The organism is Campylobacter sp., assembly GCF_052170435.1.
Taxonomy (GTDB): Bacteria; Campylobacterota; Campylobacteria; order Campylobacterales; family Campylobacteraceae; genus Campylobacter_A.
In genome coordinates this window covers 1-57,671 of the sequence record NZ_JBQNAN010000010.1, presented here as the reverse complement: position 1 = coordinate 57,671, position 57,671 = coordinate 1, and the positions used below count along the sequence as shown (strand labels likewise).

Annotated in this window: 54 protein-coding genes (1 of these 54 running past the window's edge); 22 read left to right on the top strand and 32 right to left on the bottom strand. The window is 46.1% G+C overall.

What is annotated here, in order from left to right:
• The 6 genes from ACTTJF_RS05730 to ACTTJF_RS05705 all read right to left on the bottom strand — a co-directional run.
• Window positions 1-591, bottom strand: partial view of a primosomal protein N' gene (locus tag ACTTJF_RS05730; protein ID WP_442551139.1) — the 5' portion only. The gene continues 1,509 nt to the left of window position 1, outside the view; only the first 591 of its 2,100 coding nucleotides appear in the window; its start codon is at window positions 589-591; its stop codon lies off the left edge, out of view.
• Complete coding sequence (locus tag ACTTJF_RS05725; RefSeq protein WP_442551138.1) at window positions 591-989, bottom strand: type II secretion system protein; 399 nt, start codon at window positions 987-989, stop codon at window positions 591-593. The genes ACTTJF_RS05730 and ACTTJF_RS05725 overlap by 1 nt, the downstream gene beginning before the upstream one ends.
• 64 nt (window positions 990-1,053) lie before the next feature.
• Window positions 1,054-1,506 (bottom strand): type II secretion system protein, encoded by a 453-nt coding sequence (locus ACTTJF_RS05720; protein WP_442551137.1) that lies wholly within the window; start codon window positions 1,504-1,506, stop codon window positions 1,054-1,056.
• A 98-nt stretch (window positions 1,507-1,604) separates the two neighbouring features.
• Window positions 1,605-2,114: a type II secretion system protein gene (locus ACTTJF_RS05715; RefSeq protein WP_442551136.1), complete on the bottom strand. Its 510-nt coding sequence runs from the start codon at window positions 2,112-2,114 to the stop codon at window positions 1,605-1,607.
• Window positions 2,115-2,245: 131 nt separating this feature from the next.
• Window positions 2,246-2,470: a hypothetical protein gene (locus ACTTJF_RS05710; RefSeq protein WP_442551135.1), complete on the bottom strand. Its 225-nt coding sequence runs from the start codon at window positions 2,468-2,470 to the stop codon at window positions 2,246-2,248.
• 7 nt (window positions 2,471-2,477) lie between these two features.
• Entirely contained in the window at window positions 2,478-2,711 is a 234-nt protein-coding gene (locus tag ACTTJF_RS05705) for a hypothetical protein (RefSeq protein ID WP_124850788.1), read from the bottom strand.
• 68 nt (window positions 2,712-2,779) lie between these two features.
• On the opposite strand from ACTTJF_RS05705, the gene uvrB reads away from it, so the two are divergent.
• Entirely contained in the window at window positions 2,780-4,756 is a 1,977-nt protein-coding gene (gene uvrB / locus ACTTJF_RS05700) for an excinuclease ABC subunit UvrB (protein WP_442551134.1), read from the top strand.
• A gap of 537 nt (window positions 4,757-5,293) precedes the next feature.
• On the opposite strand, the gene ACTTJF_RS05695 is transcribed toward uvrB, so the two are convergent.
• Window positions 5,294-5,998 (bottom strand): metallophosphoesterase, encoded by a 705-nt coding sequence (locus ACTTJF_RS05695; RefSeq protein WP_442551133.1) that lies wholly within the window; start codon window positions 5,996-5,998, stop codon window positions 5,294-5,296.
• A gap of 298 nt (window positions 5,999-6,296) precedes the next feature.
• On the opposite strand from ACTTJF_RS05695, the gene ACTTJF_RS05690 reads away from it, so the two are divergent.
• The gene (locus ACTTJF_RS05690; protein WP_442551132.1) at window positions 6,297-8,753 is read left to right on the top strand and encodes a molybdopterin-dependent oxidoreductase; all 2,457 of its coding nucleotides are present in this window, start codon (window positions 6,297-6,299) and stop codon (window positions 8,751-8,753) included.
• A 175-nt stretch (window positions 8,754-8,928) separates the two neighbouring features.
• On the opposite strand, the gene ACTTJF_RS05685 is transcribed toward ACTTJF_RS05690, so the two are convergent.
• From ACTTJF_RS05685 to rpmB, 5 genes are all read right to left on the bottom strand, one after another.
• Window positions 8,929-9,540, bottom strand: a complete 612-nt coding sequence (locus ACTTJF_RS05685) for a LysE/ArgO family amino acid transporter (RefSeq protein WP_442551131.1) — start codon at window positions 9,538-9,540, stop codon at window positions 8,929-8,931.
• Window positions 9,541-9,869: 329 nt separating this feature from the next.
• Window positions 9,870-11,963, bottom strand: coding sequence for an RNA degradosome polyphosphate kinase (locus tag ACTTJF_RS05680; protein WP_442551130.1), 2,094 nt, complete (start codon window positions 11,961-11,963; stop codon window positions 9,870-9,872).
• Window positions 11,964-12,351: 388 nt separating this feature from the next.
• Entirely contained in the window at window positions 12,352-12,576 is a 225-nt protein-coding gene (locus ACTTJF_RS05675) for a YdcH family protein (protein WP_002946649.1), read from the bottom strand.
• Between the two features lie 222 nt (window positions 12,577-12,798).
• Complete coding sequence (locus tag ACTTJF_RS05670) at window positions 12,799-13,923, bottom strand: potassium channel family protein (RefSeq protein ID WP_442551129.1); 1,125 nt, start codon at window positions 13,921-13,923, stop codon at window positions 12,799-12,801.
• A 27-nt stretch (window positions 13,924-13,950) separates the two neighbouring features.
• Window positions 13,951-14,142 (bottom strand): 50S ribosomal protein L28, encoded by a 192-nt coding sequence (rpmB, locus tag ACTTJF_RS05665; protein WP_002945979.1) that lies wholly within the window; start codon window positions 14,140-14,142, stop codon window positions 13,951-13,953.
• Window positions 14,143-14,355: 213 nt separating this feature from the next.
• Here rpmB and ACTTJF_RS05660 point away from each other — a divergent pair, with 213 nt between their 5' ends.
• From ACTTJF_RS05660 to ACTTJF_RS05650, 3 genes are read left to right on the top strand one after another with little or no spacing between them, the layout of a single operon-like run.
• Entirely contained in the window at window positions 14,356-15,720 is a 1,365-nt protein-coding gene (locus tag ACTTJF_RS05660; RefSeq protein ID WP_442551128.1) for an STAS domain-containing protein, read from the top strand.
• A gap of 11 nt (window positions 15,721-15,731) precedes the next feature.
• Window positions 15,732-16,379, top strand: a complete 648-nt coding sequence (gene rpe / locus ACTTJF_RS05655; protein ID WP_442551127.1) for a ribulose-phosphate 3-epimerase — start codon at window positions 15,732-15,734, stop codon at window positions 16,377-16,379.
• Window positions 16,376-17,314 carry a 3'-5' exonuclease gene (locus tag ACTTJF_RS05650; protein ID WP_442551126.1) on the top strand — a complete coding sequence of 313 codons (939 nt, stop codon included), beginning with the start codon at window positions 16,376-16,378 and terminating at the stop codon, window positions 17,312-17,314. The genes rpe and ACTTJF_RS05650 overlap by 4 nt, the downstream gene beginning before the upstream one ends.
• 96 nt (window positions 17,315-17,410) lie before the next feature.
• Here the strand turns inward: ACTTJF_RS05650 and ACTTJF_RS05645 are convergent, their stop codons facing one another.
• The 17 genes from ACTTJF_RS05645 to yajC form a co-directional block, all read right to left on the bottom strand.
• Entirely contained in the window at window positions 17,411-18,895 is a 1,485-nt protein-coding gene (locus ACTTJF_RS05645; protein ID WP_442551125.1) for a sulfatase-like hydrolase/transferase, read from the bottom strand.
• 194 nt (window positions 18,896-19,089) lie between these two features.
• On the bottom strand, window positions 19,090-19,626 hold the full coding sequence (cysE, locus tag ACTTJF_RS05640; protein WP_442551149.1) for a serine O-acetyltransferase: 537 nt from the start codon (window positions 19,624-19,626) through the stop codon (window positions 19,090-19,092).
• Between the two features lie 10 nt (window positions 19,627-19,636).
• Window positions 19,637-20,548, bottom strand: a complete 912-nt coding sequence (cysK, locus tag ACTTJF_RS05635; protein ID WP_442551124.1) for a cysteine synthase A — start codon at window positions 20,546-20,548, stop codon at window positions 19,637-19,639.
• Between the two features lie 101 nt (window positions 20,549-20,649).
• Window positions 20,650-21,543: a Gfo/Idh/MocA family oxidoreductase gene (locus tag ACTTJF_RS05630; protein WP_442551123.1), complete on the bottom strand. Its 894-nt coding sequence runs from the start codon at window positions 21,541-21,543 to the stop codon at window positions 20,650-20,652.
• Complete coding sequence (locus ACTTJF_RS05625) at window positions 21,536-22,621, bottom strand: DegT/DnrJ/EryC1/StrS family aminotransferase (protein WP_442551122.1); 1,086 nt, start codon at window positions 22,619-22,621, stop codon at window positions 21,536-21,538. The genes ACTTJF_RS05630 and ACTTJF_RS05625 overlap by 8 nt, the downstream gene beginning before the upstream one ends.
• 8 nt (window positions 22,622-22,629) lie before the next feature.
• The gene (locus ACTTJF_RS05620) at window positions 22,630-23,298 is read right to left on the bottom strand and encodes a 3-methyladenine DNA glycosylase (protein ID WP_442551121.1); all 669 of its coding nucleotides are present in this window, start codon (window positions 23,296-23,298) and stop codon (window positions 22,630-22,632) included.
• A 137-nt stretch (window positions 23,299-23,435) separates the two neighbouring features.
• Window positions 23,436-24,251, bottom strand: a complete 816-nt coding sequence (locus ACTTJF_RS05615; protein WP_442551120.1) for a TIGR00282 family metallophosphoesterase — start codon at window positions 24,249-24,251, stop codon at window positions 23,436-23,438.
• Window positions 24,251-25,012: an ATP-binding protein gene (locus ACTTJF_RS05610; RefSeq protein WP_442551119.1), complete on the bottom strand. Its 762-nt coding sequence runs from the start codon at window positions 25,010-25,012 to the stop codon at window positions 24,251-24,253. Before ACTTJF_RS05610 ends, ACTTJF_RS05615 begins: the two co-directional genes overlap by 1 nt.
• Complete coding sequence (mfd, locus tag ACTTJF_RS05605; protein WP_442551118.1) at window positions 25,009-27,966, bottom strand: transcription-repair coupling factor; 2,958 nt, start codon at window positions 27,964-27,966, stop codon at window positions 25,009-25,011. Before mfd ends, ACTTJF_RS05610 begins: the two co-directional genes overlap by 4 nt.
• Window positions 27,956-29,107 (bottom strand): bifunctional folylpolyglutamate synthase/dihydrofolate synthase, encoded by a 1,152-nt coding sequence (locus ACTTJF_RS05600; protein WP_442551117.1) that lies wholly within the window; start codon window positions 29,105-29,107, stop codon window positions 27,956-27,958. The genes mfd and ACTTJF_RS05600 overlap by 11 nt, the downstream gene beginning before the upstream one ends.
• Before the next feature lie 4 nt (window positions 29,108-29,111).
• The gene (locus ACTTJF_RS05595; RefSeq protein WP_442551116.1) at window positions 29,112-30,659 is read right to left on the bottom strand and encodes a GGDEF domain-containing protein; all 1,548 of its coding nucleotides are present in this window, start codon (window positions 30,657-30,659) and stop codon (window positions 29,112-29,114) included.
• Window positions 30,649-31,182: a penicillin-binding protein gene (locus tag ACTTJF_RS05590; RefSeq protein ID WP_314070753.1), complete on the bottom strand. Its 534-nt coding sequence runs from the start codon at window positions 31,180-31,182 to the stop codon at window positions 30,649-30,651. Before ACTTJF_RS05590 ends, ACTTJF_RS05595 begins: the two co-directional genes overlap by 11 nt.
• Window positions 31,183-31,185: 3 nt before the next feature.
• A complete protein-coding gene (gene leuS, locus ACTTJF_RS05585; protein ID WP_442551115.1) occupies window positions 31,186-33,657 on the bottom strand; it encodes a leucine--tRNA ligase in 2,472 nt (823 codons plus the stop codon).
• 8 nt (window positions 33,658-33,665) lie between these two features.
• Window positions 33,666-34,004 carry a DUF6394 family protein gene (locus ACTTJF_RS05580; RefSeq protein WP_002953043.1) on the bottom strand — a complete coding sequence of 113 codons (339 nt, stop codon included), beginning with the start codon at window positions 34,002-34,004 and terminating at the stop codon, window positions 33,666-33,668.
• 9 nt (window positions 34,005-34,013) lie between these two features.
• Window positions 34,014-34,985: a protein translocase subunit SecF gene (gene secF / locus ACTTJF_RS05575; RefSeq protein ID WP_442551114.1), complete on the bottom strand. Its 972-nt coding sequence runs from the start codon at window positions 34,983-34,985 to the stop codon at window positions 34,014-34,016.
• A complete protein-coding gene (gene secD / locus ACTTJF_RS05570; protein WP_122873659.1) occupies window positions 34,986-36,566 on the bottom strand; it encodes a protein translocase subunit SecD in 1,581 nt (526 codons plus the stop codon). It abuts the gene before it with no gap.
• Window positions 36,559-36,849 (bottom strand): preprotein translocase subunit YajC, encoded by a 291-nt coding sequence (yajC, locus tag ACTTJF_RS05565; protein WP_002953039.1) that lies wholly within the window; start codon window positions 36,847-36,849, stop codon window positions 36,559-36,561. Before yajC ends, secD begins: the two co-directional genes overlap by 8 nt.
• Here yajC and ACTTJF_RS05560 point away from each other — a divergent pair.
• On the top strand, window positions 36,822-38,123 hold the full coding sequence (locus ACTTJF_RS05560) for an apolipoprotein N-acyltransferase (RefSeq protein WP_442551113.1): 1,302 nt from the start codon (window positions 36,822-36,824) through the stop codon (window positions 38,121-38,123). The two genes, yajC and ACTTJF_RS05560, sit on opposite strands and share 28 nt — an antisense overlap.
• An 11-nt stretch (window positions 38,124-38,134) precedes the next feature.
• On the opposite strand, the gene ACTTJF_RS05555 is transcribed toward ACTTJF_RS05560, so the two are convergent.
• Both ACTTJF_RS05555 and metK read right to left on the bottom strand, forming a co-directional pair.
• Entirely contained in the window at window positions 38,135-38,734 is a 600-nt protein-coding gene (locus ACTTJF_RS05555; RefSeq protein ID WP_442551112.1) for a hypothetical protein, read from the bottom strand.
• A gap of 131 nt (window positions 38,735-38,865) precedes the next feature.
• A complete protein-coding gene (metK, locus tag ACTTJF_RS05550) occupies window positions 38,866-40,068 on the bottom strand; it encodes a methionine adenosyltransferase (protein ID WP_442551111.1) in 1,203 nt (400 codons plus the stop codon).
• A 142-nt stretch (window positions 40,069-40,210) separates the two neighbouring features.
• Between metK and sstT the strand changes: the two genes are divergently transcribed.
• The 4 genes from sstT to ACTTJF_RS05530 all read left to right on the top strand — a co-directional run bounded on the left by sstT (window position 40,211) and on the right by ACTTJF_RS05530 (window position 47,151).
• Window positions 40,211-41,515 carry a serine/threonine transporter SstT gene (sstT, locus tag ACTTJF_RS05545; RefSeq protein WP_442551110.1) on the top strand — a complete coding sequence of 435 codons (1,305 nt, stop codon included), beginning with the start codon at window positions 40,211-40,213 and terminating at the stop codon, window positions 41,513-41,515.
• A gap of 15 nt (window positions 41,516-41,530) precedes the next feature.
• A complete protein-coding gene (locus ACTTJF_RS05540) occupies window positions 41,531-43,252 on the top strand; it encodes a M3 family oligoendopeptidase (protein ID WP_442551109.1) in 1,722 nt (573 codons plus the stop codon).
• A gap of 131 nt (window positions 43,253-43,383) precedes the next feature.
• Window positions 43,384-43,821 carry a hypothetical protein gene (locus tag ACTTJF_RS05535; protein WP_442551108.1) on the top strand — a complete coding sequence of 146 codons (438 nt, stop codon included), beginning with the start codon at window positions 43,384-43,386 and terminating at the stop codon, window positions 43,819-43,821.
• 369 nt (window positions 43,822-44,190) lie between these two features.
• Window positions 44,191-47,151 carry a TonB-dependent hemoglobin/transferrin/lactoferrin family receptor gene (locus ACTTJF_RS05530; protein WP_442551107.1) on the top strand — a complete coding sequence of 987 codons (2,961 nt, stop codon included), beginning with the start codon at window positions 44,191-44,193 and terminating at the stop codon, window positions 47,149-47,151.
• Between the two features lie 252 nt (window positions 47,152-47,403).
• Here ACTTJF_RS05530 and ACTTJF_RS05525 read toward each other — a convergent pair whose 3' ends face one another.
• Entirely contained in the window at window positions 47,404-48,276 is an 873-nt protein-coding gene (locus ACTTJF_RS05525) for a LysR family transcriptional regulator (protein ID WP_185897730.1), read from the bottom strand.
• Between the two features lie 164 nt (window positions 48,277-48,440).
• Between ACTTJF_RS05525 and ACTTJF_RS05520 the strand changes: the two genes are divergently transcribed.
• The 12 genes from ACTTJF_RS05520 to ACTTJF_RS05465 form a co-directional block, all read left to right on the top strand.
• The gene (locus tag ACTTJF_RS05520; protein WP_442551106.1) at window positions 48,441-50,525 is read left to right on the top strand and encodes an ATP-dependent helicase; all 2,085 of its coding nucleotides are present in this window, start codon (window positions 48,441-48,443) and stop codon (window positions 50,523-50,525) included.
• Between the two features lie 118 nt (window positions 50,526-50,643).
• Window positions 50,644-51,465 (top strand): tRNA pseudouridine(55) synthase TruB, encoded by an 822-nt coding sequence (truB, locus tag ACTTJF_RS05515; protein ID WP_442551105.1) that lies wholly within the window; start codon window positions 50,644-50,646, stop codon window positions 51,463-51,465.
• The gene (gene csrA / locus ACTTJF_RS05510) at window positions 51,459-51,689 is read left to right on the top strand and encodes a carbon storage regulator CsrA (protein ID WP_002946591.1); all 231 of its coding nucleotides are present in this window, start codon (window positions 51,459-51,461) and stop codon (window positions 51,687-51,689) included. The genes truB and csrA overlap by 7 nt, the downstream gene beginning before the upstream one ends.
• The gene (locus tag ACTTJF_RS05505) at window positions 51,689-52,432 is read left to right on the top strand and encodes a 4-(cytidine 5'-diphospho)-2-C-methyl-D-erythritol kinase (RefSeq protein WP_442551104.1); all 744 of its coding nucleotides are present in this window, start codon (window positions 51,689-51,691) and stop codon (window positions 52,430-52,432) included. The genes csrA and ACTTJF_RS05505 overlap by 1 nt, the downstream gene beginning before the upstream one ends.
• A gap of 10 nt (window positions 52,433-52,442) precedes the next feature.
• Window positions 52,443-52,898, top strand: a complete 456-nt coding sequence (smpB, locus tag ACTTJF_RS05500; RefSeq protein ID WP_298946082.1) for an SsrA-binding protein SmpB — start codon at window positions 52,443-52,445, stop codon at window positions 52,896-52,898.
• A 9-nt stretch (window positions 52,899-52,907) separates the two neighbouring features.
• Entirely contained in the window at window positions 52,908-53,120 is a 213-nt protein-coding gene (locus ACTTJF_RS05495; protein WP_297936992.1) for a tautomerase family protein, read from the top strand.
• Between the two features lies 1 nt (window position 53,121).
• A complete protein-coding gene (locus tag ACTTJF_RS05490; protein WP_442551103.1) occupies window positions 53,122-53,736 on the top strand; it encodes a TlpA family protein disulfide reductase in 615 nt (204 codons plus the stop codon).
• Window positions 53,726-54,037, top strand: coding sequence for an ATP-dependent Clp protease adaptor ClpS (locus ACTTJF_RS05485; RefSeq protein WP_442551102.1), 312 nt, complete (start codon window positions 53,726-53,728; stop codon window positions 54,035-54,037). Before ACTTJF_RS05490 ends, ACTTJF_RS05485 begins: the two co-directional genes overlap by 11 nt.
• 43 nt (window positions 54,038-54,080) lie before the next feature.
• Window positions 54,081-56,246, top strand: a complete 2,166-nt coding sequence (locus ACTTJF_RS05480) for an AAA family ATPase (RefSeq protein ID WP_442551101.1) — start codon at window positions 54,081-54,083, stop codon at window positions 56,244-56,246.
• An 18-nt stretch (window positions 56,247-56,264) separates the two neighbouring features.
• Window positions 56,265-56,924 carry a leucyl/phenylalanyl-tRNA--protein transferase gene (gene aat, locus ACTTJF_RS05475; RefSeq protein WP_442551100.1) on the top strand — a complete coding sequence of 220 codons (660 nt, stop codon included), beginning with the start codon at window positions 56,265-56,267 and terminating at the stop codon, window positions 56,922-56,924.
• Window positions 56,925-56,980: 56 nt separating this feature from the next.
• Complete coding sequence (gene flgB, locus ACTTJF_RS05470; RefSeq protein ID WP_002946578.1) at window positions 56,981-57,418, top strand: flagellar basal body rod protein FlgB; 438 nt, start codon at window positions 56,981-56,983, stop codon at window positions 57,416-57,418.
• A 9-nt stretch (window positions 57,419-57,427) separates the two neighbouring features.
• Window positions 57,428-57,671: flagellar basal body protein (locus ACTTJF_RS05465; protein ID WP_442551099.1), on the top strand; the 244-nt coding region annotated here is incomplete at its 3' end.

Genomic DNA, 57,671 nt, shown 5'->3' with positions numbered 1-57,671 from the left:
TTGGTTTAGGTTTGGGATTTTTGAAAAAAACTCCGTCGCAGCTGATTGGTCGGTGCTTATTTTTGGCGACTGTGCGGGATTATTAAAATTTAATTTGGCAGCAACATTTTCATTTAATTTCAAATTTTCTTGCAAGCTATTATTATTTAAATTTTGGGGTAAATTTGACTGTGATGATTCGTTAAATTCTGTAGTTAAATTTAACTCTTTGCTATCGTCAAATTTGACATCTAAGTTATCGTTTGGCTCGTTTTTATCAGTCAAAATTTGCGCTTGCGTTAAATTCTGCAAGCAAGATATATCGGTTTCTAGCGGAGCAAAAAGTCCGGCCGCGATAGATAAATTTACGACGTAATAGTGCGAGATAAATTTTAAAAGCGAGATTTGTATAGGCGTAAGCGTAGCGGGCAAAATTTCTAAAATCTCAAGCGTTTTAAAATTCGGCTCTGCCACTCCTTGCAAAACATAGCCGATAGTTTTTTTATTTTTTATATTGATTAAGACTTGTGTAAAATTTGAGATTTTAGAATTTGAATGATAGGTAAGCGGCTTAAGATTTAAGCCGCTAGGTAGTATTTGATAGTAGAGCATCACTCCGTTAAAGCTCTACAAAGGCTATCGGTTCTAGGGCAAGTGAAAGTACCATTAGCTGCATTGTATGTAAAAATAGTAGATTCTCCCCTTAGCATAAATCTATAGTTATTTCCACTCATAGACCATCCACTTTTCTCATCAATTTTTATACCACTTTGTAATACGCCGTCAAAAAGAATACTGCTAGACCCACTGGTAGATTCTAGTGATGCAGGATATACAAACTGACCAGTTAGCATGTTTGCATTATACATATTAGTGATAGCACTCCTTATAGAAGCTATGTCAGCCCTTCCTTTTGCGATTATTGCATCATCCCTGGTAACAAAGAGCCTCGGTACCGCAATACCGGCTAATATTCCCAAAACTACTATAACAAAAACCAGTTCAAGCATTGTAAACCCGCGCCTCATGATAACCTCTTTACATTTAAATCTTTACAAATTATATCACTTTATATTAAAAAACGGCTTTTGACCCTACCGGATATTCGCCATTTTTTAAATTGACAAATTCGTTATTTCTTTCAAGAACCTTACAATCGTTTATAGTTACGCCTGAATCTAGCTTTATGACTACGTGACCGCCAGCATCATTTACAAAAGCAAATTTTAATACACAGTCATTAGCCTTAAATATCAAATATTGCGGGTAAGTAGTATTATTTAGATTAACGTTACCACTAAAAGATACATTTGGAACATTTGTCATATCTTTTATATTGTCTGATACTTCGCCTTGTGAGGCATTATATGCCATCACGTCATTCATAAGTTGTTTTGTGTTGGCTAAAATTTGAACAAAATTCGCATCATCTCTAGTAAGAGACAAACGAGGGATGGCAAATACAGCAAGTGTACCCAGGATAACTATAACAAATATGAGTTCTACTATAGTAAATGCATATCTCATATATTTTCCTAAGCAATATGGCTAAATTTAAAAAAGCCCAAAACTTGCTAAAAACAAGCTTGGGCTTTTTATTTAAAGCTTTTAAATTCTAATAAAATTTAGAATTTAACAGATACGCCACTGATAGCTACTTCGCCTTCGCCACTTGTTTGAGGTGATGCAACGCCATTTGAGTTAACAGTATTATAACCAAATTTTGATTTAATTATAGTATCCACACCCTTAGAGGCCAGTACTTTTGCGCATATAGGCTCACTTGCATTCTTTGGTGTAACTTTTAGATAAGCAGGTCTTTGAGAGCCTACGGTAGTGACTGCATCAAATAGCTCTACTTCTATACACTCTTTTCCTGCAGCCAGCAATGTACCTTTTTTACCACTTGCAGTACCAAACTGAACGTTTGTCATACCTGAAAGCGTGCTGGTAAAGTCACCTTGTGAAGTATAGTAAGCACCTAAGTCACTAATTAATGTAGTTAAGTTTGTTCCAGCTTTTGCTATTTCAGCGTCATCTCTAGTTGCAGTTAGTCTTGGGATAGCAACAGCAGCCAAAATACCTAGTATAACGATCACGAAGATCAACTCAATCATTGTAAAACCTTTTCTCATATGAGACTCCTTGTATGAATTCTACATACACTTATGTAGTTAAGCGGAATTATACGACTTTTAACTTAAAAAAAAATAAAATAGCAATAAATTTATAAGGAGCGTGTAAAAACGAAACGAAGGTGTAAATTTTAGCCTATCTCTTTACTGAGTTTTTGGGCCAGTGAGCGCAGTTCGCGCTCCTGTTGGTAGTTTTCATAACATTTTTGCACAAAGGCGCTTAGCAGTTCTTTTACGTCAAGATATCTTTTGCCGTCCGTAAAGATATCCCACTCACGCTCAAAGCTTTGCGCAAATTCGTCTTCAAGGCTAATAGTATAAGAAGTAGAGGCGATTTTGACCGTTATTTTTCTCATAGCTTATTTATTTTCCCAGTACTGCTTCGATCTTGCGGATAACGTCGTCGCTCTCGGTGTTTTTAGCTCGCAGATCTTCTTCTAGGCGCGCGATTTGATTACTCTTGGCTTCGTTTTGTGCCTTTACGCTTACTAGCTCGTTGCGTAGAGACTCGTTTTCTTCGCAAACTTCGTTATATCTAGCCAGTAAGTCGTTTACTCTATCGGTTAAAGTGTTTAGCACTTTATCGTCGTCAAACATCATTTTTCCTTAGTTTTGGTATAATTTTATGTAATTGTAACAAAAAAAGCTGATTTTTAAGGTAAAAAATGAAAAATTTTGAAATTTCGTCCAAATTTAGCCCGAGCGAGGATCAGGCCCGCGCTGTCGCCAATATCGTCGCATCCGTAAAATCAGGAAACAAATACCAAACGCTTCTAGGCGTCACGGGTTCGGGCAAGACCTTTACGATGGCAAACGTGATAAAAGAGCTAAATATGCCCACGCTAATAATGACGCACAATAAATCCCTTGCCGCGCAGCTTTATAGCGAATTTAAGGGCTTTTTCCCTAAAAATCATGTGGAGTATTTCATCAGCTACTACGACTACTATCAGCCCGAAGCCTACATCCCGCGTCAAGACCTTTTTATCGAAAAGGACAGCTCCGTAAACGAAGAACTCGAACGTCTGCGCCTATCTGCGACGGCGAGCTTGCTTAGCTTTGACGACGTCGTGTGCGTGGCGTCGGTGTCGGCCAACTACGGCTTAGGTAATCCTAGCGAATACCAAGGCATGGTCGCATACCTAAACGTCGGCGATAAAATCAATCAGCGCGCGCTACTGCAAAAGCTAGTGGATATGGGATACAAGCGAAACGACGTTTATTTCGACCGCGGCGACTTTCGCGTAAACGGCGACGTGGTGGACGTATACCCTGCGTATTTTAACGACGAGGCGTTTAGGATCGAGTTTTTCGGCGACGAGATCGAGACGATGTATAGCCTGGACGTGCTGGAAAACAAAAAAAGACACGACCTGAAAAAATTTATCCTCTACCCGACCAGCCAGTTTATCGTGGGCGCAGACCGCCTAAAAATCGCGATCAAACAGATAGAAGAGGAGCTGGCGCAGCGGCTAAAAGAATTTAGCGAGCAAGGCAAGCTCGTAGAAGCGCAACGCCTAAAACAACGAGTGGAATTTGATCTAGAGATGATGAGCAGCACGGGCATGTGCAAGGGCATCGAAAACTACGCGCGCCACCTAACAGGACAAAAGGCGGGAGAGACGCCCTACTCGATGTTTGATTATTTCGAGCTAGGCGGCAAGGACTATCTAGTCATCGTGGACGAAAGTCACGTGAGCCTGCCGCAGTTTCGCGGTATGTACGCAGGTGACCGCAGCCGCAAAGAGGTGCTGGTGGAGTACGGCTTTCGCCTCCCGTCCGCGCTTGACAACCGTCCGCTTAAATTTGACGAGTTTATAAACAAACGCGCCAAATTTCTTTTCGTCTCGGCGACCCCGAACGAATACGAGATAAATTTAAGCCGCGACCACGTTTACGAGCAAATTTTACGCCCGACCGGACTGCTTGATCCCTTAATCGAGATAAAAGACAGCGAAAATCAGGTGGAGATTTTATTTGACGAGGCGAAAAAAACCATCGAGAGAAACGAGCGCGTGCTAGTCACCGTGCTCACCAAAAAGATGGCCGAGGAGCTCAGCCGCTACTACACCGAGCTTGGCATCAAGGTCAAATACATGCACTCAGACATCGACGCCGTCGAGCGAAACGAGATCATCCGCGGGCTGCGCGGGGGCGAGTTTGATATGCTCATCGGCATAAATTTGCTCAGAGAGGGGCTTGACCTGCCCGAGGTTAGCCTCATAGCCATCATGGATGCCGACAAGGAGGGCTTTTTGCGCTCGACGACGAGCCTGATCCAAACGATGGGGCGCGCGGCTAGAAACGTAAACGGCCGAGTGCTGATGTTTGCCAAAAAGATCACCAAATCCATGCAAGAAGCGATGGATACGACGCTAGCTCGCCGCAAGATGCAAGACGAATACAACCGTGCCAACGGCATCACGCCGCGCTCGGCCAGCCGAAATATCGAGGAGAGCCTGCACGTCGAGGACGGCACGGAGATCTTAAGAAAAGGCGCAAATCTAGAAAAAATGCCTGCCGCCGAGCGAGCGAGTATCATAAAAGAGCTAAGAAAGCAGATGCTGGATGCCGCGGCGCAGCTGGAGTTTGAGAAGGCGGCGGCATTACGCGACGAAATCGCCAAAATACGTAAATTGTGAGCGGCTCGTTTCTTGCGTACCTTTAAATGAGCTAGAAATTTTATCCCTCGATGAACTATATGTTCTATCTTCGGTCGAAAATTTCGTCGCAACATTTAAATTCATCACAAGACACTTCGCCTTATCGTTTTTCGCTCAAATTTGAAGTTAAATCGGTTTCAAATTTGACTCGACCAGACCCGTACCCTGAAAACATCAAATTTAGAGTCAAAAACTCGCGACGCTTTGCGCAAGCAAAGCCATGTCGCCACCCTTAACTTCGCTTCGCTCGTTACGAGACGGCAACAAGTTGCCCCTACGAAGAAAAGCGTCGTAGAGGGAGGGCGATTAAAGGGGGTGGGGAGCGACTTCGCCATTCAAGCCCCCACCCCCTTTACAATAAAGTAAAAAACAACCTTAGACGGTTGTTTTTTACGCAAGAAAGCCGAACTTGCAATGGCAAATTTTAATCAAACCAAATTTTATATTTTTAAGATGCAAGTCTCGGTGCGTAAATTTCAAATTTTAGTCAAATTTAGCCTCAAAATTTAACTAAACTCACCCGCCCTCCTCGATATTTTCCTGCAAAAAGACTCGCATACTCGGAAACTCGAGCGCGCAAAGACGGCCGAAATCATGCTTATAAACGCAGCCCGTGTCGATATTTGCGCTAAATTCCGTAATGTCGGGGCTAGCGATCGGCGTATGGCCGTAGACGTTAAAAACGCCTTCGTTTTGGCTAAAATCGCCCCTACCGCAAAGCAAATGCCGCCTAAACTCCGCCGCGCTATCGCCGTCCGAGTTACGCAGCGGCCACATACGCCCGGCCGCCGAGTGCGATACGACGAGCCGCCCGCCCTGCGCGTTTTTAAACTCAGCAAATTCCAAATAAAGCGGCAAATTTGACAAAAACTCTATATGCGCGAGCTTTTGTGCGCGGCTGGCTTTGACGTAGGAGGCGAAGGTCTGCGCGCCGCCGTTTAGGAAAAACCAGTGCGGGTCGCTAGGCGTCTCGCCGCGTAAAAATGCGTCCTTGTGTTGCAAAAGGCGGTACTCGTGATTGCCCATCACGGCCGCGTAACCGCGCCGCATCGCTAGCTGCACGACCTCAAAACTCCCCTCGCCGCGGTCTATCAGATCGCCTACGAAGCAAATTTTAGAATCGGCGCCCCGCGGCAAACGATCTATCAGAGCGCAGAGGGTTTTATAACAGCCGTGAACGTCGCCGATGAGGTAAATTTGGTCGCCATAATCATCTAACATTTTTATTTGCCTATCTTAAATTTAGCTCAAATTTTAGCCATTTTTTATAAATTTTACAGTCGCTTTCACGCTCTTATACACTTAAAATCAAACAATATCTACTAAAAATCACATTTTTTATATACTTTTTATTCTTTATCTCTTATAATATCATATAATGATAGAATTAATTTTTATACTTCAAGGAGGTTTAATAAATAACACCAACGACCTCAAATTTAGTCGTAGGCTTAGCCGAGAGTACATTTAACCCAACACCAAAGACGAGATAACCAAATTTCATTTCAAGGGAGAAAAAATGAAAAGACGAAATTTCTTAAAGCTTAGCGCATTAGCTGGCGTTAGCCTGCAAGCTAGCAGGATAGAGGGCGTCACCCAGACGCTTTTTGACCAGAAGAAAGTTTTTTGCGCAAATAGATTCGGTCCGTTTTACGCAAACGTAGTCAGTGGACAGATAACTAGCGTAGATCCTTTTGAGGCGGATAAATTCCCAAGCACTTTAAATAACGCCGTTGCAGATTGCGTCCAAAACGAGAGCAGAGTACTGTACCCTTGCGTTAGAAAGAGTTATCTGGAGAAAAAGGGACCAAACAAACCCGAACTTAGAGGCGAGGAAGAATTCGTAAGGATTAGCTGGGATACGGCGCTTGATCTAGCCGCAAAAGCCCTAAAAGAGAATTTTGAAAAATACGGCTCCGAGAGCATCTACGGAGAGTGCTACTGGTGGGGCGGCAGCGGTAATGTTAGCTGGGGTAGAGCTACGGCTAGGAGGATGCTAACGATACTAGGCGGCTTCGTCTCGGAGGACGGCAACTACTCCTACGGCGCGGGTCACGTTATCATGCCCCACGTTATCGGAACCATCGAGCCAAACGAAGTTCCGACAAAATGGGAAGCAGTACTAAAGTCCGCCAAAACGATAGTATTTTGGGGAAGCAACCCGGTAGTAACTAATGAAATAGGCGTAGGCGCTCCTACTCACGAGGGCTACGACGTGTATGCCAAACTAAAAGAGATGAACGCAAAAGGCGAGAAGAAAATTTACGCCGTAGATACCTATAAAAACGACACGATCAGGTATCTAAACTCGAACTTTATAGGAGTGGTGCCGGGGACGGATACGGCTATGATGATAGGCATGTGTCACTATCTATACGAAAATAAACTATACGACGAAGCCTTTATAGGAAAATACACCGTCGGATTTAATAAATTTAAAGATTATTTCCTAGGCACTAACGACAAGGTGGTTAAAAACTTAGACTGGGCTAGCAAAATTTGCGGCGTAAGCGTCAAAAAGCTAGAGGAGCTATGCGTGTCGCTAGCCAAAAACGAGTCTTTGATAATAAGCGGTTTTGCCATCCAAAGACAAGATCACGGAGAGCAGTCGTATTGGGTTCTCATCACTCTAGCCTCGATGCTAGGACACATAGGCAAGGAGGGCTGCGGCTTTATGACTTGCGATCAGGGGCATAAAACCAGCACGGAAAGCTTTATAGCGCCGGCTCTAAAAGGCCTAAGCTCGGTTCCTAGTGAAAAATACACCACAGAAAATAGCCCTTGGGTGAAAAACAAAGGCTACGTCATGCCAAACAGTAGAATAATAGACGCGCTACTAAACCCGGGCCAAGAGATGCAAAGAAACGGCGAAATTTACAAACTCCCGCATATGAGAGTTTCCGTAAGCGCCAGCGGATCGATATTTACGAGACATCAGGATATAAACCGCGCGGTACAAGCGTGGAAAAAACTCGATACCGTGATAACCATAGAGCCTTATTGGACTAGCGGGGCCAAGCTTAGCGACATAGTCCTGCCTGCAGCCATAGAGCCAGAGAGAAACGACATAGAGCAGTCAAACGCTACGGGCGAGTATATATTTGCCGTAAAACAAGCCGTCCAGCCTATGGGCGAGAGCAGGAGCGATTTTGAAATTTGCAAAGGAATTTGCAAGAGATGGGGCATGGAAGAGGTATTTACCGAGGGCAAGACCGAGATGGAGTGGATAAAAGAAATTTTCGCCGACGCCATGGATCAAGCCAAGGCGCTCGGATACGATAATTTGCCTACGTTCGATGAGTTTTGGGAAAAAGGATATGTAAAATTCGACAAAAAAGACGAAGAGAAAAAATACTATACTAGATTTGCTAATTTTAGAGAAAATCCAAACAAATTTAGACTTGGAACGCCGTCTGGAAAAATCGAGATTTACTCGCCCGTCATCGCAAAAATGAAATACGACGACTGCCTAGGGCATCCGGCGTGGTTTGAGCCTACCGAGTGGCTTGGCGATAAAGAAAAAACCAAGAAATATCCACTCGCGCTAAATACTCCGCACTCTCGCTTCAGGCTGCACTCTCAGCTAGATAACTCCATAGTTAGAAAATACGCCGAAGTAAACGGTAGAGAGCCGATATTTATCAGCCAAAGCGCGGCCAAAAAACGCGGCATCGCAACGGGAGACGTGGTTAGGGTGTTTAACGACAGGGGCGAAATTTTATGCGGGGCGATAGTGAGCGATATAACCCAAGACGACGTCGTAATAGTATGCGAAGGCGCATGGTACGATCCTGAAGTCTACGGCAAAAATAGCCTGTGCCAGCACGGATGCGTAAACGTGCTCACAAAAGACAAAGGCACAAGCAAGCTAGCGCAAAGCAATATAGCGCATACGAATTTGGTCCAAGTCGAGAAGTATAAAGGCGCGATAAGACCTATCAGAGCGTTTTCAAAGCCAAAAATCATAGGCGCTTAAATTTAAGGCGGGGTTTACGCTCCGCCGTTTTTAACCTCACAACTTCAAATGATTTCATTTGTGGTAGCCTTATTTTAGATTATTTGTTTTGTAGTTTTTGATCCGCTTCGGTGCGCGTTAAAGCTGCCGTTTCAAAAATAAATATAGACACAGTCGTCGTCAAATTTGAGCGCTATCACTCACCTATCACTAGCATCACGCCAAGCGCTATCATCGTTACGCCGACGAGAAATTCCAAAATTTTCCATGCGGCGGGCTTTTGAAACAACGGCGCTAAAAATCTAGCTCCGTACCCAAGCAAAAAGAAAAACGCAAACGACGCGCACATTGCGCCCATACCAAAGAGCCCCGCACTCTCGCCAAATTTCGTAGAAACCGAGCCCAAAAGTACGACCGTGTCAAGATAAACGTGCGGATTTAGCCACGTAAAAGCTAGCGTTAGAAGCGCCGTTTTAGCCGCACTGTGTGCCTCCTCACCGCCCTCTGTTAGCGCATGCGAGGCGCTAAACGCGCTATAAAGGCTACGAATTCCGTAAATGCTCAAAAATACAAATCCGCCCCAAAGTGTGGCCGTTTTGATGATGGGATAGCGCTCAACCACGTAGCCAAACCCTAATACGCCCGCAAAGATCAGCGCGGCGTCGCTAAGCGCGCAGATAGCGCAAACGAGAAAAACATGCTGTTTTTTGGTACCTTGTTTTAGCACGAAGGCATTTTGCGCTCCGATGGCAAGGATCAGCGAGAGTCCGAGCGAAAACCCCGAGAAAAAGGTATTGAAAGAAATCATTTTATCACTTATATTTTGTTTTTAAATTTTGACCGACATGCTTACGATAAAAGCTCGGCGAAGTAAAATTCGCAACATGCGGAGATTTCTGTAAATTTGTGAGTCAAATTTTAGCAACATCAAGGTGCGGGTCTCGGCGAGTAAAATTTGAAGTCGAAATTTGCGAATTTGACTTCAAATTTGATCGTAAAGCGATAAGGTGAAGTATCGCGAGATGATTTTTCGAGTTTTGAAGCAAAATTGAGCGTGCGCTAGGCATATAGCCTACGGAGCGAAATTTTGCAAAATCTCGGAAAAGCGCTCGCGAGACAAGCCTTCCCAAAAGCCGCTTAACTTTCTTTCAAAAGTTTCGCCACCATCTGCTCGCTCTTCCCCTTATCGCTATCCTTTTTCGTCGCCTTATATATCCCGCTCACGTACTCCTCGAGCACCTCTTGCGAGTTTATGCGCGCGTCGCCCTCTTTTGGCGCTACTTTGGCGTATTCGCCGCTGTTTTGCAGCTCAAAGGCTAGCTCGTTATCGCTAAGCTGCAAGCGCAAAAACTCGAGTAAACGCTCTTGCAAATTTTTATCGATTATCGGCGTCATAAGCTCTAGGCGGCGCTCGAGATTTCGCGGCATCCAGTCGGCGGATGCGATGTAAATTTGAGGATCGGCGTGCCTAAAATAAAATATCCTTGCATGCTCAAGGTATTTGCCGATGAGCGATCTCACGCGGATATTTTCGCTGAGGCCTTTCACGCCCGGGCGCACGCAGCAGATGCCGCGAACGATGAGATCGATCTTTACGCCGGCACTACTTGCCTTTACCAGCGCGTCTATGATATCGCTATCAACCAGCGCGTTCATCTTGGCCACGATCCTGCCCTGCTCGCCGTGCGCGGTTTCGGTCTTTATCATCTCTAGCACGCGCTCTTTTATCTGCATCGGCGACATAGAAAGCGTCTGCAAACGGCGGTTTTTAGAAAAGCCAGAAAGTATGTGAAAAAAAGTCGTCGTATCGCTGGCAAACTCCGCCCTGCTCGTAAAATAGCTCACGTCGGTGTAAATTTTCGCCGAGCCGCCGTTGTAGTTGCCGGTGGATAGATGCATGTAAAATTTGAGCTTGCCGCCCTCTTGACGTATGACTTGGCTCACTTTTGCGTGCACCTTAAAGCCCGTGATACCGTATATCACGTGCGCGCCGGCGTCCTCTAGAGCCTTTGCCCAGTGCAGGTTGTTTTCCTCGTCAAACCTCGCCTTTAGCTCGACCATCACGGTTACCTGCTTGCCGTCGTTTGCGGCGTCGATGAGAGCCTGGATGATAGGCGAGTTTTTATCGACGCGGTAGAGCGTCATGCGGATCGAAATCACGCGCGGATCTTTGCTAGCCTCCTTGATAAACTGCACGACGGGATCAAAGCTCTCGTAGGGATGCACGACTAGCACGTCTTCTTTATCGATGACGTCAAACATCGAGAGATGAGTGCTAAAAGGCGGCAATGTCTTTGGCGCGTACGGCGGCAGGCAAAGGTGCGAGAATTCTTTATTTCCCACGATTTGCCATAGCGAATTTAGTGTGAGCGGGACGGTGTACTCGTAGATGTCTTTGTAAAAGATCTTCATGTGCGAGTTTAGAAACTCTACTATCTCGGCGTCGGCATCCTTTTGTATCTGCATGCGCACAAAGGCGCCCTTTCGGCGTAGCTTTAGCCCCTGCTCGAGGATCATCATGAAATCATCCGCCTCTTCCTCCTCGATGACGATGTCGGCGTTTCTCGTGACTCTAAATGCCGCCGAGCTAAGTAGCTTGTAACCAGGAAAAATCTCCTCCGCGTGGCGGTGTACGATCGTTTCTATGGGCACGTAGACGTTGTCGGCCGCTTGATAGAATCTCGGCAAAACGCGCGAGATACGTATCATGCCAAATTTCACTATCTCGGGGCTATCCGCGTCTGCAAGCTTGACGGCTAGGCTAAAGCTAAGGTTGTTTAGATGAGGATACGGATGCGTGGCGTCAACCGCGATAGGCACGATGACGGGCAGGATGTTTGAGAAAAAATACTCGTCGCATTTGGCGCGAAGCTCGGGCGAAATTTCGTCGTAATTTTTCATAAAAAGCCCGTTTTGCGCGAGCTCTTTTAGCGCGTCTTTATAGTGTTTTTCCACGAGCGCGAGTTCGTCTTTGATGTATTTTCTGATCTCTCTTAACTGCTCGAGCGGACTCATGCCGTCGCTACCGCTAGCTGCGACTCCAGCGGCAAAAAGCTGCTTTAGCCCCGCGATACGGATCATGTAAAATTCATCCAAATTCGTCATATAAATCGCGATAAATTTTAGCTTTTCAAGCGGCGGTAACGCCTTTTCGCACTGGGCTAAAACGCGCGAGTTAAAGCGCAACCAGCTAAGCTCGCGGTTGATAAAAACGCTCTTTGTCTCATCCATTTTCCATCCTTTTTAAACTTTTATAAATTTTAGCGAATTTTCTCTTAAATCACGGCCTTTCCGAAAAGCCGTAAGTTTGTGTTATAATAAACGAAAAACAAATTAAGCTTCGGCAAAAATAGGCAAGGAAATAAGATGGATTATATTTGGGCGGTTATTATTTTGTGCGTCGGGATGGCGGTTTTTTGGGTACTCAAAAAGATTTCGATGTAGCCGCGTTGTAAATTTGAAAATAAATTTATATTTTGACGTCAAATTTGGTATTTTTGGAGCGATTTTACATCCTTGTTTTGAATTAAATTCGGCGCGATTTGCAGCTAATCAAAGATAAAAATTTGAGAGAATTTGAGACAGAAAACGGCGGCGCAAATCGTCCGCCGCTATTAAATCAAAGATTATTTTCTTTTTTATACTCGGCTAAAAAGGCGTAAATTTCGTCTTTTAGTCTGAGTTTTTCGCGTTTTAGAGCATCCACTTCGGCATCGTTATAGACGTTGCCTTTTTGCATCTCGGCGATCTTTTCGTCTAGGTCGTTGTGTTTGTCGAAAAGCGACGTAAATCTCGCATTCGTGCCTTTTAGCTTGGTTATAAGCTCTCTGTCTTCATGAAACATATTTGCTCCTTTGGTGGATTAAATTTTAATTTAATTTTAGCGAATATTATTTTAAGAGCGGGTTAAAAACGCGCCGTATCTGGGCGATTTGGCAAATTTTACCTAGCCTACGCCAAGCTTAAATTTGTCAAATTTTATTGCGCCGACAATTGTTTTTGGGTCAAATTTGAAGTGATTGCTTGATACAAATTTAAGCCGAACAAGTCGCACGAAAGCCCAAATTTAAACGTATTTTAGCTCTTCTGGCTTATGCCTACTTTTTATGACGCGCTTAGTTAGGCGTATCGACTCGCCGGTACCGATAACTAGCAGCTTCGTGCCAGTGCCGATTAGCGTGTCGCCCTTTGGCATCGGGATAAATTTGTTATTTACGTCTTTGATACCCACGACGTCGGCGTTTGTTATGTTTCGCAGATTAGTTTCTTTTAGACGTTTAAAGCGCACCCACGAATAATCCGGCACCGAAATCTCCTCGATGTCGATCGGCGAGTCTTGCTTATACAAAAACTGCTCGAGCAAATTTTCCATATCCGGACGCACGCTCATCGCGCTAAGGCGCTGGGCGACGAGTTTTGACGGGCTCACGACGCTGTTTGCGCCGAGCTTTTTTAACCGCTCGGTATCGTCTTGGCTATCGGAGTTTGTCATTATAAAATACGGCTTTTTGCGCCCGATCTCTTTTTCATATAGCCTCACGGTGGCGATAAGGGCGATGTTGTCGGCGATGTTTGGACTTAACGTGATCATGCCTTTTGCGCTTGAAAAATGCGTCTTTAAAAGCGCCGTTTGCGTGTGCGGCTGAGAGACGATATAGTATGGATATTTGTATTTTTCAGCGATCTCAGGCAGATCCTCGCGCGGATCGATGACGATAAATGGGATATGATTTTCCCTAAATTCGCGGCTTAATTCCATTGTATATTGGTTGTGATAGCAGATGACAAAGTGGTTTTTTAGTCTTGCGATCTTGTATAGCATTCGTCTTTCCTTTATGATTGCTACGAGCGCGCCTTTTTTTAAAACTTCGAGCATCAAACCCGTAGAAAACGTAAAAACGGCAAAGCCTAGCAAAATAAAAGTGATAGTAAAAATCCGGCCGGCCGGAGAAATAGGAGCAACCTCGGTAAATCCGACGGTCGTAAAAGTCATACCGGCCTGATAAATCGCGTCTATCAGGCTAAAACCATCGATCGTGACGTAGCCCATAGCGCCGATCATCATCATCAAAACGACTAGGATGAGCGGTAAGCGAAACGGGCGAAGTTGTTCGTAAAGTTCGGTATTGAGGTTGATTTGAGGCTTGGCAGAACTTGACCAGTTGAGGAATTTTAAAATCTTTTTAAACAAAGACAACTCCTCAAATTTGTGGTAAATTTATCGTGACTGTTTTCTCATCGTTCTTAGCGTAGAAGCAGCTACTTTGATCTTCCTAGTAGTGCCGTCCTCTAGCGTAACGCGGATGGTTCTTAGGTTTGGCAAAAACCTTCTTTTCGTTCTGTTTTTGGCGTGGCTGACGTTGTTGCCTACCATCGGGCCTTTGCCTGTTATTGCGCATACTCTTGACATATTTGTTTCCTTAAAAATAAAAATTTCTGCTGATTTTATCTAAAAGAAACAAAATAAAAGCTTAAAGCTACTTTTACAAAAGCGTTAGTTTTTAAACTGATTTTATGGATAAAAAAGCTAAAATATCATAACTTAAACGCGGTTAAATTTTAAAAATTTACTAGTCGATTTTTAGCAAAATTTAAAATTTTAGGAAAGCTTTTATCCCCATTTATGAGACTGAGATTTAAAGATAACGTTGCGATATTTTACCCTCTTGGCTTTCTAGACGGGGATATCGACAAATACGGCATTGGCGATGCGAGTATGAGACAATTGCGCCAAAATGCGCCGCGCCATATCCTAATATCCCTAAAAAATGCCGTTTATTTCAATAAAGTAGGCTTTAATCTCGTCCTAGAAATCGTCTCAAGGCTAGCAAAAGAAAGCAACGCCGACGTAGGCTTTTGCGACTACAACGAGCTTAAATTTAAAGCGCTAAAAAGGATGTCAAAAGACGTTTTAAACGTATCGTTTTTTGAGACTTCAAACGTCGCGCTCCTATTTTGGGGTACTTTTGAGCCGGAATTTGCAAACAGACGCATTATAGTATTTAACTCGGACGCCGAGCAAAAACGCCAGATCGCACTGAGGCTTTCAGGCCGCGGGTATAAGCCCGTGATTGCAAAAGATATCAACGAATTTAAGAGCACCTACAAAGATTTTGAATACGCCGTTCATCTAACCGACATAAAATCAAGCAAAAAAGATATCAAAATCACGCTCAAAGAAAACGTCGTGATCTACGGCATAGACGGCTTTATCGACTCCTCTTTCTCGGAAAATTTCGACTATAAAGTTTTTCTAAATTCGCTCAAAGTAGGCTTTAAATTTTTCGTTTTTGACATGGGCAAATCAAGCTCTATCAACATCCACGGCGTATCGTTTTTAGCCAAACTAGCGATGGAGTGCGCCGAATACGGAGCCACGATAGCGCTGTGCGGACTAAAAAAAGAAAGCATGTCAAAAGCGCTAATTTACGATTTGGAAGACTGCGGAATCTTGCTTTACCGTTCGGTTGAGGACTTTTTTAACGACGACGCGACGATAGAAGGCGGCGGCGCAACAGCCGAGGATAGGCCAAAAAATATCACTAAAGATCTCATAGACGTCCTGCCAAACGTGCTAAAAGTCATCATGGATACGCTGGCGTCTTTATCAAATTTACCAGTTACCCGCACCACTACGGATATAGCAAATTTTAGCTGCGACGAGGAGAAATTTTGCATGGGCTCGGTAGCGTTTTACGGCGATATGAATGCCAAATTTATCCTCTGCATCGAAAAATACGCCGTTCATAGGATCTGCAAAATTTTACTCCAAGAAAGTAGCGGCGTAAGCATGACCGAGGCCTACGCAGACCTACTTAGCGTCATCTCCGACCGCATCGAGGCGTGGCTAAAAACCCAAAAGATAGAGGCAAATTTTACCTTGCCGCACGTTTTTGAAACCATCATAGACGAAGATAAAAAAAACAAAGGCGTCCTGGTGCGACTCGATATAGACGGTATGGACGCGATATTTTTTCTAAGCAAATAAAGGACAATCAAATGTACGTAGCACCGAGTATTTTATCGGCTGATTTTGGAAATTTAAAAGCCGAGATCGAGGCCATCTGCGAAGCCGGAGCCGATCTCGTGCATGTCGACGTGATGGACGGGCATTTCGTGCCGAATTTAACCATCGGCCCGGTGGTCGTAAATGCAGTCGCCAAGGCAGCCACAAAGCCGCTAGATATACACCTGATGGTTCAAAATAATACCTTTTTCGCCGATCTTTTTTTGCCTCTGAAGCCTAAATTTTTAAGCTTTCACATCGAGGAGGAAAAGCATCCGCTACGCCTCATAGATCACATCCGCAGCCACGGCGTAGGGCCTGCCATCGTGCTAAACCCACACACGCCGGTCACAGCGATCGAGCACATCGTAAACGAGGTCGATATGGTGCTGCTAATGAGCGTAAATCCGGGGTTCGGCGGTCAAAAATTTATCCCTTCGGTGCTTGAAAAAGCCCGCAATTTGCGCGAAATGATCGAGCGCAAAAACGCAAAATGCATGATCGAAGTAGACGGCGGCGTGACGGGACTAAACGTCGCGCAGCTAGATGAAGCCGGCGTGGATATCGTCGTGGCGGGCAGCTATATATTTTCGTCAAATTCATACGAGCACTCTATCCGCTCGCTAAAGCTCGAGTTTTGAACCGAGATTTTGAAAATTTACTAGCCGTCATCGCAAAGCGAAACGTGCCCTACGCCGACTTCGTCGCCGCAACAAAGCAAATGGACGAATACTCCGAGCTTTTTGATGTTCGCGACGTGCAGATGTGGCGCGCGCTGGGGCTTGATATAACCCGCACCGCAAAAAACCAAATCGAGCTCAAAACTCGCCGCAAGGAGATAAAAGATCAAATTTTTTGCGTCGTAGATATAGAAACTAGCGGCGGCATAAATAGCGGCCAGATCATAGAAATCGGCGCGCTAAAGCTACAAAATGGCGAAATAATCGGCAAATTTGAAACCTTCGTGTACGCACCCTATGTCCCGGAAAATATTAGCGAACTAACTGGAATCACAGCAGAACACCTAAAAAATGCACCCAGCCTAGCCTTCGTCATGGAGCAGTTTAAAGTCTTTTTAGGTCAGAGCGTTTTTGTGGCACACAACGTTCGTTTCGACTACGGCTTTATCAGCGCGACGCTGGAGGCGCTAGGATACGGCGAGCTGCTAAACCGCAGGCTCTGCACGATCGATCTGGCCCGCCGCACCATAGCCTCGCCAAAATACGGCCTAGGCACGCTAAAAGAACTTTTAGGCATCGACAATACCCACCACAGAGCCCTAAGCGACGCTATCGCTGCGGCCGAAATTTTTAAATACTCACTGCAAAAGCTCCCGAGCGAAGTAAAGACGACCGAGGATCTAATAGAGTTTAGCAAATCAGCCAAGACGATGAAACGACTCAAAATCGCAACGAATGAAACCGGCGAGTCGGTCAAATTTGACGATGGCGCGAGCGACGACAAATTTAATAAAGGCTTAGATACGCAAAATTTGAGCGGTACAAATGAGGAGCAAAAACTCAAACACCAACGACAAAAAACCAAAGAGCTAAAACTGCCAATATTTGAGGAGTAAATTTAGCCAAATTTGCTGGAAATTTTAGTTATTCCATCAAATTTAATATAGCAAGTTATACTACCAGAAAATTGAAATTTCGTCAGATTAAATAATTTACTTAACGAAACCTAGTTTTTGAGCTTTCACGGCTTCTTCATATGAAATTTTAGTAAATACCTTGCTAGCATTGTTAAAAAACTCGCTATCCGCCAAAAAAGGAAGACTATCCCTTGCAAGCAAATTTCTACCAAAATTCATTTCGTCCAATATACCCAAATACCCAAGAATGGTAGTAAAAGTATCAAACGAGGTACCCCTTTTTTCTATCGTAAACTCTCCATTTAAGTCATCGTCAAATATAACAAATAAATCTTTTGAACCTTTTAGTTTATCTCCAAAATCACCGCTAGTGTTACTTGAGTAAAAAAGAGGATGATCGTTTTGCACAACGACAATCGTATCTTTGCCATATTTACTGGTGCGTATTTTTTCTATAAAATCACTTACTAGTCTATCGGTGCAGTGTACGGCCCTAAGCATCTGAGCATCGCTTTCACTATAATATAAATCCTCACACGAATTTGGTACAAACCCGTTTGGAGAGTGCGTGGAGAGAGTAATTAGCCCCATCAAAAAAGGCTTTTCCATTTTGCTTAAGCGCTCAAAATCGCCGTAAGCAACACCTAGCATATCATCATCCTGCACACCCCACTCGTTTAGCCGCGCGGCACTATTTTGCTCCAAAATTTGTTCTTTGCCTTTCATTTCATCATATCTGCGCTGCTTTAAAAAACCATCTGTTCCTTGAAACGCCAAACTTGCACCCTTTAGGAAGTATGCGTAATAGCCGATAGATTTTAAAATTTCACTTGCACAAGTTATATTTGTACTGAAATTTTTAGAATTCAGCTCATCACTAGGCACAAAAGTATAGTTTGCTGCACAATGCGCTCCAAAAAAACCTTTAATTGTAAATTCAGTATCACGCACTTGTGTGATATTTGTAAAATCCATTCGATTTTTTAGAGCATTTAGCCTCGGCGTAAGGCCTGGAAACAGCTGTTCATCTGTATAAGCTCGGTCAAAACTTTCTAAAAAAATATAAACGATATTTTTTCTTTTGGTAGGCTCGCGCGGAGCCGGAACGGCGAGATACGGATAAATTTGCTTTTTTATGTCGTCTACTCGCGGGTTTAATTGCGAATAAAACTCGTATGCGTAAATGCAAAAAGGATTTAACAAAAATGCCGTCACAATCCAAGGTATAAATAAAAAACTAAATTTTGAAATGCGGTCAATTTTAATCATACGAATACTAATAATAATACAAAACAATAAAATAGCAAAACATATTGCGCTCAAAATCAATATTTCACGCGCAAAACTTGTGAAAGGCGCACCCTTTATGGATGTATTAAAAAATGAGACAACAAAAAGTCCGAAATGTTTGCCAAAAATAAAAAATAGCAAAAGGTCAAAAACGAGTGTTGCGATGTAGATAAACGAAAGTGCGCCGACGATTATTTTTAAGCTTTTGCGAGGTAAAAATGCGGCAAAAAGCAGCGAAGCGATAAAAAATAAAACAGAGATAAACGTCAAAATAAGCTCCTTATCTAGCAAAAAATTAATTTTAATCAAAGCGTGCTAAAAATTTTATAAAAAGCTTAATATTTTAAATAGTGAATTTTATAATTTTTGCTTTGAGCGACAAATTTTTAAAGAAATTTTAAAAATTTAAGGTCTTACTGAGAATATTTATAGGAAAAATTTAAGTAGGTCGGCGCAAATTTAACCTACTCGCCGACTCGTTCGCCGTTTATTCGCACGATCCTAGCAGGGATTCCTACGACCGTGGCGTTATCGGGCACGTCTTTTAGCACGACTGAGTTCGCTCCTATTTTGGCGTTTTCGCCGATTAGGATGTTTCCTAGCACCTTTGCGCCGGCTGCTATCGTGACGCCGTTTTTTACGGTCGGGTGGCGCTTGCAGCACTCTTTACCCGTGCCGCCTAGAGTTACTTGATGATAGATCAGCACGTCATCTCCCACCTCGGCCGTCTCGCCGATAACCACACCCATGCCGTGATCGATAAAAAGCCGCCTGCCGATCTTGGCGCCCGGATGTATTTCGATGCCCGTTAAAAAGCGCGACATCTGCGAAACGAAGCGCGCCGTAAATCGCCAATTTTTAACATGCAAAAAGTGCGCGAATCTATGAAAAAAGACGGCATGGATGCCCGGAGTATTGACGAGGATCGCCCCGTAGCAGCACGAGGCTACCGACGGGTCCTTCTCACGCACGGTCGCGACCAGCTCGTTTAGCTCAGCTATCAGTCCCAAATCACGCCTCGTAAAGCGGAGTACTAAGATATCTCTCGCCGTTATCAGGAGCTATGAAAAGCACCTTTTTGCCCTTACCTAGCCTCTTTGCGACCTTCACCGCAGCCGCCAGAGCCGCACCGCCCGAGATACCTAGCAAGATACCCTCTTCTTTAGCCAACTTTCTAGCCGTCTCAAAGGCTTCGTCGTTATCCACACGCTCTATCTCGTCGATGCAAGCGGTATCAAGCGTAGCCGGGATAAAACCCGCTCCTATGCCTTGGATCTTGTGCGGGCCTGGTTTTTCGCCCGAGATCACGGCGGAGTCGTTTGGCTCTACGGCGACGATCTTAGTCTTATAGCCGTTTGCTTTTAGAGCTCTTGCGGTGCCGCTTAGCGTGCCGCCCGTGCCTACGCCCGCTATAAACGCGTCAAGCTCCCCAAAGTCATCCATGATCTCTTTTGCCGTCGTTAGCTCGTGAGCCTGCGGGTTAAATTTATTTTCAAACTGACTTAGCATCACGTAGCCTTTTTCGCGCACGAGCTCGTTTGCTTTTTCGATCGCGCCCTTCATGCCTTTTGCGCCCTCGGTTAGCACTAGCTCCGCTCCGTAGGCCTTTTGCAGTTTGCGTCTTTCTATACTCATGGTTTCAGGCATCACTAGTACAACCTTATATCCTAGCGCCGCGCCGACCATAGCCGCGCCTATGCCGGTGTTGCCGCTAGTTGGCTCCACGATGACGTCGCCTTTTTTTAGCATGCCCTCTTTTTGCATACCGAGGATCATATTTGCGGCGATTCTATCTTTTACCGAGCCGCCCGGGTTAAAAAACTCAAGCTTTGCGTAGATTTCAGCCATGCCCTCTTCGTGCACGCTGTTTATCCTTACGATCGGCGTTTTACCGATGGTTTGAACGATGTTTTCATATATCATTTAGACTCCTTTTGAAAAAATCGTGTAATAATAACTTCTTTTTCCATAAATATAAATAAAATATAAAAAAATAAATTTTCTTTTATATTTCAGCCAAAAATTTAGCTCGCATTCTCTATGATTTTTAGCGTTTTTAGGCTGTCTTCTATGCTGGCCCCCGCGCTTTGCTCGCCGCTTAAAAGACGCACAAAGTCCTCTAGCTCGCTTGTTAGCGGATCAGTTCTTTTGACGAATATATTTTGCGTTTTATACGAGCTTGCGTCAAATTCGCTAAATTTAACCAGGCTTTGATTTAGCAAATCAGCCTCGTAAACCGCCCCTTTGCACGCGACATCGACCGTTCTTTTGCGTCTGTGAGCTAGCCAGCTAGTAGCTATGAGAGCCGTTATCTCGCCCTCAAGCTCAAACGACAAAACCGCGTTATCTTCAAATTTAGCGTGGATTTTGCGCGAGCATTTTATGTCGGCGCTTTTTATCTCTTTACCGCTTAAAAATCTAATGAGATCGATATCGTGCACGGCTAGATCGGCTAGTATGCCCACATCTGCGATTCGCTGCGGAAAGGGCGCGTTTCTAGTTATTTGCACGCTGTAAATTTCCTCGTTTTCAAGCTCTTTTTTTAGAGCCGCGATCGCCGGGTTAAAGCGCTCGACGTGCCCGACGGCTACCTTTATATCTCGCCGCTTAGCTTCGTCAAGTAAAATTTGAGCGTCTGCGGCATTTGCGCAAACGGGCTTTTCGATGAGCAAATTTAGCCCTTTTCGCATACACTTTAGCGCCGCTTCTTTATGTAGCGAGGTCGGCGTAGCAATGACGGCAGCGTCTAAATTTTCACTCTTCAGCATCTCGTCAAGATCAGCGTAAATTTTTTGCGCGAAATTTTCCTTGCTAAACGGATCGCAAAGCGCGATTATCTGCACGCCCGCGACGTTTTGCAGCGCGCGGTAGTGGTTTTTACCCATGACGCCAAGACCTATGAGCGCAAATTTAAGCATTATTTATAACCTCGATAACATAGTCTTGCTCCTCTTTGGTTACAAACGCAGACATCGGTAGCGCCATTATATCCTGCGCCACCGCTTCGCTCACGGCAAAATCCCCAAGCTTATAGCCAAGATCCTTAAACACCTCTTGTAAATGCAGCGGCACGGGGTAATAAACGCCCGTCGGCACGCCTTTTTGCGCGCAGATTTCTAGCATTTTCGCTCTATCTTTTACGCGGATGCAGTACTGCGCCCACGCCGAGACGTTGCCCTCCGCGACGAAAGGCGTTACGACGCCCTTTAGCTCGCTAGTATACCTCGCCGCGATCTCTTGGCGTTTTGCGATTTCGGCGTCAAGGTATTTTAGCTTGACGTTTAAAATGCCCGCCTGGATGGCGTCGAGTCTGCCGTTTATGCCGACGTATTTGTGGATGTAGCGCTCGGACTGGCCGTGGTTTAGCAGGATGCGTATCTTTTCGTTTAGGGCGTCGTCGTCCGTAAATATCGCTCCGCCGTCGCCGTAGCAGCCAAGCGGCTTAGCCGGGAAAAACGAAGTCGTAGCGATGCGCGAGAGGTTGCAGGATTTTACGCCGTTTTGGCTCGCGCCAAAGCTTTGCGCGGCGTCCTCGATGACGACTAGGCCGTGCTTTTGCGCGATAGCGTTTATCGCCGCCATATCCGCCGCCTGCCCAAAAAGCGACACCGGCACGATAGCCTTAGTCTTGGGCGTGATCTTTGCCTCGATCAAATTTGGATCGATATTATACGTCCTCTCGTAGATATCGACGAACACGGGCTTTGCGCCCAGAAACGCTATCATCTCGGCCGTAGCGATAAAGGTAAAAGGCGTCGTGATAACCTCGTCGCCGGGCTTTATATCAAGCGCCATAAAGGCTAATAGCAGCGCGTCCGTGCCGCTACTGCAAGCTATAGCGTGCTTTGCGCCGCTAAATTTAGCCAGATTTTCCTCTAGCTCGCCGACTTTGCCGCCGATATAGACCGAGCTGTCTAGCACCTCTTTGATCTGCTCGTCGATTTCGTTTTTGTATCTTTGATACTGGGCCTGTAAATTTATAAAATTTATCTTCATCTTCGCTCCTATTTTATGGATTTTAGTATCTCTTCGCCTACTTCGTCAAGCTTTTTGCCGTTAAAGTGCGCCTTACAAAACTCCACTATCTTGCCGTGAAATTTGGCGTAAATTTCATTCATGCCTAGCTCGCGTCCGTATGCTTTACAAATCTGCTCGCTATCTACCACCTCTAGCCACTCGCGAGCTTCTTCGTAGCTTTCAAACTCATACCCAAAAAAGCCCAAAATCCGCAAAGCGTAGCTATCTACGACCATCACCTCGCGCCCGCACGCGTAGCAAAGCACCGCGTCGCAGGTCTCCGCGCCGATGCCTTTGACGCCAAGCAGCCACTCGCGGCTTACGTTTTCTTTGAAATTTTCAAAATCGCCGAATTTTTTAAAAATCGCCTCGCAAAGCGTTTTTAGGCGTTTTGCTTTGGTGTTGTAAAAGCCGCTAGGTTTTATGAGCAAGGCAAGCTCGGCCGCGGGCGTTTTTACGATACTTTCCACGCTCATCAAATTTGCGTTTTTTAAATTGTTTAGCGCTTTATCGGCGTTTTTCCAGTTGGTATTTTGTATCAAAACGGCGCCGACCACGACCTCGAAAGTACCTGCGTTTGGCCACCACAGAGGGCCGTCTGCGTCAGCCTTTACGCCCGCGTTTTTTAGCGCCAAAAAAAGCTGCGTGCTATCCATCGTTTTTCCTTTTTTTTCTTTGTTTATTAGCAAATTTAGCGTGCGGCTCTTGCTCAAATTTATCGTCCAAAACGCCGCCGCGCTTAAATTTGAGTAAAAGCCGTCGCTAGCCTTGCGCGGCTCAAATTTGCGCTCGTTTATGCAAATTTGACCGCTCGCTGCACCAAAGGCTCGCTAACTCCGTCTATCACGCGGATCTTAAAGGCATCCGTGCAGCGCACGCCGTCAAATTCAAACACGACCATTTGAAAGATTCGCCTGCATTTTTCATTTACCTTAAACGAGTGCTTTAGCCCCGTTAAAAAGCTCTTCACGGGCGCTTCAGCGTCCATGCCGATGACGCCGTCAAATGCCCCGCTAAGCCCTACGTCGCTCACGTATGCGGTGCCGCTAACTATTTGCAAATCATCGGTACCAACGTGCGTGTGAGTGCCCGCTATCGCTCCCACTCGCCCGCAAAATAGCCTAAAAAACGCATTTTTCTCGCTCGTGGCCTCGGCGTGAAAGTCTATGAGGATATTTTTGCTCTCGCACTCCTCTAGCGCACGCTCGGCTTCTAAAAAGGCGTTATTCGTATGCGGCAAGCCGTAGTGCCCCATCAAATTTACCACGCTTAGGCTCTTGCTCTCTTTGCTCAAATTTATCGCGCCGCGCCCCGCAGTTCCCGCGAAGTGATTATACGGGCGGATGATAGGTAGGGCGTCCATCAGCGCGACTACGTCTTTTTTATCAAAGCTATGATTGCCGCCCGTGATCGCGTCGATACCGCACTCTAGCAGCTCGTGCGCGTTGGTTGCGGTGAGACCGAAGCCTCCGCTTGCGTTTTCGGCGTTTGCGACGATAAAGTCAAGCTCGAATTCTCGCTTAAATTTGGGCAAATTTTGTATAACCGCGCTTCGTCCAGCGCGTCCGACGATGTCGCCGACAAATCCCACTCTAGTTAAATTTGCCATCAAATTTTATCTTTATAGCTTAGATAAAACTGCCTTGCGGTGCGTCCAGAGCGGCTCGAGCGCAGCTGCGCGTATTGCTTTGCTAGCTCGTGAAGCATAGCTCTGTCGCCTACGAAATCTTTAAAATAAAAATCCACTATCTTTAGATAGTCCGCAAAACTGCCCTGATAAAAGCTAAGCCAAAGCCCGAATCTATCGCTAAGCGCGATCTTTTCCTCGACCGCGTCGCTATAGTGCAGCTCCGTCTCGCCGACCCTTGCGCCCTCGTTGTCGCTTTTTAGCTCGCTGATCAGGTGGCGGCGGTTTGATGTGGCGTAGACTAGCACGTTTTTAGGCGCCTTTTCGATCGAGCCTTCGAGCACGGGTTTTAAAAATTTATAGCTCATATCCCCTGCCTCAAAGCTAAGGTCGTCGCAAAAAATGATAAATTTAAAGCTGCTATCCCTGATCTCGTAAATGATCTCTGGTATCATCTCCAGCTCGTCGTTTTTTAGCTCGATTAGCCGCAAGCCCTCCGGGTAAAATTTAGTAAAAACGGCCTTAACCAGGCTGCTTTTACCGCAGCCTCGCGCGCCCCAGAGTATCGCGTGATTAGCACCCTTGCCCTCTAAAAAATTTCGCGTATTTTCCACGAGCTCTTCTTTTTGTTTTTCGATCCCGACAAGCCCCTCAAGCTGCGTAAAATCAACGTCCGTTACCCCCTTTAAAGCGCCGAATTTGCGCCGATAAATCGCTGCGGCAGTCGTGTTCCAGTCTATCATTTCTCCGCCCGTCCTTTATTTAATTTTCTAAGGTAGATCAATATCTCCTCTATCACGTCATCATCGTCTTTGCTCTTTGATCTTAGTCTGGTTTGTTCGCCGTTTTGCGCGGTTAGCACGATGTTTTGCTCGGCGTTTGAGATAGCTTTAAAGCCCGCTTTTATCGCTAAAATTTTAATTATAATGAGACTTAAAAACTGCTTGGTGTAGATGTCGGGCTTGCCGAATCTATCCTCGATCTCGCCCTCTATCTCGTAAACCTCGGCGACCTCTTTGCACTTGCTGAGCCGTCTATATAGCTCTAGGCGCAATCTATCCTCGCTGATAAACTCCGAGTTTAAAAACGCATTTATGCTAAGTTTCAGATCGATTTTCGCACTCTCAAAGCTCTCTTTATTTAGCAGCTTATTTATCTCTTCTTCTAGCATCTTGATGTAGAGCGAGTAGCCGATCGCCTCGATATGGCCGCTTTGGGCTTCGCCCACCAGGTTACCGCCGCCTCTGATTTCTAGATCGTGATAGGCTAGCACGCTGCCCGAGCCCAAAAACGAATTACTCTCAAGCGCGACTAGGCGTTTTAGCGCGTCCTCGCTTAAGGCGTTTTTGTCTTCGACGAGGAAGTAGCAGTACGCCTGCCTATCGCTCCTGCCGACGCGCCCGCGCAGTTGATGCAGGTCTGCGATACCGAATTTATTCGCGCCCTCGATGATGATGGTGTTTACGTTTGGCAGGTGGATGCCGCTTTCTACGATGCTGGTGCTTAGCAGCACGTCGTATTCGCCGTTTTCAAACCTCATCATCTCCTCTTCGGTCGTTTTAGCGTCGATCTTGGAGTGTAGCGTGAGGATGCGTAAATTTGGCATGATATCCAAAATTTGCTTTTTTGCCTGAGACATAGTGGCGATGTGGTTGTGGATATAAAAAATTTGCCCGCCGCGGCGCAGTTCGCGCATCACAGCCTCTTTTACCGCCTTTTCATCCCACTCGCGCACGCTGGTTCGCACGTCTAGGCGCGAGCTTGGCGGAGTTTGCAATACGGAGTAGCCCTTGACGCTTGAAAGCGCCATATTTAGGCTGCGCGGTATCGGAGTCGCGCTCATAGATAGCACGTGCGAGGCGCTTGAAATCTCTTTTAGTTTTTCTTTTTGCTTGACGCCGAATTTATGCTCTTCGTCGATGATGATGAGGCCTAAATTTGAGGGCTTAACCGACAAAAGCGAGTGCGTACCCACGCAAACGCAAGGCTGCCCCGCCTCCAGCGCCTTAACCGCGGCCGCTTTTTCCTTCGCGCTCGTGAAACGGTCAAGCTTAAAGACGCTAACGTCAAATTTACCCAGCCGCTCTTTTAGGCTTTTAAAATGCTGGGAGCTAAGAAGCGTCGTCGGCACGAAAAATAGCGCCTGAAAGCCCGATTTTACGCACTTAAATATCGCGTTCATCGCAACTTCGGTTTTACCAAATCCCACGTCGCCGCTAAGCAACCTATCCATCACCTTGCCGCTTTTTAGGTCATTTGCGATGTCGCTTGATGCGCGCTCCTGATCTCTCGTGTAGGCAAAGCCCGCGTTTTGCAAGAAATTTAGATACTCCGCATCGTCTTTTTCGATGATTTCGCCGCGGATTAGCTCGCGCTGGGCGGCTAGTGAAATAATCTTTGAGGCGATAACGAAAAGTTTGGCTCTAACTTTTTCTTTTATCTTGGCGAAATTCGCCTTGCCTAGACGGTCTAAAACCGCGATACTACCGCTGCCTGCGACGTATCGATCGATCAAATTTAGATGCTCGACGGGCAAAAGCAGCTTGTCCTCGTTTTGATAAACGATCACGACGAACTCGCGCGTCCTGCCGAGCACCGTTAGCTTTTCAAGCCCCGTAAATTTGCCGATGCCGTACTCCTCGTGCACGACGTAGTCGCCTGCCTTTAGCTCATCGATGACTAGACTCGGTTTTTTGGCGCGCTTTTTCTTTTCAAATTTATTTAGCGAAACGATGATTTCGCTTGGTGAAACCAAATTTAACGCGGCCTCGGTTTGTACGAACTCTACGTTTTTATATTCGCTCAAATTTAATGCGTTAAAAAGCCCTTCGTTACGCGCTAAAACTTTGATTTTTTTATTTTTATTTAGCTCGAAAAAATCGGCGTTTAAAGTTACGCTTAGATCTTTATAAACTTTAGCCGCGGGCAATACGGGCAAATTTGCCACATCGCCCAGATCGCGCTCAAAGCCGTCAAATTTTTTCGTCAAAACCGTTTTAAATTCGCGCGTGTAATCAATAAACCCATCTATCGCCCAAAATCCGAGCGTCTTTAGATCGCTGATTAGCGCGTCGGTCTCGATCTCTTTTATTTTTTCGGAGGTTTTTTCAAATTCAGCCTCGCCTAAAGCAGCGATAAAAGGCGAAATTTCAACGCTTTTTAGCTCGGTTTTGTTTGAAATTTGCGTCTGCGTACTGTAGTGTCTGATACTCTCTATCTCGTCGTCAAAAAGTAAAATGCGGTTTGGCTCCTGCGCACCGACGCAAAAAATGTCTATAATCTCGCCGCGCACGCAAAACTCGCCCTCGCTCTCCACGATATCAACCGCCTCGTAGCCAAAGCGCAGTAGTTTTTCGGCTAGCTCTTTTGGATCGATTTTATCGCCGAAATTTAGAGTAAGCTTTTGTAGGTGTTTTTTGCCCGGAAGTTTGTTTAGAACCGTGCAAACGGGGCTAATGAGGAGCTTTTTGCCCTCAAATTCGTAAAATTTGGCTAGCTCAGAGGATAACTCGAAAAGCTCGGCGCTAAAGCTGCGCAGATCATCGCCCTCGCGCGCTCTAAAATCGGGCAATCTAAAGACCTTAAGCCCGGCAAATTCAGCCGCGCTAAGAGCCGCGATGGCCTCCTTATCGTCCTCGCAGACGAGCAGCTGCGCATCGCCTCCGTTTAAAAAATACTCAAAAACCTCACTTTGCACCGCGGTACCTTTTCAAGAAGGCTTCCACAAGGTAAAACGACCCAAACGCCAGATACTCCTCGTCCGCGCGCACATCCGTAAAGCCCTCAAACTCCATATCAAGCTGTCGCAAAGCCTCTTTCACCTGCGCCGTCGCAAGCTCGCGGCCGGACGTCTCGTACTCGATGATGTAAGTTTTTTTAACGATCGGTTTGATCGCCTTTAGGACGGCTTTTATGTCCTTGTCAGCAAAGGCGTTAAAGATCAAATTTAGCTTTTTGCCCGCAAATCTTTTCACGAGAGCCTGCGCCGCCATCTCGTTGTGCCCGACGTCGATAGTGACGTTTGGCGCGATCTTTTCGCAGCGTCCGCTTAGATCAAGCGCGCCTAAATTTGCTAAATTTAAGCTAAATCCAAGCTCCTTAAACGCCGAAGAACTAAGGGTTAAATTTGAACGCAAAAACTCGGGCAAGCCGAATTCTTGCGCATAAATTTTAATCTCGTTTTTATCCTCGTTGGTCAAATTTTGGGAAGCGAATTTGAGCGTCGCGCCTTTTTTATCAGCGATCCCTCTAGCGATATCGGCGCAAAGCTCGCTCATCTCGTCGTTCATCAAAGCAACGTCCGCCATCGCGTTAAATTTAGTCGTAGCGATCTGCTCTAGCGTGTCGCCCAGTAGCGCCGTGTGGTCAAAGCCGATCGGAGTAAAGAGGCTAAGACGCTTGTCAAATACGTTCGTAGCGTCGAATTCGCCGCCCACGCCAGCCTCGCAAACGAAAAAGTCGAACCCTTCAAAAAGCGGAGCGCAAAGCAGCGTCGCATACTCGAAATACGAAAGCGAGTGCGCGACCTCGGGGGGCAAAATTTTAATTAGCCTCTCGTGAGCCGTCTCGAGCGCATCCGCGCTAGCTACGGCGCCGTTCATCCAAAATCTCTCGCGAAACTCGAAAATATGCGGGCTCGTATAGTGTCCGACGCTATGGCCGCGAGCGAGCATCTGCGCTAAAAATCGCCCCGTGCTACCCTTGCCGTTCGTACCGATAAGATGGATGATTTTTGGTATTTTAAATGTGCCCTGCACGAATTTAAAGGCGTTTGGCATGCGCGCGCGGTTGATTTCCTTATAAAAAAGGGGTTTGTTTTCTAAAAAATTATCTAACATTCATTTAGCATTCCGGCATGACCTTGTTTCTGCCGCCCTGCTTTGCTTGATAAAGCATCTTGTCGGCCTCTTCTATCGTCGCATTCGAGCCCGTACTTGCGCTTCTTATCGCTACGCCGCAGCTTGCCGTCACGTCTATGCGCTCGCCTTTATACATAAATTTAGAATTTTGCACGATTTCTCGCATCTTATCGGCAAATTTGACCGCGTCGCCCAGAGAAATCTCTGGCAGTAAAATAACAAACTCTTCGCCGCCGTATCTACCGACGAAATCAGCCTGGCGGGAGTATTTTCTAAGCATCTTGCCTATGGTAGCCAAGACGACGTCGCCCGCTTCGTGCCCGTAAACGTCGTTTATGCGTTTAAAGTGGTCTATGTCAAAAAAGCAAACGCCGTAATCGTTGCCGTATCTGTTGTATTTTTGTTCCATTCGCTCGAGCTCTTCAACTAGCGCCTTTTTGGTTCCGGTTTTGGTTAAAAAGTCCTCTTTGCTCTGAGACCTTGCGCTTTCCAGATCGGTTTCTAGCTTATTTACTCTTTCTTGAAGCTCTTTAATGGTCTTTTGATCGTTTACCATCTGCTCGCCCAGCTGTTTAACCTCGCCGTCAAGAGCATTGGCGATACTTAGCATCTTGTCTCTAATGCCCTCAAAGCTATCTTCGCGCAAATTTATCGAGCTTAGATCGTCTTTGATGTACTGCATCGTGCTAGAGCTTTTTGACGAGCTGCTGATCAAGCTTACGATTTGGTTATTTATGCCGTCTAAAACCTTATCGAGCACGCCGACTTTATTTAAAATTTCAGCCTTATCCAGCTCGATTCGCTTTTTGGTCAGCTCCTCTATCTTTTCTCTTGTTTGACCGTCTTCGAGCAGGCTTGGATCGCTTTTTAAAATTTTATTTATTTTTCTTACGTCGTCGCTGATTTTATCGGTGATAGAAGGCTCTAGCATCATGGCTATGAGCGGGATTATTTTTTCGTAAATTTGCGTGCTATCCAGCTCTTTTATGGTCGCATTATCAAGCTCTATGACGATAGATTGCAAATCGTCGAATTTTTTTATGCCGTATGAGCCAAGACGCTTTAAAAACGAATCATCGTAATCGGTTAGAAAATCAAACCACTTGTCTTTTATCTTTTCTACCGTGGCTACGTCAAGCCTCCTATTTAGCGCCTCTATACTGCTTTCCGAGAGCTCTTTGGCGTTTTTGTTATGCAGGAGGGATATGCTTTGCAAAACCCTTTTATTCATTAGCAAAAGCGCGCTTACGAGCTTTGAGTTGTCTATTATGCTTGGCGAATTTAACCTAGAGGCCATAAACGCAAAAAGCTCGTCCACGTTTTTTACGTTTTTTTGCTTTAGCTGATCTTTAAAATCATCGTTTAGCCTTGCGACGTATTTTTCTAGTTTTTGGCACTCGGGCAAGGTAACGCCGTTTTTTTTCGCTATCTCGCAAAAAACCTCCGCGTAGTTATCCGGAGTAAACACGAGTCCACGATCTTTTATCGCCTGTATGGCTTCTCTTATGATCTGATTTACGCTAATTGCCATTTTTTAGCCCCTTTACCGCAAGCACGGCGATATACTCGTCAAAAGCCTCTTGCGAAGCCTCTTTTATGGCGTTATACTTCTCGCTCTCGCTGATGACGCCGTCTGCAAATCTAGTATCTCTTACCTTTTGCGAAACGGTAAAGTCATGCTCGCCCGAAGTCGTCACCGATAGCATCTTGCCGCCTTTTAGCTTAGTATCGAAATTTAGCGTTAATATCGCCTTATACGACGTCACATAACCGTTTTCATCATATAATAGCGCTTGGTAGTTGAGCGATTTGATCGAGACCGTTATCGTCGTAGGCTCGTTTTTATCGTAGCTCATGTGCTTGCCTAGCCTTGTTACAATACCCTCTAGCACGCTATCTTTGATCCAAACGCTATTTTTAGGCTCTTCTTTGCTTATTAGCACGTTTACGTAGACGCGGTCGCCCATTATGTCGTTCGTGATCTTTGAGACGGGCTTATAGCCGCATCCGACCAAGACAAAAGCCGCTAAAAATAGTAAAATTTTTATCTTCAAATTTTAGCCTTTTATTACGAAATTTACGAGCTTTCCGTTCACGTAAATTTGTTTGATTATTTCTTTTCCTTCTAGCCATTTAGCCGCGCTTTGTCTAGCTAGAGCCAAAACCTCGTCCTCGTTTGCGCTGCTCGGCGCTTCAAATTCGCCGCGCCTTTTGCCATTAACGGTGATAGCCAAATTTAAGCTATCTTTTTCAAAAACCTCGTCTAAAATAGTTATCGGAGCAAAATTCGCCCTGCTAAATAGCCTCTCACTAAGCTCGTTTGCGACGTGCGGCACGATAGGCTCGAGCAAATTTAAGATGATAAAAAACGCTTCCGTCGTTACGTCCTGATTATCCTGCGCGTTTACGGCATTTAGAGCCTCCATGCAAGCAGCGATCAGGGTGTTAAACGTAAAATTTTCCTCGTAAACGTCGTTTGATTTTTTAAGCGCCTCATAAACCTTCATGCGCGCGTATTTTTCTTCTTTACTCAAATTTGCGTGCGCTATCTGCGGGATTTGCGCGCATTTTTTTACACCAGCGCTTCGTTCGTACAAGCGGTTTATAAATCTAAACGCGCCCTCGACAGCGCTGTCGTTCCACTCAAGCTCTTTTTGCGGAGGCGCGGCAAATAGGATAAAAAGCCTCGCCGTATCGGCGCCGTATTTGCTGATGATGTCGTCTGGATCGACTACGTTGCCTTTGCTTTTGCTCATTTTTTTGCCGTCTTTTAGCACCATGCCTTGAGTGAGCAGTCGCTCAAACGGCTCGTCGTCCCTTAGGTAACCCAGGTCTCGCAAGGCCTTTTGGAAAAATCTCGCGTAAAGCAGGTGTAAGATCGCATGCTCGATACCGCCGATATACTGATCCACGTTCATCCAATAATTCACGCTTTTAGCGTCAAACGCGCGATCCTGCCACGTTTTTTCGTCGCTCGCGTATCTAGCGAAATACCAGCTGCTCTCAAAAAACGTATCCATCGTATCGGTCTCGCGGATAGCCTCGCCGCCGCATTTTGGGCACTTTACGTGCTTCCAGCTCTCGTGCTTATCGAGCGGATTTCCCTCGCCGGTTATCTGCACGTCGTCAGGTAGCGTCACAGGCAAATTTTCGATCTTTTCAGGCACGATGCCGCAGCATTTGCAGTGCACCATCGGTATCGGCGCGCCCCAGTAGCGCTGTCTAGAGATACCCCAGTCGCGGATCTTAAAATTTACGACGCGTTTGCCGATCTTGTCCGCTTCAAATTTTTCTATTATTTTTAGTTTTGCTTCTTCGCTGCCAAGACCGTTTATGAGCGGCGAATTTATGGATATTCCGTACTCCGTTAGCGCCTTGCCGCCCTCAAATTCGCCCTGCGCAGGCTTAACCACCCATTTTATAGGCAGGTCAAATTTGCTCGCAAACTCATAGTCGCGCTCATCGTGAGCCGGCACCGCCATAACCGCGCCGCTACCGTAGTCTGCTAGGACGAAATTCGCCACCCAAACCGGCACTTTTTCTCCGGTTAGCGGGTGCAAGACGTTGATACCTAAAAACAGACCGTCTTTTTCGCTAGCTTGGCGTTCGCGCGGGCTTTGGTTTAAAATTTTCCTGATTCTCTCGGCTTTGGCCGCCTCAAGCTTGCCACCCTCAAGCAACCTTTTTACGATCTTGTGTTCAGGCGCCAAGGCCGCATAGCTAACGCCGTAAATCGTATCTGGGCGCGTAGTAAATACCTCAAACCCCTCTATCTGCTCGCCGCCTTCTAAAATTTGCTTCGACTCCTCGTCAAGCTCAAATTTAAACTCCAAGCCAAAGCTCTTGCCGATCCAGTTTTCCTGCATCGTGAGCACTTGAGACGGCCATTTGCCCTCAAGGCGCTTTAGATCATCCAGCAGCTCCTGCGCGTAATCAGTGATCTTTAGATAGTAACCCGGCAACTCGCGCTGGATGACGGCGTTTCCGCATCTCCAGCAGCATCCGTCCTCGACCTGCTCGTTAGCAAGCACGGTCTGGTCGTATTCGCACCAGTTTACGACCGCGCTTTTGCGGTAGACCAGCCCTTTTTCGTACATTTTGATGAAAAATTCTTGCTCAAATTTAGTATAAAGCGGATCGGAAGTCGCAAATTCGCGCTTTTTAGAAAAGCTAAGCCCTAGCGTTTCAAGTTCGCCGCGCATGTAGTCTATATTTTCGTAAGTCCAAATTTTAGGATGAATTTTGTGCTTTATCGCTGCATTTTCCGCAGGCATGCCGAAGCTATCAAAGCCGATCGGATGAAGGACGTTGTAGCCGCGCTTGCGGTAGTAGCGAGCCAAGGCGTCGCCGATGGTGTAGTTTCTCACGTGCCCCATGTGGATACGTCCGCTAGGATACGGAAACATGCTTAGGATGTATTTTTTAGGCAGGCTATAGTCGTCTTTGGGCTCAAATTCGCCGTTTTTGCTCCAAATTTCTTGCCATTTTTTTTCTATTTTCGCCGGCTCGTATTTTAAAATTTCACTCATTTTTACTCCTAAAATTCTTCTTGCGTCTTGCCGGACTCAACCAAAACAAGCGCTAGAGAAAAGACGTTTGCTATCGCGGCGCCGATCGCTAGCGAATACGCCATATGCGCGTTGCCGTTTACCTGAAGTAGCACAAAAGCTGGAATAAGATGCAAGTCGGCCACTAGCGAGCTGGCAAAAAGCTCGGCTGCAAAGACGTTTTTGACGCCGATTTTTAGTAGCGTCGAGATCACGTTTACGCTCGCCGCTACAAATAGCGCAATCTCGTTTTTATCGTATAAAAATCCCGCCGTCGTCGTCAGGCTCATAAGCGCGAAAAATATATAAACAACCTTGCCCCAGTTCATCGCTTCTCCTTATATAGTGCCTTTTTCAAACATCGCGCGTTGCTTGTCTTTTTCTCTTTGTACGCGCGCCTTTTCCGCTTCCATAGCGCGGTATTTCTCCACGCTAAATTTAAACCATAAAAGCATAGGCGCGGCGACGAATATCGAGCTAAGCGTACCTATGACGATGCCCACTATCAGCGCCAAAGAAAATCCGTGTATCATATCTCCGCCGAACAAAAACAGCACGACTACCGTGATGAGCGTGGTGCCTGATGTGAGTATCGTTCTAGTTAGCGTCGCGGAGACCGATTCGTTTATTATCGTATCAAGATGCGTGCTCTTGCTGCTTTTGATATTTTCTCTGATACGGTCAAAGACGATGATCGTATCGTTTAGTGAGTAGCCTACGACCGTAAGAATTGCCGCAAGAGTGTCCAAATTTACGTCGACGGCAAAAAAGCTGATCGCGCCCATCGTGATCACGACGTCGTGAATCTCCGAAGCAACCGCCGCCATCGCAAATCTCCACTCAAATCTAAACGCGATATAGATCAAGATGCCCACGAGCGAGATCGCAAGCGCCATCACCCCCTTTTCGCGCAGCTCGTCGCCGACTTTAGGCCCGACCACGTCCGTACGGCGGATCTCAAATTTACCCGTATCTTTTAAAAGCTCGGCAACGCTAGCTCCGACGTCGCTACCCAAATTTGAGTTTGCTCCAGAAAATCTAATCGTAACTTCCTCCGCCGAGCCAAACTCCGTAACGCTCGCGTTTTTATAGGCTTCGTCTTTTGCCAAAGCCGCGCGAATTTTATCCAGCGAGACCGCGCTATCGTATTTTACCTGGATGAGCGTACCGCCGGAAAAGTCGATGCCGTAGTTAAAGCCTTTCGTCGCCATCAAAAAAAGCGAACCAAAAAATAGCACGGCCGAGACGGCTAGCGCGATGTAGCGCTTGCTCATAAAATCATAAACATGTGCCTTTGAGAAAAATTGCATTTATACCCTTTTATAACCGAACCAAAACCGCGTGTTACCGCTTTTTTCTATTTTATTTATAATCGTATCAAACATACCGTGAGTACCCAAGATCGCCGTTATCATCGAAGCGATGATACCTATGCCCATAGTAACGGCAAAGCCCTTAACCGGTCCAGTACCGTAGGCGTAAAGCACGACCGAGGTGATAAGCGTGGTCAAATTTGCGTCTATGATCGCGCTCATTGCGTTTTCGTAGCCCTTTTTCACGCTAGTTGCGATACTGGCCCCGTCGCGCAGTAGCTCTCTGATGCGCTCGTTTATTATGACGTTTGCATCCACGGCCATACCTATGGTTAGCACTATGCCGGCCATTCCAGGCAGCGTTAAAGCAGCGCCGAACATCGCCATCACGGCGACTAATATCAAGATATTTGCGACAAGCGCGATATTTGCCAAAATGCCGCTAAAACCGTAATAAGCTATCATAAACAGCACCACTAAAACCGAAGCCGAGGCTAGCGCGATCATCGATTGCCTTATGCTGTCGGCGCCCAGGCTTGGTCCTACGCTTCGTTTTTCTAGCATTTTTACCGGAGCCAAAAGAGCGCCGCTTCTAAGCGCGATAGCTACGTCGTGAGCCTCCTCTACGCTAAATCCGCCGCTAATCTGGCCGCTTCCGCCGCCGATTCTCTCGTTTATCGAAGGAGCCGAGTAAACCCTGCCGTCAAGCACAATAGCTAGGCGTTTTCCCACGTTTGCGCCCGTAAAATCGCCAAAAATTCTAGCTCCCTCGGCGTTTAGAGTAAAGCTGATGATAGGCGAGTTCGTGCGCTGATCAAAGGCGACTCTAGCGTCCGTTAGCATCGCGCCGTCTAGGACGGGGATGTTTTTTACGACGTATTTTATCTGCTCGTTTTTGACGTCCGGATAGACGATGTCGCCGTAGCTCTCAGCCTCGGCCTCGCTCATAGAGTTTGCCTGCGACTGGCGCTTTTCATCGACGGCCATCAACTGGAGGTGCGCGGCTTTTGCGATGAGATCGCGTGCGCGCTGCTCGTCGGCCGCCGTTTTGATACCCGGAAGCTCGACTAGGATATTATCCTTGCCCTGTCTTGCTACAGTAGGCTCGGCCAGACCGAACTGATCGAGTCGGTTTCTGATTGTTTCTACCGCTTGATTTATCGCGTATTCGATAGTTTCGGCCTTCTCGGCGTCAGTTAAGCCGACCGAGTATTTTAGGCCGTCTTTTTGTACGTTAAGACCCTTGATATCTTTTAGCATGCCGTCGATTTTAGCGGCTTCGTCCGCATCAAGCAGCTCAAAGTCCACCTTGTCTTCACGGATCTTAAAGCTATCGATCAAAACATCCTCTTTTTTCGCAAAATAGTTCACGCTAGCGGCTATCGACTTGATCTTTGAGTGCACGGCCTCCTCGGTCTCGACGCCAAGGAGCATATGAAGTCCGCCCTGTAAATCAAGCCCTAGACTGATTTTAGAGCCGCCTAGCTTGTCCGTAAACGACGGCGCGGAAAAGATAATGCCGAAAATCAAAGCCAAAGCAAAGATGATCAGCCTATACGTTATTTTGCCGTTACGCATTTGCTTTCGTCTCTGTTTTTTCTATTTTTCTCGCGACGAATTCGCGTGAAACGCGCACGATTACGTCGTCGTTAAGCTTAACTCTGATAAAATCCTCTTCCGGTTTTATCACCTCGCAGATTAGTCCGCCGCTAGTTATGATCTTGTCGCCCTTTTCGAGTGCGGCTAGCATCGCGGCATGAGCCTTTTGCTGTTTTTGCTGCGGTCTGATAACCAAAAAATAAAATATCGCGAAAAGCACGACTAGAGGCAGTAATGAAGCTACGAAATTTCCTTCTTGCATGGGGTTCCTTAATAAAAAAAATTTTAAGCCCTTATTTTAGCACTAAAATTATAATAAAAGCCTTTGTCGGCGCGATTTTAATATCAAATTTTATACTAGCCGATGTTTTAGGCGGCGAAATTTTAAATTTTATCTCGCCGTTTTTTGCGATCGCGGGCTTTTATTTGCTGCTCAAATTTGACCGCCGCGGCTTTTTTTGGACTGGATTTTTTGTCGGGATTTTATGGTTTTACTGGATTAGCTTTAGCCTCGTTTATTACGAGCTTAGCTACCTCATCCCGCTTGAAATTTTAGCTATCGGGGTCATCTACGGCGCGCTGTTTTTGATAGCGGGTATCCCAGCTCAAATTTGGTTAAGGGCTTTGCTGCTTATCCTAGTTTCAAACGTCCATCCATTCGGCTTTAACTGGCTAAATTTAGAAGCCGTTTTCGTGCCGGGCATATTTGCGCCTAATTTGCTCGCGCTTGCGTTTATTTTCGCCGCGATTTTGTGCCTGTTTTACGTCAAAAACCGCTTCAAATTTATCGCTTTTGCCGCACTTTTAGCCTGCGCGGTGCAGTATGGTACGCCAAATTTTAAAACCCTGCCTTTTGAAGTAAAGCTAACAAACACCGACGTCCCCCAAGAGCTAAAGTGGGCCAAACAACTAAAAAACGAGTTTATAAATCAAAATTTAGCCATCATAGACGAGGCGATAAACGCGGGATTTAGGGCGGTTATTTTGCCCGAGAGCGCCTTTCCCGTCTATATGACGCACGAGCGAAATCTCATCTCCGAACTACTCGAGAAATCCCAAAAGATCGCTATCGTCGCCGGCGCGCTAGCACGCGAAAACGGCACGAACTACAACTCGGCGTTTTTCTTTGACCGCGGCAAGATGCAGCGGATGGATAAATTTATCCTCGTGCCTTTTGGCGAAGAGATCCCGCTACCGGCATTTGTGCGTGATTTGATAAATAAAATATTTTTCGGCGGAGCGAAGGATTTTGAGACGGCAAGCACCCCTAGCGACTACGAGATAGAGGGCCTTAAAATCAGAAACGCGATCTGCTACGAAGCGACGCGGGACGAGCTATTTGAGGGGGAATTCGACGTCATGATCGCAGTGACGAACAACGGCTGGTTCGTGCCTAGCACCGAGCCAAATTTACAGCGAAATTTACTCAAATACTACGCGACGAAATACGGCAAAGCCATCTATCACAGCGTAAACGGCTCGCCGTCTGAAATAATAACGCCAAAACAAGGATTGTTCGATAAATTTTTCAGATAAATTTGCTAAATTTAGGCGTTTTTGCGTTTGCGAAATAGCAACCGAATTTGCAACGCCGCGTAAAATATACAAGCCGCCACAATAATCAAAAATATAAAATCAATCGTCATCTGCCAAAATAGCTCGCCGGGAGACTTCAGCACCCATTCGTATTCAGGCGAATTTCTTGGTTTACGATATCCGATATGATAACCCGTAAAATCCATATTTATCAAAAAACCAGCCCACAAAATGCCGCAAAATGAAAGAAAAAATCCCGCTACCGGATTTTCTTTTCTTGCTTGTTTCATCACGCGAGCTTTATTCTCTTTACTGCCGCACAGCAAACAAGCCGCGACGAAACCGACAAGCGTGACGACCTTGATAATCCCCATATAAGCGATATAAAACGCGGCCTTTTGCGTAAAATCCGTGTGAGAAAAAGCTCGCTCTACGGCCGGGTAAATTTTAAGCATAGCTTCCACGAAATCTCGCGCCAAAGAGGAGTGCGCCAGCACGTCAAAAGGCAATACAAAAATGCCTAGCGCGCAAATAAAATAAAAAGCGCAAAGCCCGAGCAAAACGAATCCGAGCGTCTTGTTTTTGCCGTTTTGTTTTGTCGCATTTTGCATTTGAAATCTCTTTAAATTTTACCGCGCGTTTGTGAAGTAAATTTAAGACGTAAAGCGGGATGAAATTTCATACGGAGCCTTAAATTTGAGGGTAAATTTAAGCCCGCGTTAAATTTAGCGGGCCTAGGAGATTATTTAATCAAAGCCTTGAAAGTATCAACCGCATCAAGCTTTTCCCACGGATATTTGGCGTTTCCGACTTGACCTTTGGCTGCTACTTTAGCGTATAAAAACGTATCTTTGCCGGGTTTATCCAGGCCGAATTTGTTCGTGATCCAGCGCGGAGTGAGGGCGAAGTTTTCGCTAACGAAATTTGACAGCATATCGTCGTTTACGCCCGAGATTTGCGTACCCATCGTATCGACGCTAACAGAGGTAGGCTTTGCCATACCGATAGCGTAGCTTAGCTGGACGATGCATTTTTTAGCAAGGCCGGCCGCGACGATGTTTTTAGCTATCCAGCGCGCCGCATAAAGGCCGCTGCGATCGACTTTCGTGTAGTCTTTGCTGCTTTGCGCGCCGCCGCCTATCGGGCTATATCCGCCAAAGCTATCTACGATGAGCTTGCGGCCCGTTAGCCCGCTGTCGTGAAGCGAGCTGTGATTTACGTAGCGGCCTGTCGGGTTGATGTAGATTAGCGTTTTGCTCTTATCATATAGACCCTTTGGCAAGCCCGCATCGTCGATGAGAGTTTGCACTAGGGCGCGTAGCTCCTCTATCTTCATCGTCTCGACACAAGGGGCCGAAACTACGATAGTGTGGATGCTTTGAGGCTTGCAGCTCTCAAAGTTATCCTTCGTGCCGTAGTCTACGGTGACCTGAGTTTTTATATCGACGCCGAGTTTATCAGGGTTAGCTTTGGCAAATTTATAAACCTTATCGCAAAGCATCCTAGCGTAGGTTATGGCTGCGGGCATATATTCGTTCGCTTCGCAGCTGGCAAAGCCAAACATTATGCCCTGATCCCCGGCGCCTATCTCGCCGCCCTCTTGATCGACGCCTTGGTTTATATCGGCGCTTTGCTGATTTACGCAGACTTTTATCTCTACGTCGTCGGGGTGCAGGCACTGCTCTTTCGTAAATTTAGACTTGCCGTCGTAGCCGATTTTTGCTAATGCGTTTTTAACGATACTCTCGTAGTCTTTGAAGCTTAACTTGACCTTAGAGTTTATCTCGCCGCCTATTATAATGTTTTTACCCGCGACGAAAACTTCGCTAGCGACGCGGCCGTTTGGATCTTGCATCAAGATCGTATCGACGATACTGTCGGCAATGATGTCGGCGCATTTATCCGGGTGGCCCGGGCTCACAACCTCAGAAGTAAATAAATACATGCTTTTCCTTTATGAAAATTAATCTCGCAATTGTAACATTTCATAATAAAATTCAAATTAATCTCGCCCAAAGCTTGTAAATTCCGCGTAAATTCGGCTATAATCCTAAACTAAAATTAAACTTTAAAGCAAGGATACTAGAATGTTTAGCAAACTAGCAAAAAGGTTCGCCGACGGAAATTTGATCGTTCAAATTTTGATCGGCATAGCTCTAGGCGCCGTTATCGGCTTTTGGACGCACTATCAGGCGGCTCCCTATAACGAGCTAATCGCAAAAGGCGTGAGCGACGCAGCGCAGCTAGCCGCAGCGAAAAAAGACCTAACCGACGTGGCAAATTCGGTCGCAAACTCCATCGCCGTCTTGGGCAACCTCTTCGTCGGCGCGCTTAAAGCTATCGCGCCTATCCTAGTTTTCGTACTGGTAGCCGCATCTATCATCGTAAAAGAATTCGGCCACACAAAAGGCATGCAAAAGGTAGTTACGCTTTACCTAGTCGGCACGTTTTTAGCTGCCGTAGTTGCAGTCGTAGCAAGCTTCCTTTTCCCTATGGAGCTCGTGCTAAAAGGCGTCGAGAGCGCAAATATGAGCGCTCCGCAAGGCATCGTGGACGTCCTAAAAGACCTTATCTTTAAGATGGTTCAAAACCCTATCACCGCGCTATCTAGCGGCAACTACATCGGCATCATCACTTGGGCCGTGGGCGGCGGTATCGCGATGAGATTTTGCACGCAAGAAACTAAAAAAGTATTCCAAGACGTCAGCGACGGCGTGACTAAAATCGTTAGATTTATCATCCGCCTTGCGCCGTTTGGCATCTTTGGCCTAGTTACTATCAGCATCCACGAGACGGGCTTTGAGGCGCTTGCGGGCTACCTAAAACTAATCCTCGTTCTAGTCGGTGCGATGGCTTTCGTTTCCTTCGTCGTTTACCCTGCGATGGTGTTTGCGGTTACTAAGAAAAACCCTTATCCGCTCGTGATGACTTGCGTGAGAGAGAGTGCGGTTACGGCGTTTTTCACTCGCTCGTCTGCGGCAAATATCCCGGTAAATATGGCGCTTTGCAAAAAACTAGGGCTAAAAGAGGAGCTCTACTCGATCTCTATCCCGCTAGGAGCCACTATAAACATGGGCGGCGCAGCCGTGACTATCGGCATCTTGGCGCTTGCGGCGGTAAACTCGATCCCGTCTATCACGGTTGATTTTGGCGACGCGTTACTGCTTTGCTTTATCTCGGCTCTAGGCGCGTGCGGGGCTTCCGGCGTCGCGGGCGGTTCGCTACTGCTAGTGCCGCTTGCTTGCGCGCTATTTGGTATCGGTAACGACATCGCGATGCAGGTTGTCGGCGTAGGATTTATCATCGGCGTGATCCAAGACTCGGTAGAAACAGCCGTAAATAGCGCCTCAGACGTACTTTTCACCGCCGTAGCTTCAGAGACCATAGAGTAAATTTAAGGCCGCAAAATGAACGTTTGGGACTTGACCCCGCTTTTTAAAAACGAAAAAGAGCTTGAAATTTCGGCTCTTTCGCTACAAAGCGAGTGCGAAAAATTCGAGGCGAAATACTCGGATAAATTTTTAAATTTAAGCGACGAGGAGTTTTTAAACGCGCTTAATGAATATGAAAATTTGCTAGAAAACATCGCTCGCGTGCAAATTTACGTGAGCCTTGTTTTTTCAAAAGACACCTCAAAGGGCGCGTTTTACGCCAAATTTGACGAGCTAAGCTCAAAAGCGCAAAATCATCTGCTCTTTTTTGAGCTTAAATTTAACGAATTTGACGAGGCTCGTCAAAACAAAATCATCGCTAAAAGCCAAAGACTTGGCTACTATCTAGATAGTATCGCAAAAGAAAAAGCCCACCAGCTAAGCCTAAAAGAGGAGCAAATTTTACTCCGCACGGCAAACACGGGCGCGGAAGGCTTTTCGCGGCTTTTTGACGAGACGCTAAGCGCGCTTAAGTTTAAATTTAAGGGCAAGATGCTGGGCGAAGAGGAGATTTTGTCAAAACTTCACAGCCCAGACCGAGCCGAGCGAAAAGCGGCCGCAAAGAGCCTCTCAGACGGCCTAGCGCCGCAGCAGCATCTGCTTAGCTACATCTATAATATGATAAAAACTAGCCTAAAAACTAGCTGCGAGCTGCGAAATTTTGGCCTACCCGAAAGTCCGCGGCATTTCTCAAACCAAACGACCAAAGCCAGCGTGGACGCACTGATAAAGGCCGCCGAGACGAGCTTTGATCTGCCGATTAAATTTTATGAAAAAAAGCGCAAAATTTTAGGCTTTAAAAAGCTCTACGACTACGATAGATACGCGCCGCTGGGCGAGAGTAAGAGTGTTTATAAATTTGAAGAGTGCAAAAAAATCGTACTCGAGACTTTTGCCAAATTTAGCCAAAAATTCGGCGAGATAGCCGCTCGCGCGTTTAAAGAGGGCTGGATCGACGTTTATCCGGCCGAAAATAAACGAGGCGGCGCCTTTTCGCAATCAGGCGTCACAAAAGCCCATCCATACGTGCTTTTAAACCACACCGACGAAAGGCGGGATCTTTTTACCCTAGCGCACGAGCTAGGTCACGCCGCGCATCAAAATCTAGCCTATGAAAGCGTAGGATTTCTAAACGCCGACACGCCGCTAACTACGGCAGAGACGGCATCGGTCTTTTGCGAGATGCTGGTTTTTGATCACGTCAAAAGCACGCTAAAAGGCAAAGAAAAAACCGCCCTACTCGCGGGCAAGATCGAGGATATCTTCGCCACGCTTTATCGCCAGATAAACTTCACGACCTTTGAGCGCCGAGTTCACGCTCACGAGGGCGAGATAAGTGCTGATGAGCTAAATAAAATTTGGCTCGAAGAGAGCGCAAAAATGTTCGGAAAAAGCGTCGCGTTAAACGACTACTACAAAATTTGGTGGAGCTACATACCGCACTTTATCCATACGCCGTTTTACTGCTATGCCTACTCGTACGCGCAGCTTTTGGTGCTGGCGATTTTCGGGCTTTATAAAAGCGGCAAATGCGAAAATTTCGTGCAAATTTACACCGAGTTTTTAAGCGCGGGCGGTTCGCGCTCGCCAAAAGAGCTGGTCGGGATGTTCGGCTTTGATATCGAGGACGCGGCGTTTTGGCAGATCGGCATAAACGAGGTTAGAAAGCTAGTGGAGGAGTTTTGCCACGAAGCGTAGCGAGCGCAAATTTGACTAAATTTGAGAACACGGACGGCTACGAATTTGACGCTAAATTTTGTGTTTAATTTAAGGTCAAATTCGGCGCCGCGATAGACGGCAAAATTTAAAAAGGCACAAAAGGAGGCAAAATGCTTGATGAGATTTTAGACGACGATAGATTTGCGGCGATGATGAAGGAGCACGTTTTTGAGTGCGTAGAGTATCTGCTAAAAAACGACCGCTCCTTTTCTGCGATGGCTAACCTTGATCTAGTCAAATTTAGCCCCGAGCTGCCGGAGTATATTAAGAGCACTTTTACGGCGCCCGTTATCGTCTTTACTCTTGCCGGCTACACTTTTAGCAGCGCCAAGCTAACTCCGGACGAGCTAAGCTTTGAGGCGGGTTTCGGTAAGGAAAATTTCGCCAGCGTCGTTAGCTTTCCGCTTGGAGCGATCGTTCAAATTTTAGTAGAAAACAGTCCGATTTTGGTAAATTTTTCCATTTACAAATCTCAAAAAAATCAGCTCGAAAAGTCGATGTCGGCACTAATGTCAAACCCGAATAATAAAGATCTATTTAAAAAGTGAGCAAAATTTTATCCGCCGTTTTGCTCGCGCTATTTTTTATAGGTTTACTTTTATACGCTCTTCCTTCATTCAGGCCGGGCGATATTAGTTTTGCCCAAATAGGCGGCTTTATAGCGCTCACTACGCTTTGCGTATGTATTTTGACGGACGCGGATTTCATCTTAAATTTACCAAATTTACTTAAGCAAAATATTATCCTACTTACAGCGGTTTTGCTAATATCAATATTCTTATTCCTTAATATAAAAAATTGATTTATAATTTTTAAGATAAACAACTTATTTTTAATCAAACTATAAACAAATATTTATTATCATTTCGCATTTAATAGCAAATGAATATCAAAACTAATTGTTAATAAGGACAAGAATGAACCATCTTAAATTTTCTCTTGCCGCTTTGCTTCTTTTGTCAAATTTAAATGCAAAAGAGGCTGAAGTCGAGCTAAAAGAAGTAACGGTTAGCGGCGAAGCAGGCTCCGAGAATGATCCGCTGCAAAAAAAGGTCGGCCAAAACGTAAAAAGCTCCAAAGAACTAACCAAAACGCAGGTCTCGGATAATAGGGACCTCGTTAGGTACGAAACGGGCGTAACGACGGTGGAGGCAGGGCGTTTCGGTCAGAGCGGTTACGCGATAAGAGGCGTGGAAGAAAACCGCGTGGCTATCACGGTAGACGGCCTACATCAGGCTCAGACGCTAAGCTCGCAAGGCTTTAAGGAGCTATTTGAAGGATACGGAAACTTTAACAACACCCGCAACGGCGTGGAATTTGAAACGCTAAAACAAGCCACCATAGCAAAAGGCGCGGACTCCGTTCGTACGGGCTCTGGGTCTCTAGGCGGCTCCGTGATGTTTGAAACAAAAGACGCAAGGGATCTTTTGCTGGATAAGGATTATTTTTACGGCTACAAAGGCGGCTACAATACCGCCGATAATCAAACCATACACTCGCATACCTTAGCCGGTAGGTTTAAGTGGTTTGATATCCTAGCCGTACAAACTAAGCGCAGACATCACGAGACGGAAAACTACGGCTACAAGGACTATGACGATAACGTGCTAGGCAGAACCAGAGAAAAGGCCGACCCATACTATATCAAAAAAACGAGCAGTCTCATTAAGCTAGGCTTCCAGCCTCACGAGGAGCATAGATTTACATTTATGTCAGATACCTACAAAAACCGATCTCAAGGCAAAGACCTATCATACACGCTTACGCTTTCTAGCAACAGGGACGAGATCGTAGATACCGGCCTAAGATACAACGACGATATGATGGATAGGAAAAATCGCGCTTTTGCCTATGAAAATTTTAGCGAAACTCCGTTGTGGGATACGATGAAATTTACATACTCCAACCAAAAAATCAAATCCCGCGCCAGAACTGAGGAACACTGCCAAGCAGGAGAAAACTGCTCCGAAATTTCAAATCCTATCGGACTTCAGGTTAAAAACAACAAGATTGTCGATAAATACGGCGGCGAAGTAACCCTACAAAGAACCCAAGAAGTAGATCCGCAGTACGGCGGACTAACGTGGGTAAACAGACTCGTAGATAGCCGAGGAAACGTCCATGAGCAGAATAAATTTAGCATCAATCAAAACGTAAGCAATACGTGGCTAGATTGCTCTATATTTGACTGCTCCCAGCCAAACATCGACGTGCTAAAATACGACTACGCCACCGATCAATACGTCAAATCAACCGTTCCGCTAGACAGAAGCTATACCGACGCGAGCACGGGCAAGACCTTTAAACAAAGCTCGCAGAGCGGATATCTAATCACTCCATACGGCAAAGGCTACATAAGCCGCGATTGGAAAGAGCGAGATCTAGACACAAACACCAAACAGTTTAACCTAGACTTTAACAAATACGCCAAAACGGGTGACGTAGAGCACGATATCGCATACGGACTAAGCTTTGCCAAAACCGAAAAATCCATGACAAACAAGCAAGGCTACGATACCACAAGCAACCAGTGGTGGGCGCCTAAGACTCTAGGTACGGATTTTACCGGCACGCCGTATACGTGCGAAAACGCGCCGCTAACGCTACTTTACGCGCTTTGCCCTAGAACCGAGCCTCTCACGTCTTTTCTCATCCCGGTTAAAACAAAAGAAGGCGCGCTATATCTAAACGACGATATGCAAGTAAACGACTGGTTGGGGATAAATTTAGGCTACCGCTACGACAAGATAAAATATAAACCAAACTACGTCCCGGGCTCTACGCCTAAAATCCCGGATGATATGGTGCTAGGCCTTTTCGTACCGTATAATCCTAGTCCGGAGCCAAAATGGTGGGACTACACAGATAGAGACGAGTGGAAAATAGCCCACGACGCATGGAAGCAAGAAGCGCCTAATAACGCGCTAGCAAATATAAAATACATCGCTCAAAATAAAAAATTTACCAACAGCTCTTATGCCATCGGAGCCGACATCGATCCGCTAGATTACTTTAGGATACAGCTAAAATACTCCAAAGGCTTTAGAGCGCCGACCACGGACGAACTATATCTAGCGTTTAAGCATCCTGATTTTACCGTCCAGCCAAATCCGGATCTAAAACCTGAAATAGCTAAGACAAAAGAGCTTGCATTGACGCTACACGAAGATAAAAGCTTTATAACAACTAGCTTTTTTGAGACCAAATACGATAACTTTATCGACCTAATATCTCTAGGCACTAAAAGCTACGCCACTGGCGGCGGCGGCAACACCATACCTTTTGCGCTATACGGCAACGTAAACCGCAGCAAAGCAACCGTACGCGGCTTTGAGATAAACTCCATGTTACATTTTGGTCAAATTTCAGACGCGCTAGAGGGCTTTCACGCTAGCTACAAACTAACGCTGCAAAAAGGCAGAGTACAAACGGGTAACGACGGTAAAGTGCCGATGAACGCCATACAGCCGACTACTTCGATCTATGGTCTAGGCTACGCAAGCCCGGCGGATAAATTCGGTGCCGATATCTATGTAACTAACGTCGCATCTAAAAAAGCAAAAGACACCTATAATATGTTCTGGCGTCTAGATACCGACCCGTACGGCAATCCATACAATACAAACAGCCACTCAAAATGGCGAAGCAACGCCTACACGCTAGTAGACGTCGTAACTTACGTGCGCCCGATTAAAAATTTGACGTTTAGACTGGGCGTTTACAACCTAACCAACGAAAAATACATCACTTGGGACGCTGCGCGCTCCATCAGGCCGTTTGGCACCATGAACATGATCGATAGAACCACGGGACTAGGTATCAACCGCTTCTACTCGGCCGGTAGAAATTTCAGGCTAAACTGGGAATTTACGTTTTAAGCCGCATTCTTATTCGGACGGGCTCTTGCCCGTCTCCTTGCTTTTATTCTTAACTTATTTTTCGCTTTTAAAAAATAATAAATTTACAGTCAAATTTGACGGCTTAGTTTTAAATTTTGAAATTATAAAATCGCCAAACCGAGATTGATCTCGGCTTAGCAAGGATTTCGCGTAAATTTTCGCGAGAGTATTTTAAATTTATGCGGCACAACGGCTAAATTTAGTCAAATTTAGCGTCCGCGCTAAAGCGAATTAAAAATTAAAGCTCGTCTTGATCTTTAGAAATTTATGCAGCGCTTCCTCGTTTTCTTTTAGCGCGGCGGCATAAACCGAGCGAGTGAGCTTAAATTTAGAGATGTTTATCTCAAACAGCCTGCCGTTTTTTAGCTCGTTTTCGATCAAAAATCTCGGCAAAAACGCCACGTACGTATCGGCATGGTTTGAAGCCAGCGCGCGGCAGACCATTATCGAACCGTCTAGCGAATACGCCACGTCAAGCGCATGCGCGTCCACGCCGTGCTTATGCAAAATATCGTCGAGGTAAGTCCTAGTTCTATCTTTGATAAATTTAAATTTAACTAACTCCTCGGGCTTCACGCTTTCGGCGATTTTTTTATTTGAAACCAAAATCAGCTCGTAGTCGAATAGTTTTTTAACGAGCAAGCTACTATCAAGCGACTGCTCAAGGATTATGGCGATGTCGCTGCGGCGGTCTTTTAGGTAGTTTATGAGCTCATTTTGCTCTTTTATCCTGATGTCTAGCTCGCTGCCTACGCTTTGCGAGATCTTATCCAGCAGTATCGAGATGACCGCCTCGGCGATGAGCTGCGTGGTGGCGATGACTAGCGGCACCTTGTCCGTTTTTATGCGCGCCAGCTCGTCTTTAAAGCGAAACATCGCGCTTTCAAACTGAGTACAGAGTTTATAAAATTTCTCGCCCTCGTGAGTTAGAACTATGCCGTTTTTCTTACGCATTATTAGCGTAGTTTGCAGCATCTCCTCGAGCTTTTTCATCTGCAAAGTAACTGCGGGCTGCGAGATGCCAAGCGCTCTTGAGGCTTTTGAGAAGCTTCTTTCTTTCACTATCTCCATAAAGGTATAAAATTTACTAAAATCATTGATCATGCCAGGCTCCTTATTATTATATCAGCTTATAAAATCATATTTTTAATATTGTATTGATTTATATCTGAAAACGCTCTTAATCAGACCCAAATTTAAATCAGCGGCGATTTTTAAGCTTATTTTGTTAGAATTTAATCATTTTAATAAATAAAGCAGGAATTTTAATGCCCGATTTACTAGACGAACTAAACGAAAGCCAGCGCGAGGCGGCCTCGCATACGGACGGAGCGATGCTGATTTTAGCCGGAGCCGGCAGCGGTAAAACCAAAACCATCACCACTCGCCTAGCCTATCTCATAAGCGAGCTTGGCATCCCGCCGTCAAACACCCTAACGCTAACCTTCACAAACAAAGCCGCAAGCGAAATGCGAACCCGCGCGCTAAAAATGCTGGGCGACGCAGGTAAAAATTTCACTCCGCTGCTTTGTACTTTTCACAAATTCGGGCTTTTGTTTTTGAAATTTTACATCGACCGCCTAAAGCGCAAAAATAACTTCGTCATCATCGACACGGACGATAAAAAGCGGATTTTAAAGGGCTTTGAGGGCGATATCCCGACCTCGGTGCTAGCTAGCGAGATCTCAAATTTCAAAAACTCGCTTTTAAGCGTAGAGGAGGTGCTAAATCACGGCGGCATGTTTGCAAACGGGCAAAATTTCAAAGACGGCTACCACGCAAAGCTAGCAAACATCTACAAGCTTTACGAGGAGTACTTGGCGGCAAACAACCTCGTGGATTTTGACGACCTACTCTGCCTTAGCTATAAAATTTTAGACGAGGACGAAGCTCTAGCGCGCGAGATCTCGCGCAGGTATGCCTACGTGATGGTGGACGAGTATCAAGACACCAACGACCTTCAGTACAGACTCTTGCGCAAACTCTGCCTAACGCACGAAAATATCGCGGTCGTGGGCGACGACGATCAAAGTATCTACGGCTGGCGTGGCGCGAAAATCGAAAATATATTAAATTTTAAAGATCAGTTTAAAGACGCCAAAGTCATAAGACTAGAGCAAAACTACCGCTCGACGAGTCAAATTTTACGCGCGGCAAACGAGCTCATCGACCATAACAGAAACCGCCTGGGTAAGGAACTAAAAAGCACAAAAGAAGGTGGCGAGGACGTCGCGCTAATGGAATCAGACGACGAAACGATGGAGAGCCTAAAGGTAGCCAAACGTATCAAAAAGCTGCTTGACAGCGGCGCACAGGCTAGCGATATCGCGATCTTGTACCGCATAAACGCCCTCTCCCGCTCGCTCGAAGAAGGCCTAACCAAAGAAAAAATCCCGTATAAAATGGTCGGCGGAGTTAAATTCTACGAGCGCGCCGAGGTCAAAGACGTCATCAGCTACCTAAGGCTGGTCGCAAACGAGAACGACGACTTTTCTCTAAAGCGCGTCATCAACCGCCCAAAACGCGGCCTTGGCAAAGTAAGCCTCGCAAAGATAGAAAAAATCGCCTTCGAGCACAAATTTTCGCTATTTGAAGCGATATCTAGCCTGGACGAAAACGACAAGGATCTAAGCAAAAAGATCGTCTCTAGCCTTGGCGAATTTGCGGCAAATTTAAGAGAGCTAAAAGAGTGCGACTCGCCCTATGAGCTAGTGGATAAACTAGAAGCGAAATTCGGCATCAAAAAATACTACGAGAGCTTGCCCGACGGCTCCGAGCGCGTGGCGAACATCGACGAGTTTTACGCCACGATCAAGGATCAAATCAAGCAAAATCCAAGCTTTTCTATAGAGGAGTTTTTAAACGAGATCGCGCTACAAAGCGAGCAGGATAACATCGGCGGCGAGGCGATCTCGATCATGAGCATCCACGCTAGCAAGGGGCTTGAGTTCGAGCATCTTTTCGTGATCGGGCTTGAGGAGGGATTTTTCCCGCTTCTAGGAGAGGGTAGCGACATCGAGGAGGAGCGACGCCTAGCCTACGTCGCCATCACCCGCGCCAAAAAAACCCTAACGCTAAGCTTTGTAAATTCGCGCTTTTATAAAGGCCAGAGAACGAGGCTGGAAAAGAGCAGATTTTTAAGCGAAGCAGGCGTTTGCAGCGGCAGCCTCATCATCCAGACGCAAACGCAAGCCGCGGGCGAATACAAAAAAGGCGACCTCGTCAAGCACAAAATTTTCGGTATCGGGCGCGTGACGGCGGTAACGAAGATCAAAAAAGAGCTAAAGCTAACGATAAATTTCGGCGGAATCAGCCGCGAGATAATGTCTAGCTTCGTCGAAAAAGCGGTGTGAAAATGGGTAAATTTGAGGCCTTGCAGGCTAAATACCGCGTCAAATTTGATCAAATTTACGCGCTCAATTTTGACGCTCGCGGATCAAATTTAACGCAACCTCCAAAGGTCAAATTTAAATGAACGCGCTTTTTGTCGCAAATAAGCCCGCAGGCATCAGCTCAAATCATTTCCTAAGTAGGCTAAAGCGCAAATACGGCGTCAAAAAGGCGGGCTTTTCGGGCACGCTTGATCCCTTTGCCGGCGGCTGCCTGATCGTGGCTCTGGGCAATCACACGCGGCTTTTTAACTACATAGATAAAACGCCAAAAATCTACGAAGCGACGATGTGGCTAGGAGCTACAAGCGCTAGCCTAGATAACGAAAATATCGAGGAGATCACGATTTGTCCGCAGTTAAATTTAGCGGATGTAAAAGCTGCGCTAAGCGAGCTAAAGGGCGAGATCGCCTACGTGCCGCCCAAATTTAGCGCCAAGCACGTGGGCGGCAAACGCGCCTATGAGCTGGCAAGAGCGGGCGAGGAGTTTGAGCTAAAAAGCCAAACGATGAGCGTTTTTGACGTAAATTTGAGGGCATATATGCATCCGTTTTTGAGCTTTCGCATTAGCGTTAGCGAGGGCTCGTACGTGCGCTCGTACGCTCAAATTTTAGCCGCAAAGCTTGGCGCGAGAGCTACTCTAAGCGCGCTAAAACGCGTGAGCGAAGGTAAATTCGTTTATGAAAACGAGAGGTTTTTAAATCCGCTTGATTATATTTCGCTACCGCAAAACGAATATCTAGGCGATCCCGCAGACGTAATGCTTGGCAAAAAACTGAGCGTAGAAAAGCTAAAATTTGGCGCCGAGGGGCTATATTTAATAAACTTTGATGAATTTTTTAGTATCATTGAAATCAAAGACGAAACCGTAACATATAAACTAAATAAGGTCGAAAAATGCTAATACTCGCAAGAAAAGAAGATGAAAGCATAATGCTGGGAAACGATATCAAAATCACGGTCGTAGGCATCTCAAAAGGCGGCGTGAAAATCGGCATCGACGCGCCTAAAAATATGATGATCCTGCGCTCTGAGCTCGTCGAGGACGTAGCGGCGGAAAACAAACAGGCCCTAAACGGCGCGGGCGAAGCGAGCCTAAAAGAGCTGAGCGATAAAATCGTAAAATAATGAAAAGCTACGCGAAGATAAACTCGTTTTTAAAGATCGTCGGCACTCGCGGCAACTACCACGAGATCGTCTCTCGCTTTGTTTTAAGGCGCGAGATTTACGACGAAATTTTCTTTGAAAAATCAAGCGGCTTCGCGCTTGAGTGCGATAACGAAAATATCGAAAATAATATCGTTTTAAAGGCCAAATTTGAGCTCGAAAAAGCGGGCTTTAAAAACGAGCTGGACGAATTTTTCGCCTCGCATAAAATCGTGATAAAAAAGCAAATCCCTTTAGGCGCGGGTCTAGGCGGAGGCAGCTCAAACGCGGCTACGTTTTTAAAGATGGCGAACGAGGAGTTAAATTTAAAACTAACGCGCAAAAATTTGATGAAAATAGGCGCAAATATCGGAGCGGACGTGGCGTTTTTCGCTAGCGATTTCGAGGCGGCAAACGTTAGCGGTATCGGCGAGATAATAAGCGATTTTGACGACGACGTGCCAGAGGTAGAAATTTTAACGCCCGGCGTCTTTTGCTCGACGCCTGCGGTTTACGGCGAATTTAGGGCAAATTTTATGGATAGCATCGACGTAAATTCGGCGGAAAAAATGCGCGAAATGACGACGGCGCAGCTGCTGGAGCGATACGAAAATCGCAAGCTAAACGATCTTTTTGAGCCGTGTTTTAAAATTTATCCGCAGATGGATAAATTTAAAGATTTTTTCCTCAGTGGCAGCGGCGCTAGCGTGTTTTTCTTAAAATAAAAGGTAAAAAATGGGTAAGGATTTAGCCAAAAATAAAAAGGCTTTGTTTGACTTTAGCATCATCGAGACCTTCGAGGCTGGCATCGTGCTAAAGGGTAGCGAGGTAAAGGCTCTAAGGGCTGGCCGAGCCAATCTAAAAGATAGCTTCGCGCGCGTGATAAAGGGCGAGCTGTTTTTGCTAAACGCGCACATCAGCCACCTAAACACGACGCACTCGGCGTTTCGCCCGGATGAAAGAGCTCCTAGAAAGCTACTGATGCACCGCAAGCAGATAGATAAAATTTTCGGTCAAGTCACGCAAGACGGCCTCACGCTAGTGGTTTTAGCGCTTTATCTAAACGACAAAAACATCGTAAAGGCGCGAGTAGCGCTTGCAAAAGGTAAAAATTTGCACGATAAGCGCGAGACGATAAAACGCAAAGAAGCCGACAAAGAGGCTCGTGCGGCGATGAAAAAATACGTTTAAGGAAAGCAGATGCCATACGTAAATATAAAAATCACAAAAGAAAAAGAGGCCGTAAGCGCCGAGCAAAAGCGCGCGATAATAGCAGGCGTGACGAAACTGCTGGGCGATACGCTAAAGCGCGATGCTAGCAGAACCGTCGTCGTGATAGAGGAAGTTAGCACCGACGACTACGGATTTGGCGGCGAAAGCATAACCGAACTAAGATCAAAACAAGGAAAATAATATGAAAAAAACCGTAAAGGCGATTTTTGCGGCTTTGGCCTGCGCGATATTTCTAGCAGGCTGCGGCGAGGACGAGACGGCAAAAGCTCCCGCAAAGATAGAAGGCTACAAAACGGGCGAGGAGATCGCGCTAAAGAGCGTGTTTGGCAAAGACCTCACGCTAAAACGCGTCGATGGCGGCTTTGTAATCAAGGGCGACGAGGATAAAATTTTGATGTTTGATATATTCGGCACGTTTTGTCCGCCGTGTCAAAAAGAAGCGCCCGATCTCACCAAATTTCAGATCGATCATCTAAACGACTTTACGATAGTCGCTCTCACGCACTTTGAGAACGTCACGAACGAATACGTCGTGGAAAATTTCGCGCAAAAATACAACGCCTTTTACTTTATCTCAAACGATATAAAGACCAACGACAGGCTTTCGGCGCAAATTTTAGAGGATATAAAATACGAGCGGCTTGAGAGCGTGCCGATAAAAATGGTGCTAAAAGGCGGCGTATATCAGGAGCTAACCGACGTAGATAGCGGAAAATTCGGCGTGAAATACTACCTAGGCGGCATCCATCTAGACGCGATGACGAAGGATTTTGAAAGAATAAAAAATGCCCGCTAAAACCGCTACCGAGCGGGAGCGAGACGTCGCGCTAAAGGAAAAACCCGAATTTCCGCGTAAATTTAAGGTTATTTTACTAAACGATGACGTTACGAGTATGGATTTCGTCGTGAGCGTGTTGGTCGAGATTTTTCACCACACAGTCCAAAGCGCGGTAACCGTGATGTTAAAAATCCACAACGAAGGCAGCGGAGTGGCGGGCATCTACAATAAAGAGATCGCCCAAACCAAACAAAACCAAACGCTAAAAGCCGCAGCCGCAGCGGGCTATCCGCTAAAGGCCGTCGTCGAGGAAGAGTAGCCCGTAAAAACGGGCGCGCAAAAGGCGCAAAGAGGAGGAAATAATGTTTGACTCGGATTTAAGCTATCTTTTGGAAAAGGCCGGGCAGTTTGCCTACTCGAATTTTCACGAGTATCTAACCAGCGAGCACGTGCTTTTCGTGCTGGTAAATTTAAACGAAGAGACTAGAGATATCCTAGCAGAGGCCGGACTCACGGACGTCGAGGGACTAAAAAGCGACCTAAAAAACTATCTACTGCAAACCAACGAGCAGGTGCCGCACCACAAACAGCCGCGCATGACGGTGCTTTTGGAGCAAATTTTTAAAGAGCTAAACGCTGAACTAAAAGATAAAAACGTCGGTATCAGGGATTTGCTCTTTAAAATCGCGGCTAAAGGCGACACGTACGGAGCTAAAATTTTAGAATTTTACGACGTCGATCCGCAAAAGATCAAGCAATCAACAAAAGACGACAAGCAGGCTCGCGCCAAAAACTTCCAAAACCTCGCCAAATACTCGTCAAATTTAACCAAACTAGCCGCCGAGGGCAAAATCGATCCGATCATCGGACGAGAAAACGAGCTAGCAAGGCTAATGCAAACCCTAAGCCGCCGCAAGAAAAATAATCCAATCCTAGTGGGCGAAGCGGGCGTGGGCAAAACCGCCGTAGTCGAGGGGCTCGCACTAAAAATCGCAAGCGGCGAAGTACCGCAACGGCTAAAACAGGCGCAAATTTTCGCACTAGACATCGGCGCGATGATAGCTGGCACGAAGTATCGCGGCGACTTTGAAAAACGTCTAAAAGACGTGATGGACGAGGTGGCCGAGCAGGAGGACGCGATAGTTTTTATCGATGAGATCCACACGATCGTGGGCGCGGGAGCCACGAACGGCGGCGGGCTTGATATGTCAAATTTACTAAAACCGGCTCTCGCAAACGGCTCACTACGCTGCATCGGAGCGACGACGTACGCAGAGTATCGCAGCTTTTTTGAAAAAGAAAAAGCCCTCTCGCGCCGATTTGCTAAAATCGACGTCGTAGAGCCTAGCACGGACGAGAGCGTCGAGATCCTAAAAGGGCTTCGCGCCAAATACGAGAGCTTTCACGGCGTCAAATTTAGCGACGAAATTTTAGCTAAAAGCGTGGAGCTAGCCAAAAAATATCTAAACGATAGATTTTTGCCCGATAGTGCCATCGATCTAATCGACGAGGTCGGCGCGGCTCTAGCCCTACAAAACAGAAGCAAAACCGTAAAAATGTCCGATCTAAGCGCGGTTTTAAGCAAGATGGCAAATATCCCGGATACAAATCTAAAATCTGACGCTGCGGCAAATTTGAAAAACCTAGCCCAGAGGTTAAAGTATGAAATTTTCGGCCAAGACGAGGCCGTCGATACGCTAGTGGCGGCAATCAAGCGCTCCTATGCGGGGCTAAAGCAGCCAAACGCGCCAGTCGGCGTGTTTTTATTTACAGGCTCAAGCGGCGTGGGTAAAAGCGAGCTAAGCGCGGCTCTAGCGCGAAATTTGGGCGTGCATTTCGAGCGGTTTGACATGAGCGAATACATGGAAAAACACAGCGTCTCGCGTCTCATCGGCGCGCCTCCGGGATATGTCGGTTTTGAAGAGGGTGGCATACTTACAAACGCCGTTAAAAAGCACCCTTATAGCGTGATTTTGTTTGACGAGATCGAAAAGGCCAGCGACGAGATGATAAACGTCTTTTTGCAAATTTTTGACGGCGCTAGCCTCACCGATAACACGGGCGCAAAGAGCGATTTTCGCAACGCCGTCATCATAATGAGCTCAAATTTGGGCTCAAAAGAGGCTCCGACGCTGGGCTTTAGCAAAGACGAAAGCGATAAAGCAGACTCCGCGGTAAAGGGATTTTTCAGCCCTGAGTTTCGCAACCGAATCGATAAAATCGTGCATTTTAACGACCTTAGCGAGGACGCGCTAAGCCTCATCGCGCAAAAGATAATTAACGAGATAAACGCAAGCCTAGCAGAGAAAAAAGTCGTCCTAAAAGCCTCCGCCGAAGCTAAAAAATACCTCTGGCAAAAGGGCTATAGCAAGGAATTCGGCGCCAGAAATCTAAAACGCCTAGTGCAAGACGAAATTTCGACCAAGCTTAGCGACGAGATACTTTTCGGCGCGCTAAAAAACGGCGGCGTCGCAAACATCACGCTAAAAAACGGCGAGCTGGCGTTTAAATTTGAAACTCTAAAATAACCGGATGCGGGGTCAAATTTGGAAAAAATTTATAACTTCCCAGACCCCGCAAATGCTCCCGCAAACTCCCCTCTAGCCCTCGGCGGCGATTTGAGCGCCGAGGCTCTTTTGCAAGCTTACAACAAAGGCATTTTTCCGTGGTTTTTACCCGGCGAGCCCATATACTGGTGGTCGCCCGATCCGCGCGCAGTGCTAGCTCCAAGCGAAGTGCGCGTACAACAAAGCATAAAATCCGCGCTTAAAAAATTTGAAGTACGGTTTGACTACGACTTTGAAAATTTTCTAAAAATCTGCAAAAGCGAGCGCGAAAAACGCGAACCAACGTGGCTATCGGAAAACATCGTACGCGCCTACCTAAATTTGCACCGTCTAGGTATCTCGCATAGCGTAGAGGTGTATGATGACGGAGAACTAGCAGGCGGACTTTACGGGCAAATTTTCGGTAAAGTCTTTTGCGGCGAAAGTATGATCAGCCTAAAAACAGGCGCGTCAAAGGTTGCTCTCATCGCGCTTTGCCGCGCTTTAGGGCCGTTTAATTTTCTCATCGACTGCCAGGTTATGAACGAACATTTAAAATTTATGGGCGCAAAAGCGATGAGACGAAGCGAGTTTTTAGCCAAATTTAACGAACTAAAAAATCAGCCTAGCGGCTTTGGCGAATTTAAAAATTTACTCTAAATTTGGAACGTCTTTTGCTTATTATCTCGTAAAATTTATATAAAAAAGGCAAGAAAATGTTCGCAGGTATCCAAACCTCAAAATCAAAACCGCTCGTAGAAAGCGCGCTGGCAAGCAGAAATTTACGCCAGCAAATGATTTCTAGCAACATAGCAAACATCGACACGCCTTTTTACAAAGCCCGCGACATCGCGTTTGAAGCGGCTTTATCGCAAACGGCGCAAGAAATCTACGGCAAAGACGAAAATAAAATTTTAAAACTCGCGCAAACGGACGACGCGCACTTTCCTCGCGTGGATTTTCCGGCGTCAAACGGGGCGACAATATTTTTACGAGACGGACACATGGCGCGAAACGACGCAAACACCGTCGATCTAGACGTCGAAACGACCGAGCTTAGCAAAAACGCGATAATGATAACCGCACTCGACCGAGCTATGAGGCAAAGCGGCCAGATATTTAAAAGCGTGATCGACGCTAGCAGTAAAATTTAAGGATAGATTATGAGCAATTATTTAAGCGACTTTGATATTAGCGGATACGGACTAAGCGCCCAGCGTTTTAGAATGAACGTCATTAGCTCCAACATCGCCAACGCAAACACCGTACGAACGACGGAAGGCGGCCCATATAGACGCCGCGAGGTGATATTTAAGGCGGTTGATTTTGATAGTGTACTAAACGACGAAGTGGCAAAAAAACATAACTTGCTCGAATACGAAAATCCGCTAGACGATAAATTCTATA

Bases quoted from the DNA above. Each gene is read 5' to 3' on its own strand.
- smpB (WP_298946082.1), top strand. From the start codon at position 52,443: ATGGGTAAGGATTTAGCCAAAAATAAAAAGGCTTTGTTTGACTTTAGC.
- ACTTJF_RS05725 (WP_442551138.1), bottom strand. From the start codon at position 989: ATGCTTGAACTGGTTTTTGTTATAGTAGTTTTGGGAATATTAGCCGGT.
- ACTTJF_RS05615 (WP_442551120.1), bottom strand. From the start codon at position 24,251: ATGGCAAATTTAACTAGAGTGGGATTTGTCGGCGACATCGTCGGACGC.
- ACTTJF_RS05560 (WP_442551113.1), top strand. From the start codon at position 36,822: ATGAAGCTACGAAATTTCCTTCTTGCATGGGGTTCCTTAATAAAAAAA.
- ACTTJF_RS05580 (WP_002953043.1), bottom strand. From the start codon at position 34,004: ATGAACTGGGGCAAGGTTGTTTATATATTTTTCGCGCTTATGAGCCTG.
- ACTTJF_RS05680 (WP_442551130.1), bottom strand. From the start codon at position 11,963: ATGGATGAGACAAAGAGCGTTTTTATCAACCGCGAGCTTAGCTGGTTG.
- ACTTJF_RS05610 (WP_442551119.1), bottom strand. From the start codon at position 25,012: ATGATAGACTGGAACACGACTGCCGCAGCGATTTATCGGCGCAAATTC.
- ACTTJF_RS05490 (WP_442551103.1), top strand. From the start codon at position 53,122: ATGAAAAAAACCGTAAAGGCGATTTTTGCGGCTTTGGCCTGCGCGATA.
- ACTTJF_RS05520 (WP_442551106.1), top strand. From the start codon at position 48,441: ATGCCCGATTTACTAGACGAACTAAACGAAAGCCAGCGCGAGGCGGCC.
- sstT (WP_442551110.1), top strand. From the start codon at position 40,211: ATGTTTAGCAAACTAGCAAAAAGGTTCGCCGACGGAAATTTGATCGTT.
- uvrB (WP_442551134.1), top strand. From the start codon at position 2,780: ATGAAAAATTTTGAAATTTCGTCCAAATTTAGCCCGAGCGAGGATCAG.
- ACTTJF_RS05690 (WP_442551132.1), top strand. From the start codon at position 6,297: ATGAAAAGACGAAATTTCTTAAAGCTTAGCGCATTAGCTGGCGTTAGC.
- truB (WP_442551105.1), top strand. From the start codon at position 50,644: ATGAACGCGCTTTTTGTCGCAAATAAGCCCGCAGGCATCAGCTCAAAT.
- ACTTJF_RS05530 (WP_442551107.1), top strand. From the start codon at position 44,191: ATGAACCATCTTAAATTTTCTCTTGCCGCTTTGCTTCTTTTGTCAAAT.
- ACTTJF_RS05540 (WP_442551109.1), top strand. From the start codon at position 41,531: ATGAACGTTTGGGACTTGACCCCGCTTTTTAAAAACGAAAAAGAGCTT.
- ACTTJF_RS05675 (WP_002946649.1), bottom strand. From the start codon at position 12,576: ATGTTTCATGAAGACAGAGAGCTTATAACCAAGCTAAAAGGCACGAAT.
- cysK (WP_442551124.1), bottom strand. From the start codon at position 20,548: ATGATATATGAAAACATCGTTCAAACCATCGGTAAAACGCCGATCGTA.
- ACTTJF_RS05715 (WP_442551136.1), bottom strand. From the start codon at position 2,114: ATGAGAAAAGGTTTTACAATGATTGAGTTGATCTTCGTGATCGTTATA.
- yajC (WP_002953039.1), bottom strand. From the start codon at position 36,849: ATGCAAGAAGGAAATTTCGTAGCTTCATTACTGCCTCTAGTCGTGCTT.
- rpe (WP_442551127.1), top strand. From the start codon at position 15,732: ATGTACGTAGCACCGAGTATTTTATCGGCTGATTTTGGAAATTTAAAA.
- ACTTJF_RS05555 (WP_442551112.1), bottom strand. From the start codon at position 38,734: ATGCAAAATGCGACAAAACAAAACGGCAAAAACAAGACGCTCGGATTC.
- ACTTJF_RS05485 (WP_442551102.1), top strand. From the start codon at position 53,726: ATGCCCGCTAAAACCGCTACCGAGCGGGAGCGAGACGTCGCGCTAAAG.
- ACTTJF_RS05660 (WP_442551128.1), top strand. From the start codon at position 14,356: ATGAGACTGAGATTTAAAGATAACGTTGCGATATTTTACCCTCTTGGC.
- ACTTJF_RS05705 (WP_124850788.1), bottom strand. From the start codon at position 2,711: ATGTTTGACGACGATAAAGTGCTAAACACTTTAACCGATAGAGTAAAC.
- secD (WP_122873659.1), bottom strand. From the start codon at position 36,566: ATGCGTAACGGCAAAATAACGTATAGGCTGATCATCTTTGCTTTGGCT.
- metK (WP_442551111.1), bottom strand. From the start codon at position 40,068: ATGTATTTATTTACTTCTGAGGTTGTGAGCCCGGGCCACCCGGATAAA.
- ACTTJF_RS05625 (WP_442551122.1), bottom strand. From the start codon at position 22,621: ATGAAGATAAATTTTATAAATTTACAGGCCCAGTATCAAAGATACAAA.
- ACTTJF_RS05695 (WP_442551133.1), bottom strand. From the start codon at position 5,998: ATGTTAGATGATTATGGCGACCAAATTTACCTCATCGGCGACGTTCAC.
- secF (WP_442551114.1), bottom strand. From the start codon at position 34,985: ATGCAATTTTTCTCAAAGGCACATGTTTATGATTTTATGAGCAAGCGC.
- rpmB (WP_002945979.1), bottom strand. From the start codon at position 14,142: ATGTCAAGAGTATGCGCAATAACAGGCAAAGGCCCGATGGTAGGCAAC.
- csrA (WP_002946591.1), top strand. From the start codon at position 51,459: ATGCTAATACTCGCAAGAAAAGAAGATGAAAGCATAATGCTGGGAAAC.
- ACTTJF_RS05480 (WP_442551101.1), top strand. From the start codon at position 54,081: ATGTTTGACTCGGATTTAAGCTATCTTTTGGAAAAGGCCGGGCAGTTT.
- ACTTJF_RS05535 (WP_442551108.1), top strand. From the start codon at position 43,384: ATGCTTGATGAGATTTTAGACGACGATAGATTTGCGGCGATGATGAAG.
- flgB (WP_002946578.1), top strand. From the start codon at position 56,981: ATGTTCGCAGGTATCCAAACCTCAAAATCAAAACCGCTCGTAGAAAGC.
- leuS (WP_442551115.1), bottom strand. From the start codon at position 33,657: ATGAGTGAAATTTTAAAATACGAGCCGGCGAAAATAGAAAAAAAATGG.
- ACTTJF_RS05525 (WP_185897730.1), bottom strand. From the start codon at position 48,276: ATGATCAATGATTTTAGTAAATTTTATACCTTTATGGAGATAGTGAAA.
- ACTTJF_RS05600 (WP_442551117.1), bottom strand. From the start codon at position 29,107: ATGTTAGATAATTTTTTAGAAAACAAACCCCTTTTTTATAAGGAAATC.
- ACTTJF_RS05630 (WP_442551123.1), bottom strand. From the start codon at position 21,543: ATGCTTAAATTTGCGCTCATAGGTCTTGGCGTCATGGGTAAAAACCAC.
- ACTTJF_RS05495 (WP_297936992.1), top strand. From the start codon at position 52,908: ATGCCATACGTAAATATAAAAATCACAAAAGAAAAAGAGGCCGTAAGC.
- ACTTJF_RS05685 (WP_442551131.1), bottom strand. From the start codon at position 9,540: ATGATTTCTTTCAATACCTTTTTCTCGGGGTTTTCGCTCGGACTCTCG.
- ACTTJF_RS05620 (WP_442551121.1), bottom strand. From the start codon at position 23,298: ATGGATAGCACGCAGCTTTTTTTGGCGCTAAAAAACGCGGGCGTAAAG.
- ACTTJF_RS05505 (WP_442551104.1), top strand. From the start codon at position 51,689: ATGAAAAGCTACGCGAAGATAAACTCGTTTTTAAAGATCGTCGGCACT.
- ACTTJF_RS05710 (WP_442551135.1), bottom strand. From the start codon at position 2,470: ATGAGAAAAATAACGGTCAAAATCGCCTCTACTTCTTATACTATTAGC.
- ACTTJF_RS05595 (WP_442551116.1), bottom strand. From the start codon at position 30,659: ATGGCAATTAGCGTAAATCAGATCATAAGAGAAGCCATACAGGCGATA.
- ACTTJF_RS05720 (WP_442551137.1), bottom strand. From the start codon at position 1,506: ATGAGATATGCATTTACTATAGTAGAACTCATATTTGTTATAGTTATC.